Consider the following 57,671-nt stretch of genomic DNA (forward strand, 5'->3'; position numbering starts at 1 on the left):
ACATTAGCAGCCGTTTCCAGAAGCGTTGACGTTGCTTGCTCTAAGGAACGATATGCGATGTCTTCTATTAAATAACGAGACGATAATACCTCTCCTTGCTCTGTTATTTTCACCCCGTCTCCCAGTGTTTCGAGCGGCTGAGAGAGAAGACTTCTGCTCAAAGGCCCGCCACCACGGCCAAGAGAACCACCACGGCCGTGAAAGAATTTTGTTGAAATATCATATTCCTTTGCCAATTCATGCAGTTCTATCTGTGCTTTATAAAGCTTCCAATTGGCGGTCAGAGTCCCCCCATCCTTACTGCCATCCGAATACCCCAGCATAATTTCCTGCTGGTTTTTCAGCTTTCTTAGATGCTCACGATAAACTGGCAGGTCAAACAATGCTTTTAAAATAGCAGGTCCGTTTGACAAATCTTCTATTGTTTCTAGTAATGGAGCTACATTCAAATCACTTTCAACTGTACCATCTGCATGAAGCTTATATAATCCCGCTTCTTTGGCCAATAATAAAACTTCCAGCAAATCACTTGCCGAACGTGTCATACTGACGATATAGACCCTAATGGATGCTTTTCCAAATTCTTTATGGGCCTTTTTGATTAATTTAAATACCGTAATAATTTCCTGCGTTTCCTTGGTATATTCTTCATTGTCTAGCAATAGCGGCCTTGGATCCATCAACAATTTTTCCAGCAGCTTTTCTTTTTCTGGCTCAGTCAAATTTGCATAACTGTCTGTAATCTTAATTTTCCTTAGGATTTCATCAATGGCACCTGCATGCTCATCACTATGATTTCGAATATCCAATGTTCCAAGGTGGAAGCCAAACAACTGAACCTGTCTAATTAATTTATGTAAAAGCTTTAACTGATGCCCTTTTGGATGATGCGTATCTATACTTTCTTTAATCATCAGTAGATCCTCAAGCAGTTCTTCCGATGTTTGATACCCTCGTTCATCATTAGCCACCATGCGGACACGTTCAACCATAATAGCCAATTTACGACGGTACGCTTCATTTTTGACAGGCCATTTTTTATCGTCGTTTATATATTTTGATTCTCCCAATTCTATCGATCTCATTATCTCATCACCAACTCTAATTTGGACTGTTGAGTGAGATAAACGTTTCATTAATTCAATTAAAGCCTTTTCATATTTTTTGAGAACTAATGCTCTGTGTCTATTTAGAGTTTCCCATGTAACAGCTGGGGTTACATACGGATTTCCATCCCGATCCCCTCCAATCCATGAACCGAATCGAAGAAAATTTGGCACATTCCAGATTTCACCGCTGTAATGTTCAGTCAATTTGTCTTCTACTTCCTGATGTATTTCGGGTATGACATCAAAGAAAATCTTATCAAAATAATACAATCCATTTCTGACTTCATCAATGACTGTTGGTTTCCTGTCCCTTAATTCATCAGAATGCCATAAAGTAGTAATCTCATTATAGAGGTCTTCTTTAATTTCCTTATATTCATTTTCGGTTAACATAGGATTATTAAGCGTTTTAAGGAGAAGTAATAATCTCTTTTGGATTTCTAATATAGACCGTTTAGCCGCCTCTGTAGGATGGGCAGTAATAATCAATTCCAGTGATATTCGTTCAAGAACATGCTGTATAATTTCACCACTAATATTTTTATCCTTCATAGATTGGATGGCTTTTTCAATTGAACCAGGCTGCTCATCGGAATTGTTCAGTTGATATTCACGCTTTCGTCGAATACGATGATTTTGTTCAGCTGCATTTATTAAGTGAAAATAAACGGAAAAAGCCTTAATAACTTGCATTCTTGTCTCTGGGCTAAGCATTTCTATTTCCTTTTTTAATGTATGATACGTCTCATCTTCCACGTGTAAACGAAGAGATTTACACATTGTACGAATCTTTTCAACGGTATTAAAAAGCTCTTGTCCACCCTGATAGATGAGAACCTCTCCTAGTATATTGCCTAGCAATTTTACTTCCTTGCGCAACGGCTGATTCGTATCCTGTTTTGTGACCACTCAAAAATCCCTCCCACTCTCTAACCAATAAATACTTCAAATATTTCGAGTATTTCTATTAATTATATATAACTATCTAAATAAATGACATTATTTAACTCAATTTCATTGTTTTATTGATAACCATGTATAAAGTGACATATCTCTTTCGCTTTTTAAAAAGGATTATTCCATTGTTGTAAAAGTCATTATAATCAAATAAAATAACTGTATTTATCAGGATTCCTTTGTAAATCCAATGCAGTATTCCTTTGTTCAAAAGCGGAAAATTTAATTAGTCCAGATACTCTGGTTGCAGCATTCATATATATATCAACATGTATAATATGTATCTAAGGCAAACTACATAGAGCAATTAAACTCCGAACTGTTACCCGATAAGACACACACCTGCAAGCATGTATATTGTCATGCCCTATTTGAAAATGTATACTTTGAACATACAACCAGATAGACCAGGGAGGCTTGAAAAATGAGAGTTGATATATGGTTCGATTATGCTTGTCCTTTCTGTTATATAGGGAAACGGCGATTAGAAGCCGCCATAGCTGAATTCATATACAAAGATCAGATAGAAGTACATTTTCACAGCTATCAACTGCAGCCTGATGCTCCAAAGAAATCAAATTCAAATATTCATGAGCTTATTGCTGCTAAATATGGCACTACAGTTGACCATGCCAGAAAAATGAATGAACATATATCTGAACAGGCCCGCGAAGAAGGGATTATATTTCGCTTTGATTCAATGATTCCTACAAATACAACAGATGCTCACCGTCTTACCCACTATGCTAAGGAGTATGGGAAAAGCGAGGAGATGACTGAACGAATACTTAAAGCTTATTTTTCTGAATCACTGCATATAGGAGACCGCGCAACCCTTCTGAAACTTACAAATGAAATAGGACTTCCCGGACATGAAGTACTAGATGTACTTAACACGGAGCAATATAAACAACAAGTAAATGAGGATATACAAATAGCCGAACAAATAGGAGTTAAGGGAGTCCCTTTATTCGTATTCAATAATAAATATGCCATCTCCGGAGCCCAAAGCACTGAAACACTTAAAGAAGTGCTTCAGGATGTATGGGAAGAAGAATATGATATGGCATTAATGACCGCTTCAAACAAACAACATGTAAATGAATTTTGCACAGATGATGGATGCTTCGATTAAAATTGAATAAAACGCGAGAAGGCAATAGATCCTAATAGCCTTGCTCGCGTTTTTTATTTTTGGATAGATACTTTCCCTCAACTAAAAAGCCTCTTGTTCTATGCATAAGAACAAGGACCTAATTTACTAGTTAATTAGCGATTCTCCTAAGCTTTGTTTTTAGTTCATGTGCAGGCACAGGTTCTGAATATAAATAACCTTGGACTTCGTCACAGCGGATACTTTTTAGAAATGCCATCTGCTTATCCGTCTCCACACCTTCAGCGATTACTTTCAAATTTAGAGAATGTGACATCGAAATAATAGCAGAAATGATTTTACTATTACTTTCGAAATCATCAACAAAGCTTTTATCAATCTTTAAAGTGTCAACAGCCAATTGATTTAAATAACTAAATGAACTATATCCGGTTCCAAAATCGTCAATACTGACTTGTATCCCCATTTGACGGAGCTGTTGTAATAAATGATTATTTTCCTGTTTATCATGCATCATGATAGTTTCGATCACTTCAATACCAATTTCTTTCCCGGTTAACCCATATTCTTTTAATGCTTCTGCAAAAAATTCAACAAAGTCCTCCTGTGAAAAATGAATAACAGATATATTTATTGAAATAAGTTGAATATATATCCCTTCCCTTTTCCATACCTTAATTTGCTGGAATACTTGGCGGATAATTAACCTTTCAAGCGGTACAATAAGTTTGGCCTCTTCAGCTATCTTGATGAATACAGCCGGCGACATGAATCCATAGGTATAATAATGACTAAACAAAGATAGCTCACCTCTTTTCATTTCTAGCAGCCTAATCAATAATTTAGTGAGTATTAAAAAGAATCCCACTCTATTTATCGACCATTCTTGGGTGAAGTTCAATCGACTATTTCATTCCTATTTATTTAATTCACTAAAGAATATATATAAGCCATCAATTCTGAACGGTTATTTACTTTAAACTTTCTGTATAGCTGACTTACATAATTCTTAACTGTACCATTAGATAAGAATAAATAGTGGGCTATTTGTTCATTTGTATGCCCTTCTGACAATAGTTTAATAATGTCATGTTCCCGATCGTTCAGGTTAATTCCCTGTTTCTCCAGTTTAATTGGTATTGGCGATGATGGTTCATTTTGTAAATACATAATTAAATTCTTTTGAATAATAGAGGGCAGTACGATATGCCCATTCACGCATTGCCTAATTGAATAAAGAAGATGCTTCGTTTCCACATTTTTTAAAATATACCCGGTTGTTCCCTTTTTGATACTATCGATGATTTCATCTTCATTTGTATCCGCTGCAAGCATGATTACTTGACTAGAAGGATAGGCATTTTTAATGATTGCTAAGGCTTCATTCCCTCCATTTGGAGGAAGATTGCTATCAAGGAGTATTACATCTGGTTTTTGCTCAGACATCATTTTTATAAGACTATCAGTATCTCCAGCACAACCTGTCATTTCAAAGTCATGTTCATCCTTCAAAATCATAAATAATCCATCACGAATAATGGCCTGACTCTCTCCTATAAGAATATTTATTTTACTCATACATTCCACATCACTTCTTACCCTTCGTTACTGGATTATTGAAAAGTTTTATACACTTTACCTATTTGTAATTTTTGGTAAAACAAGTCTATAGTCCTAGTATAATAACAAGTTTTGTCGAAGTATATACTTTTTTCCTAAGTATTCCTAGTATTGTAAAATAAACTAAGAGCCTCATTCCCTAAAAAGGAAATGAGGCTCTTATAAAGATCAGAAAAATAATATGATTAGTTATTAATAGATGGATTTACGCTGTGGTATGTATCTATGAAGTATATGGATTCCTCCAAAGTTTCTTTTTTTAGATGATCTCATATACTCAGCATATAAAGTTTGGGCACGTTCTGAATAATATTCCCGATAATCTTCATGCAATTCCGCATTAATATAATTCATAATTTTTATGTACTGTCTCTTTATCCTTTTTGCATCTTTAGATAATTGAATCATCTTCTCAAATTCCATCAGATAACCTTGAACCAAAAGTACATTCCCGGCTACATTTAATAAAACATCAAGTTTTTGATCCGGATTATCCATATAGGGTACCTGTGTACTTATCCTGCTTCTATTTTTATGTAAACTCTTTTCGTGTGAATGAATCAACAAATCTTTCATCCTCCCTGCTTTAGAGTTTTTCCAATTCCATAATACCAAATATTCTGACTAATTTATATTTTTAGTATAAGTCGTTACCTACGGATATGAAAAGATGCCCAAAGTCATTTTAATATTTAAGGAAGATAAGCCCTTTTACTTATTTATCTAACTAATAATCATGAAATTTTTATCCTTCTAGAAGAAAATCTGTGGGCAGCTGTATTATTACATTGCTATAAATTTAATTCATTATTGCACGTGCTATAATATATTTTTGTTATTTATTATCCAGTCGGTGCTTATCATATCTATTTATATCCAATTATTCAGCTGATTTATCCAATTGTTTCTTAATTTGCTTAAGCATCTCTTTAAATACCTTTACATCGTTTTTCGGAATATCCTCTTCCCCATAACGAGATCTTTCATATATTTCGCTTAATTGACGATTCAGCTCATCATTATTTAAATGAATCCGGTTCAGCCAATCACGGAATAATTCTCCAAACTTTCTTTTATGTATACCCTTCATATCCCTTTCAAATTTATAAACTAGCATTCTGATCGGTATATTTGAAGGAGGATTATGCTGAGCTCTATTGTCTTTATTTCGTTTTATTTGTCCCAGCCTCTTTAACATTAACTATTTATCTACCTTACGTTGTGATTATATGTTTGTTTTTGTTTGTTTACCGGGATACATGATGCAATAAAGATGATAACAGCCAACCCATATGCCATGTAGGCAATGCCCTCTGAAGTCTCCTGATTACGAATTCCAATCGCATTGTATGCCCAAACAAAGACAAAGGGATATCAATAATTCGATTCCTTAAATTTAAAGATAATCGCCAGTCCTGTACCAACCACAAGCATAATAGCTGTCCATATCTCACCGGATAAATCAAAGCCGTCCCACCCATATTCTTTCAATACATAAGCTACATTAACAATTGTCGCAACACTAATCCATCCAAGATTGATTGAAAATGGTGCGATGTCTAATAAGCCAGGATTGCTATTTTTCATTCGCCTATACAAGATGATCAAACTGATTAAATAGGTAAACATAACAGCAAGACTAGCTATGAAATATTCATAATGCCAGGTCAGGATCCACGTACAGTTCAATAGCCCGCTTAACATAAATATAATGCTAGTATTTGTATAAACAGGCAATCCTCGACGCTCCCTTGGATACTGTCGAATAATCCATATACCTATTAAAATATTAAAGACCAGATAGAAAATGCGTAACCTGCACGTGTGATTAATACATCAATTCGATTTGATATTTCTCCTGTCGTCTGACCGTTGATTGGCAGCAAGTTAGCCAAAGCATTAATAACCACAATTAAGATAAAGACAAGAGTATTTAACTCCCGTCTAATCATAAACAACCCCTTCCAAGAATAAGATAGTCAATATATTCCTCAATTCACAACCCTTTAACCATTTAATACAATAGCCAGGTTATCACCTAGAACTTGGAGAATAGTTCAACAAAACTCTTCCTATACTGTTTAGATAATAAATGGCCGACAGTACTCTGTCGCATTTTATTCAATTGGCTTCAACTTGCTTGCAAATTATTATCTGATTTAGACTAACCTCTCTTTAACATTTCTCTTTACTATACTAACCTGACAATTTGGCAAGAATATTAATTAAAACATTCTTTTTATTAGGTAAACCCAATTATAATTAGGAAATGAAGCCTTTCAACTAAGATTGCTTTTTTATATTTAGGGGTATGATGATTAATGAAACTTTTTCACCCATCAAACGTTATATAGTGTAAGAAAGGAGTGCAAAAATATTGAAAAGAGGATCAATCATATTACTTGCTGGGGTTGTGGTTATTGGCATTATAATCGCTATGTTTGCTTCGAGTTATAATGGCTTTGTGAACGCAGAAGAGAATGTCGATAAAGCTTATTTCCAGATCGACAACCAATTACAAAGAAGGATGGACTTAATTCCTAATTTAGTTAATACCGTTAAAGGGTATGCCGAGCATGAAGAAGCCGTTATAAATGATGTCTCAACTGCTCGTGCAAATCTTGCCGGTGCTAATACACCGCAGGAACAAGCAACGGCCAATGATGAACTTACAGGTGCATTAAATCGACTATTAGTTGTTGTTGAAAACTATCCTGATCTGAAGGCCAATCAAAGTTTCCAGCAATTAATGGATGAACTGGCCGGTACTGAAAATCGGATTGCTGTAGCAAGACAGGATTATAATACGGAAGTATCCACTTATAATAAAAAAGTGAAGCAATTTCCCGGTGCCTTGATTGCCGGATTATTTAATTTTGATAGCAAGGAATATTTTAAAGCTGCTGATGGCGCAGAGCAGGCACCGACAGTAGATTTTAATGGAACTGAATGATGTTTAAAAGAATTCTCCACTCAATGGCGACTTTCTTATTCTTATTGGTCAGCTTGATTGGAAGTCCAGTGTCCGCAGCTGTTCCCAAACCACAAGGGGATATTTACGTTCAGGATTTCGCCAATCTATTAGATGACAGTGAGAAACAACAGTTGATTCAGTTAGGTCGTACATTGGAAGATCAAACAAAAGCCCAAATTGCTGTGTTAACCGTAAATACTTTAGATAATCAAACACCTGAAGAATACGCACTGGATGCCTTCCGTACATATGAGCTAGGTGATAAGGAACTTAATAATGGTGTCCTTTTATTAATAGCGAATAAGGATAGAAAAGCCCGTATTGAAGTTGGATACGGTCTTGAAGGGGCATTGCCTGATGGAAAGGTTGGCAGAATATTGGACACGTATACTATTCCATATATGCAATCTAACCAACCTAACGAGGCTGTCATCAATACGTATAAGGAATTATTTAATGTCGTCTCTCAGGAATATCAACTAAATGAATCAACCGATTCGAAAGCTTATGTCTCCGAAGTAAATAATGAAGGCGGTATGGCGACCTGGAAAAAACTATTAATAGGAGCTGCACTTGTTACATTTATCATTATTGATATGACTTTCTTTGGTGGTACATTTACTTATATGCTTCTTCACATTCTGTCTGCATTTTCAAGGAACGGCGGAGGTCGTGGAGGTGGAAATCGCGGCGGCGGTGGCGGTTCATCTGGCGGCGGCGGGGCTTCGAGAGGCTGGTAAATTATAAATACCTATAACTAATCAATACCATAATTGAACCCGGCGATAGAAAATCAGTTTGTTTTCCTTTCCCAGTTTCGTATTTTGTATATACAGAATATATTCTTAATCAGTCATACTGAACAAAAAAGAATCCTTTTCGGGATTCTTTTTTTGTTTCTATTTACTTTTCAGAGCGATAGGCTTCTAAAGCTTTTTTGACTTTTTCAGCATCAGGGGATAATTCGTTACCTGTATCAACAAGCGGGCTGACGGTTGAAATAGCCTTTGCTTTATCGCCTTTATAGAATTGAATGAACTCATCCTGATTAATGGAATAAAGAACTGCCTTTCTTAAGTTCTCACTTTGTGCAACATCACGATTTTTCGTGTTAAATAACAAGTAAGAAACGGCATTACTCTGGATGCTTTGTAGTTTCATCTTGCTGTCTTCCTTAAGAATATCAAACTTTGTTTCTGGTACACCGGATAGCATGTCGATTTCACTGCTTCGTAGTGCACTAAATGCGCTATCAGGGTCTTTGATAAATCGTACGGAAACTCTATTAATATATGGTTCGTATTCTCCCCCTTCCATATAAGCAGGGTTCTTTTGGAATACAGCTTCATAGTCATTTTTGTACAGCATTATATAAGGTCCGCTTGTATATAACGTGTTATTATATTGGCTGCCCTCGGTTACCGTACTTTGATCTCCATAAGGGATATCTTTCTTGACATCGAAAGAAGCTACATCATAAGTATTGATGCTTTCAACTTGTTTTTTCGAAACAATTCCTGCAGATTGGTGGGCTAGATAATTCAACACCTGTGGGAATGGCTCAGTTGTTGTCATTTTTACGACTTGATACTTCCCATTTTTTTGATCGGCATCCTCTTTTGCTTTGACTAGTCCCGTTATTTCACTTTCCAGATCTTTATTAAGAGCGTCCTTTACGGTGCCTTTCTCATTGGAAAGCTTCACTGATTCAAGGCTCGCCACGTCCTCAACGATTTCTACTTTCTTGATATGCTCATGCAAGCTGTATGTTCTGTGGTCCGGTACGGAATCTTTGTCTTTCGCACGATTCAAGGAAAATATGACATCTTCTGCTCCGACTCTTTCACCTGAGCCAACTGCCTTTTTATTTTCTACTTTAGCAAACCGAATGTCATTTCTGAGTACAAAATAATATTCCGTATTTCCTTCAGCAATGGCATGATTCAACGATAAGGATGCATCCGAGGTGATTTTATCATCGTCAGTCAAATTCACCAAACGTATATACATATTCGTATTCAATTGGTTGATGGAACCATCATTTCCTTTGATTGGATCAAGAGAAGTTAGCGTAGACATCGACTGTGTCAATTTCAAAGGTTCCTTATCACGCTTTGTAGTATCGGCAAAATCAATTGAATCCCACGCCAAGGCCCGCGACTTCGACAAACGTACGGATTTTTCCTTTAATATATCTGTATTAACCGCTTGATTTTTGTTGGATATATACAAAGGAGCAATATAAGCCTTTTCAAATACAAGGTGGTCTTCTAACTCTTTGTAGGTTCCTTTATATTCTTCTGGAGTTTGAGTAGATGCTTTATTAATCAATTTATCCAATTTAGGATCTGATATAATGCTATAATCCCCTCCTGTTATAAACAACGATCGCACCGCATAATCCGGATTACCCGTAACTGTGGTCCAACTCGACATAGACACATCGAAATTGCCTGCATCTTCCTGTGCTTTAAAGCTTCCGAAATCCGGTTGAAGATTCAATTTGACTTCAAATCCATTTTTCGTAAGTTGATCACGAAGAATATTTACATCTGACTCGTTGGCACTCGTACTCAATATTTCAATCTCAATAGCTTCCTTTTTTTCACCATCATTAACTTTATTACTTACATCATCTTTTGTTTGGACTGTGCATGCGCTAAGAACCAATAAGAATACAAGCAATAACGGCATAAATCCTTTTATCTTCAAAATAACTCCCCCAAATGATTCATATTTGATAAAGCTTCTTTTCATAATCAGGATGATCGATCAAGCTTAGGATCAAGTGCATCCCTCAGACCATCCCCAAGAAAATTGAATGACAACACAAGCAAAACGATTGCTACTCCAGGAAAAATAGCAAGATAAGGATTAGATTCCAAGTAGGCGCTTCCAATTCGCAAAATATTTCCCCATTCTGGTATATGTGGTTCAACCCCAAGTCCAAGATAACTTAAGCTGCTTGTCGATATGACAGCTGCACCTATTGTTAAAGTGGATTTCACGATCATAGGAGCCATGGAGTTAGGGATGATATGTTTGAAAATGATGGCACGATCCTTTACTCCAAGAGCCCTCGAAGCCTCTACAAATTCATAATTAGAAACCTGGAGCACATTAGCGCGCATCGTCCTGGCATATGTAGGAATAGCCCCTACGCTTAAGGCGATAATCAAATTAACAGTATTAGCTCCAAAGGCAGCAATGATTGTAATCGCCAGCAAAATACCTGGGATAGCATATAAAATATCTAAAAGCCGCATGATGATATTATCAGTATGTCTGCCATAATAGCCTGAGATGGCACCTAGGAATCCTCCGATCAATACAGGAATAAGGGTAGCCAGGAATCCAACAATGAGTGATATTCTAGCACCGAATACAAGCCTGGAAAAAACGTCCCTGCCGAAATTATCCGTACCGAATGGATAAACGAGACTCGGAGATTGCAAGATTGCTCCGTAATTATTTTCGATTGCAAGACTCATTTCAAAAGTAAACATACTGCACACTGAAATCATGAACAGAAAGATGATAAAAAACAAACTCAGCATCGCTGCAAAATGCTTTGATAACCTTTCCCATATTGATTCCCACTCTGTCTTAACACCATACTGCAGATTTCTAGCCCTTAGTAGGATCGTTATTCCAAACACTAGAGAAAACAGATTTCCGGTAAGGGTGCTCAACAGAAAGAAAATAGCGACAACGATGGATGCCTTCTTATGCAGTCTCCCTTTCAGGAGCAACAAAACACCTAACAGATGGAACAATGTTATCGCAATCAAGGTAGCCATTCCTGTCATAAAACTGTTTGACACATACGGTTTAAACAAATTAAGGGCAGAAACACCTATTACAAAGCAATCAACCAATAGCATATAAATTCCAAGAGAGTAATAGAGATTTTTCTTCTTTTTAATCAAGATCAACGCAGCTGCTGTCAAAAAGACATTCCCGCTGAATAGACTTGCCAGTTGAATAATCCCCAACCTCCTGGTAATAATCGAAATATCTCCTTTTTCCAGTAAGTCTATTTTCATTCTCCTCAGCAAAATGCCCTGTATGGCAGTAAAGCAGGTATAAATCCCAAACATCCATAAGAAAAATCCTCTACTTTCCATACTTTTGAAATCATAGACATTTAGCAGAAAAATGATTGTAAGTATCAAAGAAATACCTAAAGCGAACTTCGCCTGTCTATATTCCTGTGAAGCTTTTAAACTATTCATTTCATACACCTGCTTTAGTATTGTTTCATCTTATGCCGAATCCGCGGATCAAAGAATGCATACAAGATATCGATGAACATATTAACAATAGAAATGATAATGGCTGTATAGATGACAGCGCCCATTACTGCCGGCACATCCGGTATAAATTGTTTATCGACAATATAACTGCCCAGACCGCTGATATTAAACACTTTTTCTGTGACTGCTGCCCCTCCGAGCATTCCTCCAAATTGTAGTCCTATCACCGTAATAATTGGGATAAGAGCATTTGGTACTGCATGTCTCATGACAACTCTTTTTCCACTTAAACCTTTTGCCCTTGCCGTCAACATATAATCTTCATGTATGACTTCAAGTGTCGATGACCTGGTCATTCTGGCAACTGCAGCTGTCAGTCCTGTTCCAAGTACCACGACAGGCATGATTAGCGAAAGCCAATTGTTAGCACGATACGTTGCAGGTAGCCATTCTAAATGAACCGAGAAGCCCAATATGAAGATCAGCCCTTGCCAGAAACTCGGAATTGATAGTCCAAGCAAGGCAATTAACATAAAAGAATGATCAAAGATTGTATTCCTTCTGATAGCCGAAATGATTCCGGTTGGTAATGCGACCAGTACTGCGAGCAATAAAGAAAAGACGGCGATCGTCAATGTAATTGGAAACTTACGCATAATGGAAGATATCACGTCTTCATTTCCAGCAAAAGAACTACCTAGATCAAAAGTGAAGATTCCGATTATGGTGTCTCGTAATTGAATAAAGTAGGGCTGATCCAATCCATGCAAAGTATTGAATGCGGCAATCTGCTCCTTCGTTGCCGTTTCTCCCAATATGTTAGCAGCAGGATTGAACGGTGAAATATACAAAATCGTAAAGACAAGTATACTTACACCCAAAACAACGAAAATAGTCATGATTAAACGTTCCATCACGTATTTTACATAAGGGTAACTAAAGATAAACATCAATATGTACATAAAAAAACCAGCAATGAAGGAAATGAAGAAGAACCACCTTTCGCGGAGCAATACAGAAAATACATCCTCGAACTGCATCTTCCCTTTCCACGGTTCACTATCATCGCGAGTCGAAGAGACCATTAACTCTGATATATAGACATTTAATCGATGCTCGGCAAGTTGGGTTGCTTTTTGCTCAATCTCCTTATCGTCTACTTTCTTGTCAAAGAAATCCCGCTTTTTTCTAAGCTGATCCTGATAGTCCTTCTTAAAAGCAGTGAAATGGCCAGAATCGATAAGGGATTGCTTTAGCTCTGCTTCTGCAGCTGTATAACTACCTTTGTTTCTTTTGAAAAGATAATAAAACATAACAATTAAAAAGAGCGGAGCCCCCAAAATCAGGAGGAAACTTTTATATGCAGAGTTAGCCATCATTTTCCTAAAAATTTGATCTATCCTCTGTACAAAAGAATGGTTCCCCTTCCACTCCTGCTCATTAATCAATAATATCCCCTCCTTTTTTCCTTCAGCGTTTAGCCGAATACATATAATCATTCGTATAAACAAAAGATTTAAGAATAATTGCACTTTTCCGAGTGGTATAGTATATTTTATTTTAGCAATTGGTAAAAGTCAACAGTACGAGGAAATATATCCATTAGTCTTTTTTGGACCAATATGATGATTTGGCAGGTGTCTTTTGATGAATTCATTATTGCAAGTGCAACACTTATCGGTATCTTTTGAACAAGAAGAACAGGAATTTCAAGCTGTACAAAATATCAGCTTTTCACTTAATAAAGGAGAAACCTTAGGAATTGTCGGTGAATCAGGCAGTGGTAAAAGCGTCACTGCACGTTCAATCATGCAGCTGTTACCAGTGAGCGCCAGACGAAAGAACGGAACGGTTCTCTTTAACGGAAAAGATATTGGGAAATACTCAGAAAAAGAAATGGAGGTCATTCGTGGACGCGATATCGGAATGATATTCCAAGATCCAATGACATCTTTGAATCCGACCATGAAAATCGGAGATCAGATTGCAGAAGGATTAATAAAACACGAAAATCTATCCGATAAACAAGCCAAAAACCAAGCGCTCGATATGTTGGAATTGGTCGGTATTAAGGACAGCGAAATTCGCTATGAACAGTATCCTCATGAATTTTCTGGGGGAATGAGACAGCGGGTAATGATTGCAATAGCATTGGCATGCCGACCGTCTTTGCTAATAGCAGATGAACCTACAACTGCTCTTGACGTCACCATTCAGGCGCAAATCCTTAATCTAATGAAGAAGATGCAAGAAAAGTTCGGAACTTCAATCATTTTAATCACGCATGACTTTGGTGTAGTAGCTGGAATGTGCGACCGAGTAGCCGTCATGCAAAACGGGGAAATTGTAGAGACTGGTTCGACAGAGAAAATCTTTACCTCACCCACTCACCCTTATACAAAGAAGTTACTTCATGCACTTCCGAAACTAAATGAAAAGAAGAAATTGAAACCGGTACCTAATATAATCAGAAATACTGAAGATGTCCCGTTGCTGGAAGTGCGCAATCTTAAGCAATACTTCGATATTGGCAAAGGCAATACAATAAAAGCAGTAGATGATATTTCTTTCAGTATTAAAGCTGGGGAAACATTAGGAATCGTCGGCGAATCAGGAAGCGGTAAATCCACTACCGGACGCTCAATCCTTCAATTACATACCCCTACCGGAGGGGATATTCTTTTTAAAGGTATGGCGCTAAACGACTTTTCTCCTAATGAAATGCTCATCATGCGGCGTCATATGCAAATGATCTTTCAAGATCCTTATGCTTCTCTCAATCCAAGGATGCGGGTATTGGATATCATAGGTGAAGCACTGGATGTCCATCATCTCGCCACCAATAAATCAAATCGAAAGAAACGGGTTGAGACTTTGCTTGATATGGTTGGTTTGGATCCTGCATTCGCGATGAGATATCCGCATGAATTCTCTGGAGGGCAAAGACAACGAATCGGTATCGCCAGGGCATTAGCAGTCGACCCTGCCTTCATCGTGTGTGACGAGCCATTATCAGCCCTCGATGTCTCCATCCAAGCACAGATCGTTGAATTGATGGAAGATTTGCAACAACGGCTCGGTCTCACCTACCTGTTCATCGCTCATGACCTTTCCATGGTTAAACACATTAGCGATAGGGTAGCCGTCATGTATAAAGGAAAAATAGTAGAGTTGGCCGAAAGTGAAGAATTATATTCTAACCCTCAGCATGATTACACAAAATCGTTATTGGCCTCGATCCCTATCCCGGATCCAAAGATTGAAACACAAAAAAGAAAAAATGATGGATCAATTAAAACAGAGAAAAAAGAGTATAATGTTGAAAACACAAAACTAGTGGAAGTGTCTGCCGGACACTGGGTTGCCATTTAGCCTTAATCATTGGTTTGAAAACTTAAAGAGGCATCCAAGATCCTGAATGCCTCTTTCCACTTCTTTGTTTTTTACATAACCAGCTCTTCCACAACTGGATACACAAACTGGAAATTTTGCTCGTCTGGCAGTATATAGTAAGTATAATCAATGTTGATCTGTCTAAACTCTTCTTTCATATACTCACAGAAAAAACTTATGTTTCGCACTTAACAGACCTCAATTAAAAGTTACAACTTAACAATACTTTGATCTTTGATTGATTTATAACAAGCTTCAATTATTTTCATATTTTGCACGGTATCCAATGGCGTATATGCTGGGGTTTGATCGTTAAGTATACATTCTGCAAAATGATCCACTTGCATCATATATTGATCACACATAATCACTTCTTTTCGGGTCTCCCCTCCGCTTTTAACCAATAATTCCCCTTGATGTCCAACAAGATCTGGACGATAAGCATTTCTGCATATAATCTCTCCTAGAGTGCCAACCACGCGGTATTCATTTCGATTAGTCATTTCAAAACTGCAATCAAACATCGCTCGCACACCATTATCCATCGTCATATGCGCTGTGGTAGTTAAGTCTACATCATAAGGATTATTCAGATCTGCAAAGCCCATTATTTCTATTGGTTCAGCTCCTAAAATATGCCTGATAGCATGGATATTATAACAGCCAACGTCATATAGGGCCCCTCCCCCTTTTTCCGAAGATAAACGAATATTATCCTCATCATCACTTAATAAAAACGAATGACTGGCATACATATACTTTACCTCGCCTATTTCTCCCGTTTTAATAATATCTTTTACACGTTTATGTTGGGCATGAAATTGGTACATGAACGCTTCCATCATTTTCACACCATAACGCTCACACGCATTCATCATTTCAATTGTTTCTGCCTCTGTCAAAGCAGCTGGCTTCTCAACCAACACATGTTTACCAGCTTTTGCTGCTTCCATTGTCCATTTTGCATGCAAATGATTTGGTAATGGAATATAAACAGCTTGTATTTCAGGATCCGCTAATAATTCTTCGTATGAATCATATGTCCTCGGAATCTCCAAGCTTGCAGCCACATCTTTAGCCTTTTGACTTTGGCTGGCAATCGCTGTTGCCTCTCCATGGACAGAACGTTTAATGGCGGGAATCACTTGAGTTTGCCCAATATCTGCCGTACTTAAAATACCCCATTTTATTTTTGGCATTCTTATTTCTCCTTTCCAAAGTCCTAAAAAAAACGGATCATTACAATGATCCGTTTCTTAGAAGTTACTTCTATTATAGATAATAATGTACACATTTGGCAATTTTCATCAGTATTTTATCTTTCATTTTAAGGTTATCAAAATAATCTAATTTAATTTCCTTTGAATCCCCGAGATCTACATCTAATTGTTTTTGAACCGTTTGACTAAATGGTGATGATTTCATAAATAAAGTCATTTCATCATTCAACCTAAATGAACGTGAATCGATGTTGACTGTTCCAGTCATTAATCTTTCATAATCTACTAGGACAACCTTCCCATGGAAAATTCCTTTATCATATTGGTATACCTTCATTCCGTTTTCGAGTGCTTCTCTGACAAAAGGATACGCAGCCTGGGTTAACATTAATCCATCTGAATGTTTGGGCCACATGATGATAACCTCCACATCACGTTTTCTTGCCCGTTTTAAAGCATCCATAAAATCACGATTATCTGGAATAAAATAGGGGGTCGCAATTATAATTTGTTTTTTTGCCGCATCGAATTCTTGAATAAAATCCTCAACCAAGCCAAATCCACTTGAATATACCTTCAAATAATGATTGGTTTCTCCTTTTTCCAAGTCAACCTTATGTATAGGTGGAGAGTTACCTGTATTTACCTTCCAATCCTCGCAAAATTGTTGTTCAAAGTCCTGAACACCCTCACCTGTCATACGGATCTGATAATCATGCCATGTATTCTTTGTATATTTTTGTGCTACATTAAGTCCGCCTGTGTATCCGATTTTCCCATCTATCACAGCTATTCGACGATGATTTCTATGCTGGATGGAGTACCAAATATGAGGAAAATGAGGATCATTGCTATAGGTTATATGCACCCCTGCTTTTCTCAGTTCATCAAACCAATCATTCTTACCCTTTAAAGAGCCTGCTCGGTCTACCGAATAATAAACTTCGACTCCTTGATTCGCCTTTTTCTTCAATAAATCGAAAAATTTTTCGCTTGCTTCACCGCTACCAATTGAAAAATAATGAATATACACATATTCCTTAGCCTCTAAAATATCTTTTGAAAACTGAGGATAAAAAGTTTTCCAATCCGTGTACAATCCAAAATTACTGTTACGAATTGGATAGGTATGAGGTTGGCTACCTGCTTCCGCCGCTTCTCTTCCCGCTTTAATATCATAATTCACCCATACTAAAAGCAAGCCTATAAAGGTACTAAACAGTAAAAGACCGTTAATGAAATATATAATTATTTTTTTCAGCATCCTGACTGTCCTTTGAATGGAAGACAAATTACATCTTCCTTTTTGCTTAGTATGTGTAAATGAATCCATATTATTAAATAAGTAAAAAAGCCACACATCACACCTTTTTAATAAAGGAGTAATGTATGGCTTTCTAAAATTAGCAGCTATGGCTGTGAGAATTATTTTTTACTTTTGAGCCAGTTTCCCCACGTAACAAATCACCATTAGTTGCTTTAATGATTTCATCTGTCACTGTATTTGAGATGACATTAGCTACCATCTGCAGAAGATCATTAACTTCCATCTGCGATTGTTTGAATTCCTGGACAATCGGAATTTCATCCAATTCACGTTCTACCTTCGCTAATTTTTCCTCTGTCTTTTTAAAGGCTTCTGTCTTTCCATAATGTTGGAAGTTGACCGATTGCTTTTGTAACCCCTTGATTACTGACATTAACTCAGCTACATTTTTATTTTCATTGATTTGTGCTTCCGCTCGTTTAAAGAAATCAACTTCATTAGTCGTTGAGATCATTTTAGCCAAGTCTTTTGCTTTGTCAATAATTTGTTCTTTCGTGTAGTTCCCCATTTTTAAACTCCCACCTCTACCTCATTTGTTTCTTCCACATACTCACCATCAAGTGACCATGTTTTAGCATTTGTAATTTTTACTTTTACAATTTTACCGATAACAGATTTTGGAGCTCTAAAGTTAACTAATTTATTTTTAGTTGTGTATCCTGCCAGTACATCCGGATTGTTTTTGCTTTCCCCTTCAACTAAAACATCGAGAATCTGGCCTTTATATAATTGATTTTTTTTGTTGGCTGTTTCGTTTACCAGTGCATTCAAGCGTTGAAGACGCTCTTTTTTGACTTCCATCGGAACATTATCCTTCATTTTTGCGGCTGGTGTACCTTCACGCGGAGAATAAATAAATGTATAAGCCAAGTCATATCCAACTTCTTTATAAAGAGACATCGTTTCTTCAAACTGTTCGTCCGTTTCATTCGGATAGCCAACTATAATATCAGTTGTCAGTGTGACGTTAGGGATTGCTTCCTTTATTTTACGAACCAATTCCAAGTATTGTTCACGAGTGTATTTACGAGCCATGATTTTTAAGACATCATTATTACCGGATTGAACAGGCAAATGGATATGATCCATCATGTTTCCGCCCTTAGCCAGAACTTCAATCAAATGATCATCAAAATCACGAGGGTGACTTGTCGTGAAGCGCACACGCGGGATATCGATTTTACGAATTTCTTCCATTAAATCGCCTAGACGATAGTCGATATCTTCAAAGTCCTTACCGTATGCATTTACATTTTGCCCAAGCAATGTGATTTCCTGATATCCTTGAGCAGCCAGCTGACGAACCTCCTGAATGATATCTTCAGGTCTGCGGCTCCGTTCCTTTCCACGTGTAAATGGAACAATACAGTACGTACAGAACTTATCACAGCCATACATAATATTAACCCAAGCCTTGATGTTTCCTTTTCTTACTTTTGGAAGGTTCTCAATAATATCCCCTTCCTTGGACCAAACCTCAATAACCATTTCTTTGGACATATATGCTTCCATCAGTATTTCCGGTAAACGATGGATATTATGTGTTCCAAATATCATATCTACAAAGGCATGCTTTTGTAAAATTTTATTCACAACAGATTCTTCCTGTGACATACATCCACATACACCAAGCAATAAATCAGGCTTATTTTTTCTCAATGCTTTTAAATGGCCAAGTTCACCGAACACTTTATTTTCAGCATTTTCTCGAATGGCACATGTATTCAATAAAATTACATTGGCATCCTCCACGCTGTCAGTTGGTTCATATCCAAGAGCTAAAAAGATACCGGACATAACTTCAGTATCATGCTCATTCATTTGGCAACCGTACGTACGGATATAAAACTTGCGTCCTTCACCCATACCACGGAATTGTTCATTAATATTAAAATCCTTATGATAATTAATCGCTTCTTTTCCGCGTTTCTTAGCATCTTTTAAGGATGGTGGCATGTAAACCGTTTCAAAATACTTGCTATAATCTTTCTCTTGCTTTTTGTCATTTTTAACAGCGGTCGTCGTATCCAATCGTTGCTGCTCGTTCATATAAATCCCCTTCCATGTATCCACACTTATTGATTAAATCTATATATATTATTAAATAGACCAAACCACTCATAAACACAATTATAAAAGCACTAAACTCAAAAATAACAATTACAAACTGTATTGCAATCATTTTTAAAACTATCGTTGTCACATTCATTTAGTATAATGGTTTTGGGCAAATTTCTCAATATGAAGTGTAAAATAGCCTTTTTTGGGATAAACATGCAGATAAAAATACCTGTACAGGCATATATACAATTTTTTTGGTTCTTCCTATTACTTAAGAGCATTTGTCTTTCTAAACAATCCCTAAATCAATCACATATGTCTCCAAAAAAAATGTTTGTCTGCGTTATACCAATGTATTCTTTGATATAAGGCAGACAAACATCCTCCAACAACACTATTCATGTTACTTCGCAAAACCAATATCACTTATTGGCCAAATGCGCAGTTTCACTTCACCAATAATTCGATCCATCGGCACAAAACCAAATATCCTGCTATCTTTACTGTACAAGCGATTATCTCCAAGAACAAACATTTGTCCCTTTGGAACTTTTTGTTTACCTGTCAAATTCTTCAATGTAAAATCTTCAGTCAGACGTTCCCTCTCTTGTAAATCCTTCTTAAATTCCACCAGATAAGGTTCATCAACCGCTTTTCCATTGATATATAGAACATCATTCTTCATCTCAACAGTATCTCCTGGAAGACCAATTACACGTTTTACATAACTATCAGATGAATCTGTTGCATGAAATACGACCTCATCAAAACGGTTAATCGTTGTCATTTTACTTAAGATAACCCGATTTCCATCCTCGAGACTGGGAAGCATAGATTCTCCCCTCACTGTAGTTGGCGTAAAAACAAACTGACGCATTAAAGTCACAATAACAATTGCCAATACGACAGATTTAAACACTGACATAGCTTCTTTTCCTATATTTATCTTATCATTCATAAACCGTACTCCTTTAACCTAATTCATGTACACCCGCTCTGTTCTCTTCTTCATTCATTCCCTTACAAAGAAAAATACAAACGTGTTGGATGTATAAGACGTACAATGTCAATGAGCTAACAAGCCTTTATGTTCTATCATTCTTAATGAATTTTCTGTACCACTTAAAGACTGTTGGAGAATAGCAAAAAAACAGATAGCGCAATAGGACAATTACATAGAATAAAGCCACCTGAATAGGATTACCTAGTGAATCAATGACAAGTTTCCCCCCACTGCTTTTTCTTCATTTTGTTCATTGAAACTACTTTCAGAGATATCGACCCTAAAGGTTACTCATCCTAAGTAATTAAACAAGCGAGAATCCTTTTAAATACTATTTGTAATTTTCAAATATTTGGTTTTGGGATATAGTTATACTATTAATAAAAAGGAGTTGTGGATATGACCGCGCATATGGCAGTCGATGTTTTGTTAACCAACAAATAATCTGAGGGAGTGTATCTCCGACTGCACCCCTTATTAAAGGGAGAAAAACATGAAACAATTTTTTGATAACTATTTATCAGGTAAAACAGTTTTATTGAAACAAATGGAACCACATCATTTTGAGCGCTTTGCTGAAATTGAAAATGAAAATAGTACACTATTACTTGCAAATGATGATATTCCATTTCCATTAACAGCTGAAGATCACACAAATTTTTTCAAAACGATTAGTGGGAAAAAAGAAGAGTTTATGTTTGGTATTTTTGAGAAAGAATCAAATGAACTTATTGGATCATGTGGTGTATTCGCAATTAACTGGAAGAATAGCACGTGTTTTGTTGGGATATCCATTGGCAACGAGTGGCACAATAAAGGCTTTGGCACAGATGCTATGAATACATTAATTTCTTTTGTTTTTAATTACATCCATATCCATAAAATCAAACTTCAGGTGTTCAGTTTTAATACCAATGCTATCCGCTCTTACGAAAAATGCTATTTTAGTAAGGAGGGTACATTACGAAATGAAATCTTCAGATTTGGGTCATTCCATGATGTACATGTATATGGTTTACTGAGAGAAGAATGGAACAAGCAACAGACTAACTAACTAAAAAAAGCATTAATTCACGTTCTTCATGAATTAATGCTTTTCTGTATTACTATTAACTTGTTAATTAGAGATATCTGAAGTTCCCTCTAAGTAGCCTATTATTTTAAATAACTATTTTCGAAAGACCATTCATACAGTTTATTTAATAATCCCCAGCTCTTTACCAGCCTTTTCAAATGCATTTAATGCTTTAGCCAGCTCCTCTTTGGAATGTTCTGCTGTTACAATGGTCCTGACACGTGCATGACCCTTTGCAACAGTTGGGAATGCAATCCCCTGAGCAAATACACCATATTCCATTAATTTATTAGACAGCTTATTTGTCAAAGCCTCATCCCCAACGATAATGGGAGTGATCGGTGTTTCGCTTTTTCCGGTATTAAAGCCCATAAATTCTAGTCCTTCTTTGAAAAACTTTGTATTCTCCCACAAACGCTCAATTAATTCCGGTTCTTCCAATAATACATCAATTGCTTCTATATTAGCCATTGTCACTGCAGGCGGGTGTGATGTACTAAATAAGAAAGGTCTGCCTTTATGAATTAAATAATCAACCAATGTACGGCTGCTTGCCACATATCCTCCAAGAACCCCTATAGCCTTGCTTAACGTACCTACCTGAATATGAACACGTCCATCCAAACCGAAGTGATTGACGGTTCCACGCCCATTTTGGCCAAGTACTCCTGAGGCATGCGCATCATCGACCATAATAAGTGCATCATATTTTTCTGCTAACTCCACAATCTCGGGTAGCGGTGCGATATTGCCATCCATGGAAAAGACACCATCTGTTACAACTAAGCGTTTACGATAGGATTGAGTCTCTTTCAGGACATCCTCCAAGCTGTTCATATCGACATGCTTATAAACACGGCGTGTAGCTTTTGTTAGTCTTATTCCATCGATTATGGAAGCATGGTTTAATTCATCCGATATAACCACATCTTCCTGTGTAAGAATCGCGGATAGAACTCCTTGATTCGTTGTAAATCCAGATTGAAATACTAAAGCCGCTTCCGTATGTTTAAATTTCGCCAACTTCTCTTCTAACTCTATATGCATATCCATGGTACCGGCAATTGTACGTACCGAACCTGTTCCCACTCCATATTCTTCAATGGCATCAAGCGCTGCATCCTTTAAACGAGGATGTGAAGTCAATCCAAGATAGTTGTTAGATGATAATTGAATCAAATTTTCCCCATTAATCTTAACTTTTGTACCTTGTTCTGATTCCAGAGGAATTAATGGATGGAACAAACCTGTTCCTTTCATTTCGTCTAATTCTGTTTGCAAGTATTCAAACCCCTTCAAATCGCTTCCTCCTCATCCAATTGTATACCTTATATTCCTTCTATTCCCTATATTTTTGCATTATATCAATAGTATTGAATAAATTTATTACTCTTCCTCATTCAGCACCCTTTTACGGCAGTAATATCACTTTTCCACACTCACCTTTGATCATAAGGTCAAAGCCTTTTTCATACTCTTCTAAAGGGAAGTGATGGGTGATTAATGGTTTAACATCAACCTGCCCTGATTCCAGCAATCGGGAAACCTGCTGCCACGTTTTAAACATTTGTCTCCCTGTAATTCCTTGAACGGTTATCCCCTTAAAAACGATATCATCAGTAATATTGAGAGGCACAGGCTTAGAGGGTAAGCTTAAAATAGAAAACTTGCCTCCATTCGTAATCATTTTAAATCCTTGATCGATGGCTATAGGATGACCACTCATTTCACAAACAATATCAACCCCATTGCCACCCGTTAAATCATAAACTGCCTGAACAGGATCTGTCTTCAATGAATTAATCATCACAGTAGCGCCCAATTTACCCGCTAGCTCTAAACGGTAATCATTAAGATCTAACGCAATGACCTGTGAAGCCCCAGCTGCTTTTGCCACTCCCACTGCCATAATACCAATTGGACCGCAACCGATAATAGCGACCGTTTTCCCGACTACTTCACCTGACAATACGGTGTGGACCGCATTCCCCATAGGCTCCTGTATAGAAGCTACATCTATAGGCATATCTACAGGATTTTTCCAAAGATTAGATGCCGGTAAAGCTACATATTCAGCAAAACACCCCTGTGTATCAACCCCAATTATCTTTGTGTTTTTACATATATGATATTGTCCCGTCATACATTGAGGGCAGATTCCACAAACTAAATGTGTCTCAGCGGAAACATAATCACCTATCTGGAAATCCTGTACTTTATTTCCCACTTCAACAATCTCTCCTGAGAATTCATGCCCAAATGCATAAGGAGGATTAACCCTATGTTGAGACCATTCATCCCAAGTATAAATATGGACATCCGTCCCGCATATGGACGTCGCCTTTACTTTAATCAACACTTCATCCTCTTTGATAGAAGGAATATCAATCAATTGGAGTTCTGCTCCATAACCTCTTTTATGTTTTACAACCGCTTTCATTTTTCCATCCACCGTATACACACTCCTGTCTAAAAAAACCTGGTTTATACCAAAATTTTAAATTTTTAACTTAATTATGTAAATAGGCTATTCCTCGTATGGCGGACAGTTGATTATAAGAAGAATATTTTTTTAAAAAAGTATACTAAAGTGAATATTTTTTCCGGACTAAGACAACCTACATTGTCATCTAAGAATGAATCCCCATGTATAAGTCGTTATCAAAGGTATCTGCTAATCATAATAAAAACCCCTGATATATCAAGGGGTTCATTCTTCAAGAGATTTCTCCATGAATACTTACCTCACATTACATAAAAATAATACCGACCGATTACTCGGCCGGTGTTTATTCAATTACATAAATTCTGCTGTCAATTTATCAAAATGTTCCTGAGTCAATTTCAAATCAGCAGAAGATAAAGGTTTTTCAGCATACCCCTGAATTAATTCCTGATAGGAAGGCTGAGCAGTATTTTGATAAATTAAGCCGGTAACTAAGCCTTTATGCTCCATTAACGTCTGCATCGCTGCTTCTTTATTGGATGGATCGTAACCTTCAATTGTTGAAAGCTTTGTTAAATTACCCTTGAACCAATCATACGTATTCACTTTATTATAGGTCACGCATGGACTGAAAACATTAATTAAAGAAAAACCTTTATGACGAATACCTGCTTCAATCAATGCTGTCAAATCTTTTAAGTCGCTGGAAAAGCTTTGCGCCACAAAAGTCGCACCAACTGACAAGGCCATTTCCATTGGAGATATCGCCTGTTCAATCGAACCTCCAGGCGTAGATTTCGTCTTAAAGCCGGCTGCAGAGCGCGGTGATGTCTGACCCTTCGTTAAACCGTATATTTGATTGTCCATAACAATATAGGTGATATCAATATTTCTCCTAATCGCATGTACTGTATGACCCATGCCAATTGCAAATCCATCACCATCTCCACCTGAGGCAAGGACGGTTAAATCACGATTCGCCATTTTGACACCCTGTGCGATTGGTAAAGAACGGCCATGTATACTGTGAAACCCATAGGATTGGATATAACCGGAAATACGGCCTGAACAGCCTATTCCGGAAATCACAGCAAGTTGATCCGGTTCCAGACCTACATTAGCTGCTGCCCTCTGGATAGCGGCCTGAACAGAGAAGTCACCACAGCCGGGACACCAGTTTGGTTTTACATTATTTCTAAAGTCTTTAAATGTAGCCATTTAAACCAACTCCCTGCATTTTGTATACACTTCGTACGGCAAAAATGGATTGCCGTCATATTTTAAAAGCTTCGTAATCTTCTCGGCATGGCCAATATTCATTTTCAGAATGTTGGCAAGTTGTCCTGTTGCATTATTCTCGATAACAACTACCTTTTTCGCATCCTGAACATAGGGCAGTAACTCATGGGCAGGGAATGGATGAAGAAGCCTTACATGTACATGGTTGACTTTAATCCCGTCATCAGCCAGGTTTTTCATCGTCTCTTCAATGACACCTCTAGTAGAAATAAATCCGACCAATAGCAAGTCTGGATTCTCATGGACAGCATTTATATGGATTGGATCTTTAAATCTTACAGACTCGATTTTGCGCATTCGTTTATCCATTTGAGCTACACGATTGGAAGCAACCTCTGAGGGTTTTCCCGTCTCATCATGTTCAACGCCTGTAACATGATGGATTCCATTTTTCATTCCTGGAAGAGGTCTTGGTGATATCCCGTCTTCCGTTACAGCATATCTCTTAAAATAACTTTTATCAGTAGGCTCAGGTAACTCCTCAGAAATTAATTTACCTCTCCTAATCTCAACCCTGCTAAAATCTAAAGGCTCAACGGTTTGTTTACCCAATGATAATTGTAAATCGGAAAGGATAATCACCGGAACCTGATATTCTTCAGCTAAATTAAAAGCTTCTACTGTATCGTAGAATGCTTCCTCCACTGTACTTGGTGCAAGAACGATTTTTGGAATTTCACCATGAGTTCCATAAATCATTGCCATCAAATCGGATTGTTCCTGTTTTGTAGGCATACCTGTCGAAGGGCCTCCACGTTGTGTGTCGACAATTACAAGCGGAGTTTCTGTAATACCCGACAATCCAATTGCCTCCATCATTAGCGATAAACCTGGACCAGCTGAAGCTGTTAAACTGCGTACACCTGCATAATTTGCGCCAATTGCCATCGTACAAGCAGCAATCTCATCTTCTGTCTGTATGACGGCTCCTCCAAACTTTGGCAGTTGCTTAATTAAATACTCCATTATCTCAGAGGCAGGCGTAATCGGATAGGCAGCCATAAAGCGAGTTCCACCAGCCAGAGCACCCATGGCAATCGCATCATTCCCAATCATGAATAAACGTTTTTTTCCATCAGCTTCTACTAGCTGCAACACTCCAGCCTTGTTACCCATTTGTTCCATTAAAAAGTCATAGCCAGCTTGAATCGCTTCTAAATTCTTTTCAACGACAGCGGCTCCTTTTCTTCCAAATATTTCCTCAACCACTTCTGAAAATACCTGAATATTTAAACCAAGCACAGCACTAGAAGCGCCGATAGCTACCATGTTCTTCATCAAAGATGTCCCAAGCTGAGAGGCTATTTCTGTAAATGGGACGGAATAGAGTACTGCTTCGGTATCTAAAGGAGCTTTGGGATCAAACTTGGTGTCGGCCAAAATAATACCGTCTTTATGTAATTCTTTATAATTCACATCAATGGTTTCTTGGTCAAATGCCACTAACACATCCAAATCGTCGGCTATTGATCGAACCTGTGTTGTGCTTACTCGAATTTTATTATTTGTATGGCCCCCTTTAATACGGGAAGAAAAATGGCGATACCCATACAAGTAATATCCCAGACGATTTAATGCAATAGAAAAAATTTCTCCAGTACTTTCTATGCCTTCACCTTGCTGCCCTCCAACTTTCCATGAAAGTTGTTTATTCATTTCCTTTACACCCCTTCGATTCCCTTATATGAAATATTGGTTTTTCATGTCAGCTATAAAACTATTAACAATAATTTTATTATTTACTAGAATATACCATTATGTCTACAATATTAAGCTTAAGTTTCTAAAAAAACCATAAATAAAGAAATAGCGTATTCAATTCAACCCCTATTGGCCATATCTTGATGCAAAATTATCAAATAAGAAGTGACGGACATCCTCTTCCTTATAATACTTCAGCAGCTCGTTAACCAGATTACTATATTGTTCCACTCTGCTGAGAGAATGTACGCTTGTTGTCGTCCCATCAAAGTCAGATCCAAATCCTACATGACGGGCACCTCCAAGTGAACAAACATGTTCCAGATGCCTCAATACATCAGTCAAGTTTGCCTGATTGGTACCTGTTAAAAATTCAGGGACAAATGTAAGTCCCATAACCGATTTTTTTTGAATTAATGCTTTAATTTGTTCATCACTCAAATTTCTTGGATGATCAACTAGCGATCGGCAATTTGAGTGAGAAGCAATTGGTCTGCTATGTATTTCCATGCAATCCCAAAATGCTCTCTCCGATAAATGAGATACATCACACCAGTTGTTCGTAACATTCAACAATTCAACTACCTTTTTCCCAAAGGCGGTTAGACCGGCAGCGCGTTTTTCCAATGCACCATCAGCGACCAGATTAGCCCAGTTCCATGTCAACCCTACCACTGTAACACCAAGCCTCAGTAATAGCTTCAACTTCAACATGTCGTCGCCAATACAGTCACAACCCTCCAACATGAGAATCGCACCTGTCTCTCCCTCTTTAAGCCTGCCAATATCCTTATACTTTCGAATGAATTTTAACTTCCCTGTGCCAATTATTTGGTCATAAAAAATATCCACCATGGCAAGAGCTGCATCAAAGCGGATAGAAGGATGTACATTTTCCGGTATATAAATAGCGAAAACTTGTACTTGTATATTAGCTGCTTTCAAACCAAGATTTGTTACCTCTAGCTCCCTGCTATGATAAAAGTCCAATTTTGGATTAAGAAACAGCTTCATTAACACATCACAATGTGCATCAAATATTCTCATTTAAGCTAATCCCCCATGTTATGTTAGCTTCGGTTAACAAAAAGGAGCATCCTCCCGGTCGGAGAATACGCCTACCGATCCCTTATCAGAGTCAGCTCCAGTTTTACTGCAGTTTCATTTCACCGTGGTTCTATAATTAGTTTTATGGCGGTACGTTCCTCACCATCAATTAAGATATCTGTAAAAGCAGGAATGCATATAAGATCCATCCCGCTGGGTGCGACGAATCCTCTTGCAATCGCTACGGCTTTTACTGCTTGGTTTAATGCACCTGCACCTATTGCTTGGATTTCTGCTGCTCCTCTTTCTCTAAGTACTCCAGCCAGCGCTCCAGCCACAGAGTTGGGATTAGATTTTGCTGAAACCTTTAATATTTCCATTTCTGGTCCTCCTCATCTTATTCCAAGACATGTCCCCTAGTGAGTATGTTTTTTCTGTTAACTATATTCATAATGAACAAAAGATATACCATACAAAAAAGCCAACCCCTATAGGTTGGCTCCTCGCAATCGTTTTTAATAAAAGAATGGATGATCTTCATTAATTAAAATTCTCTCAGTTTTTTTCGCTTTGCCCGTTTTAGGATCTAAATCAATAATTAAACCACTAAGTACAGCTCTTCCCTCTTTTGGTACTTCAAATCTCACAGGCAGGCTTGTTAAGAATTTCTTGATGACAGCATCGCGTTCCATTCCTAGAATACCATCATAAGGCCCTGTCATTCCTACGTCAGACATGTAAGCAGTTCCTTTAGGCAGAATTCGGTTATCAGCTGTTTGGACATGTGTATGGGTCCCAACTACCGCTGACACTCGTCCATCCAGATACCATCCCATTGCCTGTTTTTCACTGGTTGCTTCAGCATGCATGTCAACAAATATAAATGGCGTTCGCTTACTGGCCTCTTCTACCAATTTATCTGCACATAAAAATGGATCATCAAGCGCAGGCATAAAGGTTCTGCCCTGCAGGTTAATAACAGCCAATTCAAACTGATTCATCTTAACAAAGGAAAGTCCCGTGCCCGGTGTTCCCTCCGGAAAATTCCCAGGGCGCACCAGATATTTTGCTTCTCCTATAAATTCAAAAATATCACGATTGTCCCAGGAATGATTACCAAGTGTAATGATATTAGCTCCGTACTCAAGTAATTCTTTATAAATTTTTTGGGTAATCCCTCTTCCAGCTGCAGCATTTTCTCCATTAATGATGACAAACTGCGGTCTATATTTTTCCTTTAACTTCCCTAAATATTCTTTCACCATTGCTCTTCCAGGTGATCCAACAATATCCCCTATAAATAATAACCTCATTTTCGCTTTCCTTTCTTTGAAACTAGGCCAAGATTATCTTTGGTATAGTTTAACTTTTTTGTTTAAAAAAGTTTCGATCTCCAAAAAAATAAAGCGGTGAGGAACACCGCTTTATTTTGCATATTCAACTGCTCTGGTCTCACGAATAACCGTCACTTTAATATGTCCCGGATAGTCCAGTTCATCTTCAATACGTTTTCTAATATCTCTGGCTAATCGGTGTGCCTCTAAATCATCAATACTTTCAGGCTTAACAATAATACGAACTTCTCGTCCTGCCTGGATTGCAAATGATTTTTCAACACCTTCATAGGATTCAGAAATATCCTCAAGTTTTTCAAGGCGACGAATATAGTTTTCAAGCGTTTCACTTCTAGCTCCAGGTCTAGCTGCAGATAATGCATCAGCAGCTGCTACCAGAATGGCAATTATAGATTTTGGTTCGGCGTCTCCATGGTGAGAAGCAATACTATTAATGACAACAGGATGTTCCTTGTACTTCGTAGCAAGTTCCACTCCTATTTCCACATGGCTTCCTTCTACTTCATGGTCAATCGCTTTACCGATATCATGCAATAGTCCAGCGCGCTTTGCCAATGTAATATCTTGACCAAGTTCTGCTGCCATCAAGCCGGATAAATAAGCTACTTCCATCGAATGTTTAAGCACATTCTGACCATAGCTTGTACGGTATCTTAAGCGGCCAAGAATTTTTATTAAATCTGGGTGTAAGCCATGAACCCCAACTTCAAATGTTGTTTGCTCACCGATTTCACGGATATGCTCATCGACTTCCCTTCTTGCTTTATCAACCATTTCTTCAATACGAGCCGGATGGATACGCCCATCCTGAACAAGCTTTTCAAGGGCAAGTCTTGCAGTTTCACGTCTAATTGGATCAAATCCAGATAAAATGACAGCTTCAGGTGTATCATCAATAATTAAATCGATTCCCGTCAACGTTTCAAGTGTTCGAATATTACGTCCTTCTCGACCGATAATTCGACCTTTCATTTCATCATTTGGAAGATTAACAACAGAAACGGTCGTTTCGGCCACATGATCTGCTGCACAACGTTGAATCGCAAGTGACAAGATTTCACGTGCCTTTTTGTCTGCTTCTTCCTTCGCTCGGTTATCGCTCTCTTTCATCATGATTGCAATATCATGTGATAGCTCTTTCTCAACACGATCAAGGATAATGGCTTTTGCTTCTTCTCTAGTCAGGCTAGAAATACGTTCAAGTTCAGAACTTTGAGCTTGAATTATCTCGTCCACTTTGCTTTCCATCTGTTCAATATGCTGTTGTCTTTGGTTCAGAGAATCTTCTTTCTTCTCCAATAAAGCCTCACGTTTATCTTGAGAGTCTGCTTTACGGTCCAGATTCTCTTCTTTTTGTAGAATTCGATTTTCCTGTCTCTGTAATTCAGTTCGTCGATCACGAACTTCCTTTTCAGCATCAGTCCGAAGCTTATGAATCTCATCCTTTGCTTCAAGAAGGGATTCCTTTTTCAAGGCGTCCGCTTCACGCTTTGCGTCCTCAATAATTTTTTCAGCTGCGTTCGTTGCGCCGGATATTTTAGATTCAGCTATAGATCTTCTTAACAAATAGCCAACAACTGCACCAACAATTAGGCCAAGCAAAATGGAGATGATAGCGATTGGATCCATCATTACACCTCCTCTTGCTATTAACTTTTTTAATCTCTTTTACTACATTGTTTTCAATTCTGGCATGTACATCATCTAAAAATATACAGCACAATCGCTTTTAGGCATGTCATAAAAAAAGATATTAATACATTTCTATTGTAAAGTTATGAAAATTTGTTGTCAAGAGCAAGTCCTGACGCTCTTTTAATCGTTTTTAGAAAATACAGACAGATATACAATTTTCGTGACCCTATCCACCTAGGTCATAGTTTCTAATAATACTCTCCACTTTAAGACAGCCGCTTCCCATTAAGTTGAGTAAAAGTACAAAAGCCGAAGAAATTATTTGTTTTTCGCATCTTTTCTAATAAAGTTATAGATTTTTCTCAAACAACACTTACTGATTGATCATACTCTGCCAGTCACAATACTACCTAAATATTATTTCTTTCATGATTCTCTTCAGAAACAGCTAAATTTATAATAAAACACACCCTGAGGCCCACCTATAGAAAGAGCAAACCCATAATCAGGTTTGCCCATTACAAACTACTTATTCAGGTAAATCAAATTTATCCATTTCCTCTGCTGCTTCAACCACTTTCGCTTCACCGTTTAATCCATAGGCTGAGCGGATTTTAATGGAAATTTCATCCCGAACATCTGGATTTTCTTTTAAGAAGAGCTTCGCATTCTCTCTTCCCTGTCCTAAGCGATCTCCATTATATGAGTACCAAGACCCACTCTTTTCAATAATATCCAATTCAGAACCAATGTCGATGATTTCTCCTTCTTTGGAAATACCCTCACCATACATAATATCAAGTTCTGCCACTTTGAAAGGTGGAGCCACTTTATTTTTAACAACCTTTACTTTAGTCCTGTTCCCTACAATATCATTTCCCTGTTTCAGTTGTTCTGCACGTCTTACTTCAAGGCGAACCGTAGAATAGAACTTAAGAGCACGACCACCTGGAGTTGTTTCTGGGTTACCAAACATAACACCAATCTTCTCACGGATTTGGTTGATAAAGATTGCTATGGTGTTAGATTTATTAATGGATCCAGAAAGTTTACGAAGAGCCTGAGACATTAAACGGGCTTGTAGACCCATATGAGAATCTCCCATTTCACCTTCAATCTCAGCTTTTGGTACTAAAGCAGCCACTGAGTCAACAACGATAATATCAATTGCACCACTTCGTACAAGCGCCTCAGCAATTTCCAATGCCTGTTCACCTGTATCTGGTTGGGAAAGTAATAATTCATCTATATTTACGCCAAGCTTTTGTGCATATGCCGGATCTAAAGCATGTTCTGCATCAATAAATGCTGCTTGTCCACCCTGTGCCTGTACTTCAGCAATTGCATGTAAAGCTACTGTCGTTTTACCGGAACTCTCCGGTCCATAAATCTCAATTATTCTACCTCTTGGATATCCACCCACACCGAGGGCTGAATCAAGAGCAAGCGAACCACTTGGAATGGTAGAAACCTTTCTGTCTGCTCTTTCCCCCAGCTTCATTACTGAACCTTTACCAAATTGCTTTTCAATTTGTTTTAGCGCCATATCGAGCGCAGCTTGACGTTCACTCACAGTTTATTTCCTCCCCATATCTATATAAAAACATTACATGTATAATTTAGAACTTATTTATACTATACCTCATCTGTCCCCATTTAACAAGTAAAAAAGCGAACATTTATTCGTATTGTTTTAATGGTAATTTTGCTAATAAATTTAAAGAAACTCTCTAGCAAACAGAATGCTTTTAGCAGTAATTAAAGTAAAACTAAAATTATCTCAATTTTATAAACAATAGAAATCCCCAACCATATAAGTTGGGGTTTTCTATTATGCATATAACTCTCTCAACTTTCGGATAAGAAAATGACAGCCATACTTCATGCTTCTTACCCGATTAACCTCACGCATACCGCCTAAGTCCAATCTCTTTGCGTACGTTTTCTGACCGGAAATGGCTATACCGATATAAACAGTCCCTACCGGATGACCTTCCAATTCATCTGGTCCAGCTACTCCAGTAAAACTAATCCCAATATCAGATTGGAGCATGGCTTTAATATTATCAGCCATTTCCATAGCACATTGCTCACTGACAACTCCATATTGGTCGATGGTTGATTGTTCGACCTTCAAAAGCTTTTCCTTTGCTTCATTGGTATAAACAACAATACCGCCCTTAAGGATTAAACCGGCTCCCTGTATATCCGTCATTTTTTCCTGAAACATTCCGCCGGTTAAGCTTTCTGCTGCCGATATTGTAAGCTCATTTTCTTTTAAAAGATTGATAAGTTCAGTCATAATAGTCGCATCATCATATCCGTAAAAATATTCTCCCACACGCGAAAGAATTTTTTCTTCTGTCTCTTTTAATAGTTTGTCAGCTTCTTCAATAGATTCATGTTTAGCTGTAATACGAAGAGTTACCTCTCCATCTGAGGCAAGAGGCGCTATTGTCGGATTACTTTGCTGATCCAGTAAATCTTCTATTTCTGTTTCAAGCTGTGATTCCCCAATACCAAAGAAACGGAGGACTCGGGAATCTATACGCTCCACCCTGTCCATTAATCTCAAAAGATAAGGAACTGCAAAATTTTGATGCATTGGCTGCATTTCACTTGGAGGACCTGGTAATAAAATGTGAAGAATATCCCCATGAGACACAACCATTCCGGGAGCCATTCCATTTTGATTAGGGAATACTTCCGATCCTCCAATAACCAATGCTTGCTTCCGGTTGTTTTCTGTCATCACCCGTTTTATTTTCTTGAAATATTCTTCAATATTTTCCATAGCTTTTTGGTCTGTTATTAATGTTTTACCTATATGGGCAGCTACAACTTCTTTTGTTATATCATCCTTTGTTGGTCCCAACCCACCAGTGTATATTATGAGATTTGCTCGGGATTCTGCAATTTCAATAGCCTTTTTTAATCGTACAGGATTATCCCCAACTACTGTATGGTAATATACGTTAATACCTATCTCTGCCAGGCTTTTTGATATAAACTGAGCATTGGTATTTGCAATCTGTCCAAGTAATAACTCAGAGCCTACCGCTATTAATTCTGCATTCATTCTGTCACCCGCCATTTAACAAGTTATATTTAGAATGATACCCTTATTTAGAATTTAAAAACGCATGTTTATTCTTAGCAAAGTAATCCCAGCCAGACCATAGAGTAAAGAATAAGGCTACGTAAAGAGCTATATCAGCAAACGGGAAATTAATCCACGCAAATGGTAGATTATGCAATAGTAATGCAGCTATAGCTATGATTTGAGTCCATGTTTTAATTTTACCCAATTGATTCGCTGCAACCACTTCACCTTCACCGGCTAGAACCAGGCGAAGACCTGTTACCGCAAATTCACGGCTGATAATTAAAATAACAATCCAAGCAGGGGCCAACTCGTATCCTACAAGGATAATTAATGCTGCAGATACAAGAAGTTTATCTGCCAACGGATCAAGAAACTTTCCAAGGGTTGTGACCAGATTATGTTTTCTAGCATAATATCCATCAATCCAATCAGTAGTGGAAGCAATGATAAAAATGATAGCTCCAACAAAATGAGAGATAGGCAACTCCACATCGTTAATCACCCACGTTCCCCAATCAATGGATGGAAGCATGATAATCATAAACACAGGGATCATGCAAATTCTGGAAATCGTTATCTTGTTCGGTAAATTCACTTGATGTTCCTCACTTTACTTTTAAATTTTATTTATAAAAGGATAGACGAGAGAAGGCCATCCATTGATGACCTTCCAATCTTACTCCTTCGTGTAATCAATCGTTATGTTTTGAACAATCAGTTCACTTTCATACTCCAGTTTTTCATCATTAACAAAAATTTCAGTGTCTGGAGTTTTCCCTATATTCATGACTATTTGATTATCATCTGAAAGATCAAAATCCTGGCTTTCTCCATTTTGAATCACCCCATTGAAGAGATTTTCTCCCTTGGAGTTTTTAACAGATACCCATGTCTCGCCGGTAGATTTTACTGATACCTTAAATTCATCTGTATTACTTAATTCATATGTTGTATTTTTTCCATTCGCGGAGGTCACTTTCAGCTCAGCAGAACCTGCTTCTTCCGGCTCTTTAGATTCTTCCTCAGCATTCTCTGGATTACTTTCTTCTTCTGTTTCCGCTTCTTCTTTCTCATTGGTGTTTTCTTCTTGGTTTGTGGATTCACCCTGCTCAAGTCTTACAGGGTCACCGTTTTGATTAACTGTCCCTGTGTCATCATTATTACCAATGGCTTTTGCTACAAAGTAATAAATAATAGCCACTACTGCAACAAGGAACACAGCTATCAAAATTTTAGGAAGTACTTCCATCCACTTTGAATGCTGTACTGGCAATGTTTTTTTCGATTGCACTCTAGATAATTTTTGAGGAATCTCCTCCTGCTGAACTGCCGCAGGAATATCCGTTTGATGCTCCGCAAAAAGCTGTTCAGGATCTAATCCAACTGCTTCAGCATATTGTTTAATAAACGCTCTGACATAGAATTTGCCCGGCATCATTTCATAATTGCCTTCTTCTATACCAACAAGATAACGCTTTTGTATTTTGGTTATCTGTTGAAGGTCATCCAGGGTTAATCCTTTAGACTCTCTGGCTTCCTTTAATACTTTACCTAATTCCGTCATATAAACACCTTCTAATCACTAAAAATCAAACGATCCAAATTCGGATCCTCCAAATAAAGAGGACTGTTGGTCTACTGCTTCATATGTGATCTCTTCGTTCGGGTCATTACGTAGTTCAATAATATAATCAAAATCGTTCATTGTATACTCTGAATTTTGTACAAACACATCAGGATGTTCAACAACTTTAATTGAATCAAGTCTCATGATCTCACGCACAAGCTGCCAATGCCTTTCATTGGCTCTGCGAGTTGAAACAATCCCATCCAGAATAAATAAGTTATCTTCATTGTATTCATCTTCAATTAATTGATTTCGAACGGTTTGTTTTAATAAGGTGGAAGATACAAATAACCACCGCTTATTCGCACAAACACTTGCAGCAACAATCGATTCAGTTTTACCAACCCGGGGCATACCCCTGATTCCAATTAGTTTATGGCCTTCCTGTTTAAAAAGCTCGGCCATAAAATCAACTAGAAGCCCAAGATCTTCTCTTACAAATCGGAATGTTTTTCGATCATCTGCATCTCTTTGTATATAACGACCATGTCTGACTGCTAACCGATCTCTTAATTTCGGCTCTCTAAGTTTAGTTACTTTTATCGTATCCATTGTTTGCAGAATTGATTCCAGGCGTTCAATTTGACGATTATCCTTCGCCAAGAGAAGCATACCTCTTCTCCCCTCATCCACACCATTGATGGTTACGATATTTATGGAGAGCATTCCTAGCAAAGAAGAAATATCCCCTAACAAACCGGGACGGTTAATTTTAATTTCATATTCAAAATACCATTCCTTCTTGTCCATACCGTTCCCCCTAAGAGAAATATTTGACAAATTCCTTCAATATTTTCCCTATATCCTATCATATCTGATTTACTGACGAGTGGAAAGCAAAATACATAGTGTAGCATTAAATACTTATGTATTCCATCCGCCATTCACACTGATAATCTGCCCTGTTATATAACTGGAGTCTTCTGAGAGGACAAAGGAAACAACTCCAGAGATATCCTTCGGATGCCCCAACCGCCCCATTGGGATTTCTTCTTCCAATTCTCTAAGCTCTTCAGAATCGAATCGATTGAGCATAGGTGTGGAAATTGCACCGGGTGATATAGCATTTACACGGATTCCAGAAGGTGCAAGCTCCTTCGCAAGTGCCTTGATAAAAGAATTCTGTCCACCTTTTACCATTGAATAAAGAACTTCACAGGAAGCACCCACTTCTCCCCAAATAGAAGTAATGGCAATGATACTGCCATCTTTTTTTTGTATTAACTTAGGAACTAGTCCTTTAGTCAATAAAAAGGGAGATGTAATATGTAATGAAACCATCTGTTTGGCTCGGTCATCGGTTATATCTGTTATTAAACCAAAATGACTGTCACCGCTATTTAGTATTATCGTATCAATTTGATTAATTTCGTCAATTATAACTTGATGTCCGCCATCTTTACTTAGATCAGCCTGAATTACTTTCACCTGTATTTGAAATGGTTTTAACTGATCTAAAAGCGAATTAATTCCGCTAAGATTACGGTTATAATGGAGATATAGATTCCAGCCCTCTGCAGCCAAACGTAATGCAATTGCTTGACCAATTCCTCCACTAGCACCCGTAATGAGTGCATATTTTCCATTCATAATAAAAACCCCTTGCCGTAAATAACACTTACAATACTTTTCATTATAAAGCTTGAAGATGAAAAGTAAAACCACCAATTGAAAATAGTCAATTGTTTCTAATATAAGCTTCTTTAATCCTACCAAATAGTTATCGTAAACCAGTGAATCAGTTAAGCTGGTTAATTGTCCGTTTACCTTGTATTATATAAACAAATTTAAATACAAAAAGAGCCAAAACCATTACGGCTTGGCTCTTACCCATTCAGGATGGAAGTATTTGAAATACTGACATTCTATCCTCATCTATAAATTCCTGTACTGCTTTATTCACTTCATCATAGGTCAAAGCTTCCAAAACAGTCACAACATCAAATAGCTTCATGTCATTAAAAGCATATCGTGTAAATTGATTGGCTATCGATTCAGGTGAATTCAATGACCTGAGGAAGGCACCAATTTTCTTCTTACGAATTGAATTTAATTTTTCCTCTGTTACAATTTTTCCTTCGCGGGCCGCAAAAAGAATATTTTTCAATTCTTCCTCTAAATGATCCGGCTTATCTGTATCACTGCCGACCATTCCAAATCCAAATCCATATTCCTGTGTATAATCATAAAAGAATGAATGGTCAATTAACCCTTCAGAATATAGTTTTTCATAATACTCGGAGCTTTTTCCAAAAGTCATATCCAGAAAGAGGTTGATAGATAGCTCTTGTTTTAATAAATCAATCCCCTGGAGAGTTGGATTATTTGCCTTCAATCCAACCACACACTTAGGCGTCTGGACATGCATATTGGTTGAGCGTTTTTTAGTAGCGACATTAGCCGGCTCTGCATCAAATTTCCGTTCGATTTCCCCACGTTTATCGAAGTTTTTCTTAGCCTGGTTGTCACGAACTTGCTGCATGATTGTTTCCGGATCCAATGGCCCTGTAATAAACAGAAGCATGTTGCTTGGATGATAAAATGCATTGTAGCACTTATAGAGCAGTTCTTTTGTTATTCCTGAAATCGACTCAATGGTACCAGCTATATCAATTTTCACAGGATGATTATGATATAGATTTTCAATAATACCGAAATATAATCTCCAATCTGCATTATCATCATACATGGTAATTTCCTGGCCAATAATCCCTTTTTCTTTTTCCACACTCTTATCCGAGAAATATGGTTCCTGGACAAAATCAACTAATGTTTCTAAATTTTTCTCTACATCCGTTGTACTGGAAAAAAGGTACGCTGTTCGAGTAAAGGATGTAAAAGCATTGGCCGCTGCACCTTGTTTACTGAACTGCTGGAATACATCACCATCTTCTTTTTCGAACAATTTATGCTCTAGGAAGTGCGCAATTCCATCCGGGACCCTGGAATATTCATCTGCACCGGGCTCTTTAAAATGATTATCGATTGATCCATATTTAGTTGTAAAAGTGGCATAGGTCTTATTAAATCCTTTTTTCGGAAGGATGTACACAGACAAACCATTATCCATTTTTTCGAAATATAATTCTTCCTGAAGCTGGTCAAATAGTATTTTCTCCATTACTCAGTCACCTCATCTCCACTTAAAAAATAGATCGTATCCATTTGAATTTTTTCTCCACAAGCCACAATTTCATCCTTTGTTACTCTATCAATCGAAGACAACCAATCATCCAATGGTTTATCAACAGCGGCAACCACATTATGATATAGAACTTCTGTTAGACCACGGGAGGTGTCGATCGTTTCGAGCAATTGATTTTTAATGATTGCTTTTGTTTGTTCCATTTCTTGATCCGAAAATTCGCCCTTTTTCATAGCTTCCATTTGTTCTTTTATGATCGTTACTGCCTGATTATAATTTTTATTATCAATGCCGGACATAACCATTAAAAGACCTTTATGACTTTCAAGTCGTGATGCGGCATAATACGCCAAACTTGCTTTTTCACGAACGTTTATGAAAAGTTTAGAGTGTGAAAACCCTCCAAATATCCCATTAAACATTTGCAAAGCAAAATAATCTCGATCGCCATAAGTGATATTTGTTCGGTAGCCAATATTCAGCTTACCCTGTTTGATATCCTGCGTTTCTTTCAGTTCTTTCACTTCAAGGATATCATGTTTATTATGCATAACCCGTTCAGGTTTTCTCTCCGCGAACTGAAAGTATTCACTAGACATTTGCGTTACCCTGGCTTCATCCAAATCCCCAATTACATAGAGGTCCAATTCATCTTCGGCAAACGCTTTTTTATAATAATTGTATAGGGATTCAGGAGTGATTTCATCGACTTCGCTTATAATCCCGTTTGCTTCCAGCCGATAATTTTCTTCCATACACATTTCCTGAGTTAAGCGTAATGAAGAATAACGCATTTTATCATCATATACAGCCTGCAGCCTTTGTTTCAGAGCACGCTTTTCCTTTGCAACTGTATCCGCATCAAAAGCATCTCCCTTTACATTAGGATTAATCAAAACATCATGTAAAAGCTTAAACGCTTGTTCCAACAGCGGTTCAGGCTTGGATAAAAATCGTTCATTTACCATTTCCATTTGAAAACTCATAATATGATATTCGCCTTTTTTACTGACATCTGTAAAAAGACTGGCTCCATATAATTGATCTAGATGGGAGCGGAAAGCTGTAGATGTTGGATATGCAGCTGTATTACTTTGCAGGACATTTGGCAACAAAGCTCTATATGTAACGGTTTCTTCCTTTAAAGGTGCTTTCATCTTCCAAACAAGCGTCGTTGTTTTAAATTTCTTAGTTGGTACAAAATGAATCGTAATGCCAGCTTGTTTTAGTTTAATCTCATCAATAACTGCCATATTTTTGACCTCCCTTTACTCAATGTTATGCAGGTTCTTAACCATATTGTTCGTCTCAAGGATTTTTTTTAAACCTTTAGTTTGAATATACAGGTTAAATGGAATGTAAATCAAGGAACTGACCCTGACCTTCTTTCATTCTTTCTTCTAAATTCGATCTAATTAAAATCGACACGCTTTAGGTTAGAAAAAAAAAGACAAGGACTGCTCTTGCAATAAGAACAGCACTTGTCTTTGATTAAATCATGAATGAGTTTACCTTTTAACGTTTTCCTTTGATATATGGCGTACCGGATGCTTTTGGAGCATCTGCACGTCCAATAAATCCTGTTAAAGCCAGAATCGTTAATACATATGGCAAAATTAACATATATACATTCGGAATGTCACTAAAGAATGGCAGCATTGAGCTTACAATACTTAAACATTGCGCAAATCCAAAGAATAACGCTGCGCCCATTGCACCAATTGGATGCCATTTACCGAATATCATAGCTGCAAGCGCCATAAAACCTTGTCCGGATATTGTCGCATGAGTAAAGTCTAAAGCAATAGTCGAAGCATAAATAGCTCCACCCAACGCTCCCAGAATTCCACTTAAAATAACACCAATATAACGCATTTTATTAACGTTTATCCCCATTGTGTCAGCGGCCATTGGATGTTCACCAACTGAACGAAGGCGTAAACCAAACGGTGTTTTATAAATGGCATACCAGCAAATCACAGCAATCACAATCGCCAGAATCGAGGTTAAATATACATCTGAGAATAAAATTTTACCCAATACAGGTATATCACTTAAACCAGGTATATCAAAACTGTAAAATGGTTCAGCAATTTTATCAGTTTGTCCTTTTCCGTAAACTAATTTCACAAGGAACATACAAGCTCCAAGCGCCAACATATTAATAGCTACCCCACTGACTGTTTGGTCAGCCCTGAATGTTATAGATGCAACTGCATGCAATAGGGAGAAAATCCCACCAACTACCATAGCTACAACTAATGAAATCCAAGGAGTCCATTCATGAAATGTATCTGCAAATGTCAAGTTGAATACAATGCTTGTAAAAGCACCAACTACCATTAAACCTTCTAATCCAATATTTACTACACCAGAACGCTCAGAAAATACACCACCGAGGGCTGTCAGAATAAGTGGAGAGGCGTAAACAAGTGTAGAAGGAACAAGTATCGCTAGTATCTCTAAAAAACTCACTTATTCCACCCCCTTTTTCTTGCTAAACTTTCTCAGCATGAGACGAATAACATAACTGGATGCAACAAAGAATATGATTAAAGCTATAACTACATCAATGATTTCAGTTGGTATTCCAGTTTCCATTGGCATATTTAATGAACCATATTTCAATCCACCGAATAATAAAGCTGCAAGCACAACTCCAATCGCTGTATTAGCACCTAGTAATGCAACTGCGATTCCGTCAAAACCTACTCCTGTATGCGCCCCTTTTACACCAATATACTCGAATGTTCCAAGTCCTTCCATAGCACCAGCAAGTCCTGCAAAAGCACCAGAGATTAGCATGGCATAAACTATATTGCGATCTACACTGATACCTGCATATTTAGATGCATGCTGGTTAAAACCGACAGCTTTTAATTCGTAGCCTCTTGTTGTTTTCTCTAATAAAAACCACATTATGATTGCTCCAAGAATAGCTATCGCAAATCCCCAGTGTAATCTAGAGTTAATCGTCATTTCAGCTAAAAAGTCAGAACGTAAAGATGCTGATGGAGCAATCTTTTCAGTTTTGTCCATGTTATCTGTTAAAACGTAAGTGATAATATAGTTAACTACATGAAGAGAAATGTAGTTCATCATAATGGTTGTTATAACTTCATGCACTCTAAATTTAGCTTTTAAGAGACCTGGAATGAATGCCCATAAAGCACCAGCTAAAGCAGCAACAATGACCGCAAGCGGCAAATGGATGATTTTAGGAAGGTCAGTAAATAACGTTCCAATCCAAACAGCACCTAACCATCCCATTAAAAACTGGCCCTCAACACCAATATTAAAAAGTCCAGTCCTAAATGCAAAGGCAACGGCTAAACCTGCAAGTATATAAGGGCTCACTTGACGGATTGTCTCACCTATTGCATAGGAATCATAGAATATACCATCCCATAAAGCTCCATAACCAGCTATCGGATCATAACCGCTGACCCACATTACGATAGCACCTGCGATTAAACCGAGCAAGACAGCTATAACAGGGATTAATAAGTTCGATAATCTTTTATACATTAGCTTTTCCCCGCTTCCTTAACCTTACTTCCTGCCATTAATAATCCGAGTTCCTGTTCAGTCGTTTTCTTAGGATCAACAATAGCCACAATGGAACCTTCATATATAACAGCAATACGGTCACTAACATTTAAAATTTCATCCAGCTCAAAGGAAACAAGCAATACTGCTTTCCCCTGATCTCGTTGCTCAATTAAACGTTTGTGAATGAACTCAATAGCTCCTACATCAAGGCCACGTGTTGGCTGAGCAGCAATTAACAAATCAGGATTTCGATCTATTTCACGAGCAATGATCGCCTTTTGCTGGTTTCCTCCAGACAAAGCTCTTGCCGGAGTATACTCACTTGGAGTACGAACATCAAACTCTTTAATTAAAGTACGAGCTTTATTAAAGATATTTTTATAATTTAAGATTCCCCATTTTGAAAGTGGTTTTTGATAATATGTTTGGAGAACCATATTCTCGCCAATTGAATAGTCTAGTACAAGACCATATTTATGTCGATCCTGAGGAATATGCCCAATTCCTGTTTCTGTAATTTTCCTTGGACTCTTCTTCTGGATTTCAGTCCCATTTATAGAAATGGTACCGGATTCTGGTTTTCTCAGGCCAGTGATTGCTTCAATCAGCTCAGATTGTCCATTTCCATCGACACCTGCAATCCCCACAATTTCTCCTGCACGAACGGATAGGTTAAGGCTTCGAATTGCTTCAACACCACGGGAGTCTTTAACTACAAGATCTTGTATATTCAATACCTCTCCACTTGGATTTGCATCCTGCTTCACAGTTGTAAAAACCACTTCTCGCCCTACCATCAGACTCGCTAATTCATTAGGATTCGTTTCACTGACATTTACAGTACCAATTCCTTTTCCTTTACGAATAACCGTACAACGGTCACAGACTTCCATAATCTCTTTAAGTTTGTGAGTAATCAGTATGATGGATTTACCTTCAGTGATCAAATTTTGCATGATCTGTATTAACTCTTTGATTTCCTGTGGTGTCAATACGGCTGTAGGTTCATCAAAAATAAGAATGTCAGCTCCACGATATAGAGTTTTAAGGATTTCAACCCTTTGCTGCATACCTACAGAGATATCAGAAATCTTGGCATCCGGATCAATTTTCAATCCATATCTTTCTGATAACTGCCTAACTTCCTGGGCAGCCTCTTTTAAATCAATTTTTCCACCTTTGGTGGGCTCCTTACCAAGAATAATGTTTTCTGTTACTGTGAACGTATCAACAAGCATGAAATGCTGATGCACCATTCCTATGCCCAAGTCATTTGCAATATTTGGGCTTGTAATTTTTACTTCCTTACCATTTACACGGATTTCCCCTTGTTCTGGCTGGTAAAGACCGAACAAGACATTCATTAACGTGGATTTTCCTGCACCATTTTCTCCCAACAACGCATGAATCTCACCTTTTTTTAATTGCAAGGTGATATCATCATTTGCGACGATGCCCGGGAACTCTTTACGGATGTGCAACATCTCAATAACATAGTCCACAGTTTTTTCACTCCTTTTTCCAGAGAAGATTCATAAGTAAGATGACAAAAGAAAAGTTGCCAATCTAGTTTTAGCAACCTTTCCTTTACCATATTGCTTAAAGGTCTGATGTCAGACTGACATCAGCCAAGGTAATCGCAAGGGATAAGGATCACATCCTCATCCCTTACTAGGAAGTGCTTATTTTAAGAATGTATCTAAATCTTCACGAGTAGATGGTACTTTAATTTCTCCACTCTTAATCTTTTCTTTATATTCTGCAACTTTAGTTTTAATTTCATCTGACAAGTTTTCTTGTGAAGGTGCGATATCAACTGCATCATTTTCTAAACCAAATTCAACATTTTCTCCGCCAGGGAATTTGCCTTCCTTAGCAAGATTGGATACTTCCACAACTGCCAAATCAACACGTTTAATCATAGATGTTAATGTGATATTTTTGTCTGTACCAGGTACATCACCTAATGCTGCTTGGTCAGAGTCAACCCCAATAACCCAGATTTCTTTGCTTGGATCATTTTTAGTGATGTTAACTGCTTCTGTAAATACGCCTTTACCTGTTCCGCCGGCTGCATGGTAGATAATATCAATACCGGATTTATACATTGCTTGTGCTGTAGCTTTACCAATATCAGCTTTATTAAAATCACCTGCATATTTTACCTGAACATCTGCCTCAGGTTTAACTGATTTAACACCTGCTATAAATCCGCTCTCAAATTTTTTAATAAGTTCACTTTCAACTCCACCAATAAATCCAATTTTATTGGATTTAGTTTGCATCGCGGCTACTACACCTACCAGGAAGGATCCTTCATGCTCTTTGAATGTGATACTTGCCACGTTATCAACATCTACAACAGAATCAATTAATGCGAATTGGCTCTTAGGATTTTGCTCGGCAACTTCTGTAATGGAGTCAGACAATAAGAAACCTACCCCATAAATAAGGTCAAATTTTTGTCGTACCAGCTGATTTAAGTTAGTAGTGTAATCAGCATCAGATTTGGACTGGAGGTAATCATAACCGTTTTTACCTTTTTCAAGATTGTTATCTTTACCAAACTGTTGTATACCTACCCAAGCGGATTGGTTAAAGGATTTGTCATCAACCCCGCCTGTATCTGTTACCATGGCAACTGTGAAATTGTCCTTACCTTCTGTTTCACTGCTGTTACCTTTCTCTTCTTTGTTTCCACAAGCACCTAAAATTGTGCCCGCAGCCAGAACTAGTGACAATGCCATTCCAAATTTGCGTTTTTTCAAGGTCTTAACCCCCTATATTTTTTTGGCAGTAGTTCTCTTATTTTGCGCATAAATTATGTTCTTTTACGCAAAATATGAAAGCGAAATGTATCCGCTTTAAAGAAGTTGGCCGAGTATAGATATGGTTTGTCCTTACTATCATAGTGAGTTTGTTTTAGTAAAAGCAGAGCAGTGTCCAATTTGCAATTTAAAATAGGTGAAATCTTTTCGTGATAGCCATGTGGTTCGATATCAGCCACAGCGTATGTAATTTGTATACCGGCAGTTCTTTCTAAGACATGAAGTAATGATTCCTCTTGATAAAGAGATGGTTCCGGTAACACACGAACAGGTATCTTGTCCAAGCAATAAACGACAGGTTCCCCATTAGCAGTTCTGACTCGCTCGATTACTAAAAACTGATCCTCAATTTGACAGTCGAACCTTCGCATATCTTCTTCTGTTGCACCCTCTATGAATGAGTTTAAAAAAATTGTTCCTGGTTTCATGTTCGCTTCGCAAATCATATCTGTCACACTCTTTAATTGTTCAATTCCCGAAGAGAATAAAGGAGTGGAATTCACAAAAGTACCTACCCCATGCCTGCGTATAATCACATTATCCTCTTCCAAAATTCTGAGTGCTTCTCTTAATGTCGCTCTACTCACACCGAGTATTTTGGCCCATTCAGACTCAGATGGCAATTTTTCATGCTCCTTATAGATACCGGTTCTTATGTCCTGTCTAATCTTGTCGATTACTTGCAGATATAATTGTCGGTTGTCGTGTCTGATAGACATACTCTTTTCCCCCAGGAAATTTCCCACTCTCATTCTATTGATGTTATCTACTAACCACTCATAATTTATCATGTATTTCCAAAGAAAGAAATAGCTATTCACAAAAATATCATATTTTGGAAGCGTTACCTTATCCGTTTTTTTCCACGGAAATGTCGAAAAAACCCTGGTATATCTGACTTTTTTTCACGTAAGTCTTTTTTCCTACAAAAAAAGTTTATATATTATAAATATTCTGTTAAAACATAAACTGAAAAAAAATTCAATAAATATCTATTTTCCATCTAATCGCTAGGCTACCCTTTTGTACCATGTGACTGACTTTTAATATTTTTCTAAAATACCTTTCATATTCTTCTAGCCTAATTACGAAAGACTGGCATCGTGGTCCATCCTCAAAACTATTTTCCCTTTGCTAAGTCCTAATAGGTCCTTTAGAGATTAAAGGGATAAGGACCGAGGCCCTTATCCCTTTATCTTATTTTAAAAATGCATCAAGTTCTTTTTGAGTAGATGGTACTTTTATATCACCATTCTTAATTTTACCTTTATATTCATCAACTTTTTTAAGTATATCGTCAGATAAGTTATCTTTAGTCGGTGCAATATCAACACCGTTATTTTCAAGACCAAACTCTACGTTCTTTCCTCCTGGGAAGGATCCTTCCATCGCTTGTTTTGAAACTTCTTGTACAGCTAAGTCAACACGCTTAACCATGGAGGTGAGCGTTACGTTCATGTCTGTACCGCTGATTTCACCTTCATCAGCTTGGTCTTTATCTACACCAATTACCCATATATCTTTTTCAGGATTGCTTTTCTTAATGTTTTTTGCCTCAGTGAAGACTCCTTTACCACCATTTCCTGCTGCGTGATAAATGACATCAATACCTGATTTATACATAGCTGATGCTGTTGCTTTACCAAGAGATGCATCACTGAAACTTCCTGTATATTTCACTTGTACTTCAGCATTAGGATTTACTGTTTTAACACCAGCAATAAAGCCCTTTTCAAATTTTTGAATTAGCGGGTTCTCTATTCCACCTACAAAGCCAACTTTATTGGATTTTGTTTGCATACCGGCAATAACACCTACAATAAATGAACCTTCATGCTCCTTGAATGTGATACTTGCAACGTTATCAGCTTCAACCACTGAGTCGATAATTGCAAATTTCCCATCCGGATTTTGATCAGCCGCTTCTTTAATTGCATCCTCCATTGTGAATCCGACACCATATATTAAATTATACTTTTGGCGTACAAGTTGGTTTAAGTTTGTGGTGTAATCAGCATCTGATTCAGATTGCAGGTAGGTATAGCCGTTTTTACCTTCTTTTAATCCATTCTCTTTACCAAAAGCTTGAATACCTTCCCATGCAGATTGATTGAAGGATTTGTCATCAATACCACCTGTGTCACTAACCATTGCGACAGTGAAATTATTTTTCTCATTGGCCGTGCCGCCTTCATTGCTCTCCTCTTTGCTTCCGCAAGCACCAAGAATGGTACTAGCAGCTAGCACAAGAGACAAAGCCAGTCCAAATTTACTCTTTTTCAACATAACAACCTCCAAAATAATTAGTCGGTGCTCCATATAGTATGAGCTTTTCCCTATCCTTTTACACATAACATCGTTTTAGATGAATCTGTTAAATGATTATAGAAAATCCATACTTAAATGGTGCATTGTGTACTTGGGTACAATTTTTCGCTTTTGTATTATACAAATATGTACAATAAATAAGTGCATGTACTTCTTATCCGGAAAAATTATTTCCTGATAATTATATATATATATGTTTGCTAATTCGATTTTAATTTAACATGAATTTAAGTAAAAATAAATAAATTATCCTAATATAAAATTATTGATAACTTTTTGAAAAAATACTCACTTATAAAATTTCTTTACAGTTCAAAATTCAGTTATTTAACATACTAAAAAACCCAAAAGTTAGTTTTTTAATCTAACTTTCGGGTTTGGTATCTATACTGCTCTTTTTATGAATTACTAGCTTGATCGAAGTCCTTGGGAACAAGTACAGTTCTTGGTTTGCTTCCTTCATACGGACCAACGACACCGCGAGCTTCCATCTCATCGATCAAACGTGCAGCCCTTGTATACCCAATCCTGAATCGTCTTTGGAGCATCGAAACAGAGGCGGTTTGCATATCAGCAATTAATTTGACGGCTTCATCATATAAGTCATCTGTTGATTCACTTACTGTTTCCTGAACTTCATCCGGAATCATATTCTCTTGATATTGGGCTCTTTGCTGAGAAATCACGAAGTCTACTACATCTTCCACTTCCTGATCTGATAAAAAGGCACCTTGTACCCGTACTGGCTTTGACGCACCTACAGGCAGGAATAACATATCCCCGCGACCGAGAAGTTTTTCTGCCCCTCCCATATCTAATATGGTTCTTGAATCAATTTGGGAGGAAACACTAAAGGCAATCCTTGATGGTATGTTAGCTTTTATAACTCCTGTTATAACATCTACAGATGGCCGCTGGGTTGCAATAATCAAATGTATGCCTGCAGCCCTTGCCATTTGTGCAAGCCTTGTTATCGCATCCTCCACCTCGCTGGACGCAACCATCATAAGGTCTGCCAACTCATCCACAATGACAATAATATATGGCAATAAAGGATTTTTTTCGCCTTCTTCTAAATTTTGTCTCGTCACTAAGTCATTGTACCCCTCAATATTTCGAGTTCCTGAGTGGGAAAACAGCTCATAACGTCTTTCCATTTCCATAACAACTTTCTTTAATGCCTGAGCTGCTTTTTTAGGATCCGTTACAACTGGAGCTAATAGATGAGGAATTCCATTATAAACATTTAACTCCACCATTTTTGGATCAATCATCATCATTTTAACTTCATGTGGTTTTGCTCTCATGAGTACACTAGTAATGATTCCGTTAATACAGACACTTTTCCCGCTTCCGGTTGCTCCGGCTACGAGTAAGTGAGGCATTTTATTCAGTTCAGCAGAAACTGCTTCACCTGATATGTCTCTACCCAAAGCAATTAATAGTTTAGAACCGCTTTTTTCAGAAGGCTGTACCTCGAGAACCTCTCTTAATGAAACGACTGCTACATCTGAATTAGGCACTTCTATCCCAATCGCTGATTTACCTGGGATTGGTGCTTCAATACGTATATCCTTAGCAGCGAGCGCTAATGCCAGATCGTCTGATAATGACACAATCTTACTAACCTTTACACCTACATCAGGATGTACTTCATATTTCGTAACTGCAGGTCCTAAGTGAACTTGAGTGACCCTAGCTTTCACTCCAAAGCTTTTAAAAGTACTCTCTAATTTCTCAGCATTTGTATGTATTAATTCATATTCTCCACTTTGATCTGCTTTTTTTGGTGACTTCAATAGCGATAATTTTGGAAGTTTATAGTCCACATTTTCAACTTCTGTAAAATTCATATGTGGCACAGGTTCAGCAGGAGCTTCTGTGCTATCATTTGGTTTACTTATCTGATCATCATTTTTCTTATCATCAATTTCCTCATCCAAATAGGCACGATCAGCAAAATTCGAAATAATTCTTTCTTCAAGTGTATCTTCTTTTTCTGGATTACTTCCCTCATCTTGTAGTACTGAGGAAGCTTGTACCGATTCACTTTTACTTTTAGCTTTCTGGTTTTTGTTTTTATTCTTTGAAGTCTTAGGCTCTCGCAGTTCAGCCATAAACGATTTCCACTGGCTGACGATAAATCTTCCAATCGCACCAAGTACTTTGCCAATTGAATCACTTAAGCCTTTACCGGTTATAAGAATTAAACCTGCAACAATCAATAAAAATGAAATAAATTTACTGCCGGCATCTGCAAATAAAAAATGGAAGACGGCATAAAGGATTGCACCTATCATCCCACCGCCAAGATCAATGGTACTTGCAGTTCCCTGTAATTCCATCCAAAAGATTTCCCAAGTATTTAAAATGACACTTGGCTGGGTAAATCCATTATTAGAGGACAAATTCTCAAATAAAATAATATGTGATGAGAGTAAGATTGCTAAAATAATGAAGTATATACCGACCAGCTGGCGTTTAAAAAAGAACGGAATCTCTCTTTTCCACATTAGGAACACACCAAAGACCATTAAGCCAAGCAGAAGTAAAATGTACCACTCACCCATAAAAAACCTAGAAAGAAACACGAATGAAGTACCTACTGCCCCAAGCTTTGCCATCGCAATCGCAGAAAACCCAAATATAGAAAGTCCCGATATTTCATATTTTAAAGTTGACTTTATTTGGTCACCTTTTTTGGAGCGAGATTTCTTTTTTTTCTTACTCATTCGACCACCCGTATTTCATATAGAATTAAAAACGAAAGAAAGCAGCCAACTTGGCTGCCTTTACCCCGTTCACCCTTTATTATAGCATAAATAATACACACTGACTGCTATTACAGGTTGTTAATTACCGCTCCTGGCGCAAGTGTCTCTGATAAGTAATCATTCGGATCTGTACTGATAATCCGGTTAACCTTTACTGCTCCATTAGGTAATCTTTCACCAATAAACGGAATACCATCCTTCTTAAACATTTCATGACTGGCTTGATATAATTCTTCATACATCAAAGTATCCAAAGGCATAATTGTATAAAAAGTCATATTTAATCTCCTTTCGAAGAGTCACTTTTTTCTCTTATCATCTCGTTAAGCTTTGAAATCGCTGCACCGATTCCGCCAACCTCATCAATTAAACCTGTTTTCACAGCATCTTCCCCCACTACATTTGTTCCAATATCTCTCGCAAGATTTCCTCTCGCAAACATCAAATCCTTAAATGTGTCTTCATTAATGTCTGAGTGCTTGACCACAAAATTCACAACCCGATCCTGCATTTTATCAAGATATTCAAATGATTGGGGTACTCCGATTACAAGTCCTGTAAGACGAATAGGGTGAATTGTCATAGTAGCTGTTTCTGCTATGAAAGAATAGTCACAGCTAGTTGCAATAGGGACGCCGATACTATGACCTCCCCCCAAAACGATAGATACAGTCGGCTTTGATAGAGAAGCAATCATTTCTGACATAGCAAGCCCTGCTTCCACATCACCCCCAACGGTATTTAAGATAACCAATAACCCTTTAATATCAGGATTTTGTTCTATTGCCACCAGCTGTGGAATAACATGTTCATATTTTGTTGTTTTATTCTGTGGAGGTAATTGTACATGACCCTCTATTTGCCCTATAATCGTTAAACAATGGATGGTTGAATCTTTTGGCAACTGCGGCACATTGGTTTGTCCCAAAGCTTGTATCTTATCTACAAGTGCACTGGGAGCTCCCTTATTATCATCCACTGGCTTTTCCTCATGAGGTACCTCTAACTTTTTATCCACTCTTAATCCCCCTCTACAAAAACGCTCTCCCCTTTAGTATGTACAGCGGAATCATTTCCATTCAATTTGAGGGGCACTTAGTACATACAAAAAAAAGAATCCTTATTTAGGATTCTTGAGGAGAAACAATCGTTTAACACCTTAGGAGACTCAACCATGCATCAGCTGATTATAACTTTTTACTGCCCGGTACTTCTGTACAAACTTTTCAGCTGAAGTGTGTTAGTTCCGCATTATAAAGGTTTCTTTACACCTTTTACGTTTACCTTGAAAACACACTGCATATTCAATTATTGGTTACTCATACCCGATTTTCCATTTCAATCAATCCTGATTATGTGGAACTAAACAACCATTCCACTCTTATCCAATTGTGACCATCACCTTGCCTTTTTTGGTTTTTCATTTGGTAAGAATCCTATTATTATTAACTCCACCCTTTTGAAAAATATCCGGTGAAAGGCTTTTGGTTAAACATATCTGGACTTTTTTATACTGAAACTTCTTACTATCCAGTATAAATCTGTCTTTCAATCCTTCCCCATTTGAGTTAATTTCCTAAGAATTCACCATTAGAATTAAACCACATTATCACATTTGTTTAAGATTCACATAATCCTTTTAGAAATAGTTTCGATCATATATCGTTCACTCTTATTACTTAAGCTTCCTTTTACGGAACGAACACTATATGATTGAGTCACCTGAAGTGTTAAACTTTATTGTTTCCTCCTTTCTTATTTATATAATACCCATTTCTAAGAGAATAAACCGTTTTCATTTAAATTTTTTTTATTTTTTTTGATTGGTGAAATTACTTCCATATCATCAGTCTTAAATGTGAGCAGAAACAAAACAGAGCGGCTTTTCTATAACAAGCCGCCTGTAACCTTAAAACTAAACTAGATGCTTTTCGTAATGAACCCTATCTTTCTCATTACTTGTATCTTGTTCACTAGCTGTATACCCATTTCTCTCCCAAAATAATTTGATTCTGTTGTTATCACTTCTCACATTCAGTGTAGTTTTTTTAAATCCACGCTTGATAAATAGATCCTCCAATTCATAGTAGGCTGTAGTACCATAACCAAATCCCTGGTAATCTGCATGAATGATCATCAGATTAATCGTAACGAGCTGCTCCTCTTTATGCTCCATAAAAGCAGTTAGTCCAATATACGTATCCTCGGCTTTAATCAAATAATCACCTTGGTTTGGAGTCAATAATTTTAACACTTCCTCCCTATTTTTCGATATACCGTACTCATTATCAAAATAGGAAGAATTAGAATCCATCATTTCTTTTGCTATATATAAATTCTCTTCTGTTACGCGTTCAAATGTAATCACTATGTATCACTCTCCCATTCTTCTTTAATTCATAAACTAGCCTATCTTTTTCACCAGGAACTTACCCGAATAAGAAAAATGGCTATCCGCTGGATAGCCATTTACGTCCTTTTTTACACTTCCATAATAATTGGTAAAATCATTGGGCGTCTTTTTGTTTTATCGAACAAATAATGATTTAGACTATCACGGACTTCCTGTTTCATTCCGGCCCAGTCAAAATGGTCTTTAGAAGTATTTTTGATTACAATCTCACGCACAATATTTGTTGATTGTTCCATTAATGATTCTGATTCTCGAACATACACAAATCCACGTGAAATGATTTCAGGACCTGCTACTATACTCTTATCCGCACGGCTTAAAGTCACAACTACAATTAGAATTCCGTCCTGAGATAGCAAACGGCGGTCACGCAAGACAATATTTCCTACATCACCAACGCCACTTCCATCAATCAAAACATTCCCAGCAGTCACTTTTCCAGCGCTTTCAATCGAGTCATTTGTTATTTCAATAACCTCACCATTTTCTGGTATATGGATTTGATTTTGGTTAAAGCCAATTGATTTTGCAATGCGCATATGAGCAATTAGCATTTTATAGTCACCTTGGATGGGAATAAAATACTTCGGTTTCATGAGGTTAAGCATCATTTTTAGCTCTTCCTGGCTGCCATGGCCCGATACATGGATTTGATTTTTACCAGCTACTACCTTTGCACCTGCTCTAAATAATAAATCGATAGTCCTGGACATAAGCAATTCTCCGCCATGGACAGCATTAGCCGCCAATAATACAGTATCACCTTGCTTAATATTAACTTGTTTATGACCATGCTTAGCCATTTTTTGCAGTGCTTCAAATGGCTCTCCCTGCAATCCAGTCGCAAGGATAATTATTTCACGATCTTCATATTGGTCGATCTCAGTTATCGGAATCAACACATCCTCATGGACATCCAAATAATTAAATTCCAAGGCAATTTCCAATACTTTTTCCATAGATTTACCGACAACCGCTACTTTTTTATGATTATCAAACGCAGCATTGAACACTTGCTGTAGACCGTTAAGATTAGATGCATAGCATGCTACAATAATTCTGCCTTTTGCATTGTAAAATTCATCAGACATATTTCTTGCAACAAGGGATTCAGAAGGTGTAAATCCAATCCGTTCTGCTCCTGAGCTATCTGATAATAGACAGAGAACTCCTGACTCACCGATTGCTGCCATTTTGCCAATTTCCGCTTTGTAAAGTCCCTGGGCAGCCTGATCAAATTTAAAATCACCCGTATAAACGATTGCACCATCTTTTGTTTCAATACAGATTCCAACAGAATCAGGAATGCTGTGATTTGTTTTGAAAAATGTGATTCTTGCAGAAGAAAAACGCAGGGATGTATTTGAATCTATTACTTCAAAGTCAACATTTAAATTTTCGTTAATTTCTGCGATTTTGGATTTTGTTAATTCTATGCTCAATCTTGTACCATAAACCGGTGCATCCAATTCCTCAATAATATAAGGGAGTGCACCAATATGATCCTCATGACCATGGGATAGAAAAATCCCCTGAATTCTTTCTTTATTTTCGATAAGGTAAGAGATATCTGGAATTACTACATCTATTCCAAGCATTTCGGTTTCCGGAAACATTAACCCGGCATCCAGCACAAATATATCTTCGTCTACTTCGACGAGATACATATTTTTTCCAATCTCTCCTGCTCCGCCTAATGCAATTACTTTGATCTTCTGTCTAATTTGTTTAACCAATTTATTGTTCCTCCTGTTATCAACTACTCGTCCATTTTCCAGTTGAATCCATTATAACCGATAGTGTATCGGCATGCCACTGACATCATCTTTTTAGATTTATCTATGAATTCCGACTATCGTTCTTTTTTTGAAAATATGCTTTTCTTTAGGTTCATAATATATATACACTGCTGTTTGTTTGCTATAGGCATAACAAAAAAAGCAGACATCTTCAATGCTAACTAAACATGTATAAAAAAGAATATGTATAAAATTGTACTAAATAGATAGATAAGCCAATCGCATTGGATTGGCTTATCCTCAACAGACTCTAAAAACAGACAAACTAAGCATTATTTTAATGTATTTAATAGATTTATCAATGTGTTCCGTTCAACTTCATTCATTGGTACAAGAGGCAAACGAACAGACCCAACGCTCATACCCTTGATTTGCAAGGCTGTCTTTAAAGGAGCTGGGCTTGGTGTCAAAAATAACCCCTCAATGACTGGCAGTAATTTCTGGTGCATTTGGGCTGCCTCAGCCATTTCACCAGCGTAGAAATGTTCAATCATTTTTTGGATGTCACGTCCAATTATATGGGAGGCCACCGAGACCACACCTGCTCCTCCAATTGAAAGTACAGGTAAAGTTAAACCATCATCTCCACTGTATAAATCGAAATCATCCGGTGTGTTGGCAATAATTTTTGTCATTGCATTTAAATTACCGCTGGCCTCTTTTACAGCAACAATATTCGGAATCTCTGACAGGCGAATAACGGTTTCCGGATGAATATTCGTCACCGTTCTGCCTGGCACATTATAAATCATGCACGGCAGAGTAGTAGCATCCGCCACAGATTTGAAATGTTGATATAGCCCCTCTTGGTTTGGTTTATTATAATAAGGCGCTACAAGCATAATCGCATCTACACCGGCCGCTTCCGCCTTCTTTGTTAAATGGATGGACGCATACGTATTATTTGAGCCAGTTCCTGCTATCACAGGGATGCGTTTGTTTACAATTTTCACGACATATTCAAATAATGCCACTTTTTCTTCTGTTGACAAGGTTGGGGATTCACCAGTAGTTCCTGAAACCACCAGTGAATCTGTGCCTGTTTCAATTAAGTAATCTATGAGTTTTGCAGTCTTACCAAAATCAATATTCCCTTTATTATCAAAAGGTGTAACCATCGCGGTGGACACGCGTCCAAAAAGACCCATATTTCCACTTCCAATCTTATATTTTATTATTCCGCAAGTTCTTCCCATTCAAACAGATCATCGTCCATTAAATGGAGATTAAAGGCATTATGAAGAGCATTTACAGCTTCTACTAAATCTTCTTCTTTAACTAATACCCATATCGTTGTGTGGCTATCTGCGGATTGCAGAATCTGTATGCCTCGTTCTGATAATGGAGTAACAATTTTCGCTGTTACTCCCGGCACTCCCGTTATCCCGGCTCCAACGACAGACACTTTGGCACAGTTTGATTGGATACCAGGCTCATATCCTAATTCACGTAATACCGAAATTGCCTTATTAGCATCGTTGTTGGAGACAGTATACACAGCACCATTTGGATAAATATTAATAAAATCAACGCTTATGCCTGAATTCGCCATCGCTGTAAAGACTTCCGCCTGCAGATCATACTGATCTTCCTTAGCCTTTACTTTTATCTGAGTGATATTGCTTACATGGGCAATACCAGTAACAAGACGTTCCTGTATATCACTGCCTCGACGGTGTTTCGGATGACCTGTAACCAGCGTACCCTCACCTTCAGCATAGGTTGAACGGATTCGCATCGGCACCTTTGCCTGCATCGCAATTTCAACAGCACGTGGATGAATGACCTTAGCCCCCTGGTAGGCCATGTTACATACCTCTGTATAGGTTACTACTGACAGCGGTCTGGCTTGTTCCGCAATACGGGGATCAGCTGTCATAATTCCCTCTACATCCGTAAAAATGTCAACATACTCTGCCTTCAGTGCAGCTCCAAGGGCTGCAGCAGATGTATCACTGCCGCCGCGCCCTATCGTTGTAATATCGCCATTTTCAGCAATACCCTGAAAACCAGTCACAACGATAACGTCTGATTTTCCTAGCTCATCAATCAGTCTATCTGTCTTCATTTCCATTATTTTTGCATTTGTATAGTCATTATTTGTTCTGAAACCGGCCTGTCCGCCAGTTAAGGCAGTCGCTCGAATTCCTTTTTCTAAGAGCATATTGGTAAATACAACCGCTGAGATTATCTCTCCGCAAGATAATAGCAAGTCCTGCTCACGTTCCCCCAAGTACATTCCTTTTTCATTAACAAGTGAAAGTAAGGAATCCGTTGCATATGGATCACCTTTTCTTCCCATTGCAGATACAACAACCACTATTTTGTACCCTTTGCCTATACCTCTTTTTATATGTTGAAACGCATACTCTCTGCTCTCTGCATCTTTTACAGAGGTACCGCCAAACTTTTGAATGATGATCTTCACTTTTTACACCCCAAAATGAGCCTTCCTACTTTAGAGAAAATAAGAAGGCCAAGATATCCTATCATTTCAATAATTACAC

The 57,671-nt window shown here is 37.6% G+C and carries 48 protein-coding genes and 1 pseudogene (2 of these 49 cut by a window edge); 5 read left to right on the forward strand and 44 right to left on the reverse strand.

Annotated features, from left to right (window positions below):
- Positions 1-2,018: the 5' portion of a phosphoenolpyruvate carboxylase gene (gene ppc / locus AC4G3N_RS07240; protein WP_139891202.1), read on the reverse strand. The gene continues 733 nt to the left of window position 1, outside the view; 2,018 of the gene's 2,751 nt are visible here — the first part of the coding sequence; it begins with the start codon at positions 2,016-2,018; the stop codon falls past the left edge of the window.
- A 472-nt stretch (positions 2,019-2,490) separates the two neighbouring features.
- Between ppc and AC4G3N_RS07245 the strand changes: the two genes are divergently transcribed.
- The gene (locus AC4G3N_RS07245; protein ID WP_066100201.1) at positions 2,491-3,201 is read left to right on the forward strand and encodes a DsbA family oxidoreductase; all 711 of its coding nucleotides are present in this window, start codon (positions 2,491-2,493) and stop codon (positions 3,199-3,201) included.
- A 130-nt stretch (positions 3,202-3,331) separates the two neighbouring features.
- Here the strand turns inward: AC4G3N_RS07245 and AC4G3N_RS07250 are convergent, their stop codons facing one another.
- From AC4G3N_RS07250 to AC4G3N_RS07270, 5 genes and pseudogenes are all read right to left on the reverse strand, one after another.
- Positions 3,332-3,979, reverse strand: coding sequence for an EAL domain-containing protein (locus tag AC4G3N_RS07250; protein ID WP_066100204.1), 648 nt, complete (start codon positions 3,977-3,979; stop codon positions 3,332-3,334).
- 125 nt (positions 3,980-4,104) lie between these two features.
- Positions 4,105-4,758: a response regulator gene (locus AC4G3N_RS07255; RefSeq protein ID WP_066100207.1), complete on the reverse strand. Its 654-nt coding sequence runs from the start codon at positions 4,756-4,758 to the stop codon at positions 4,105-4,107.
- A 234-nt stretch (positions 4,759-4,992) separates the two neighbouring features.
- Complete coding sequence (locus tag AC4G3N_RS07260) at positions 4,993-5,376, reverse strand: hypothetical protein (RefSeq protein WP_139891203.1); 384 nt, start codon at positions 5,374-5,376, stop codon at positions 4,993-4,995.
- 304 nt (positions 5,377-5,680) lie between these two features.
- On the reverse strand, positions 5,681-5,998 hold the full coding sequence (locus tag AC4G3N_RS07265) for a hypothetical protein (protein ID WP_066100214.1): 318 nt from the start codon (positions 5,996-5,998) through the stop codon (positions 5,681-5,683).
- 11 nt (positions 5,999-6,009) lie between these two features.
- A pseudogene (locus AC4G3N_RS07270) lies at positions 6,010-6,752 on the reverse strand (TspO-related membrane protein).
- A gap of 485 nt (positions 6,753-7,237) precedes the next feature.
- Here AC4G3N_RS07270 and AC4G3N_RS07275 point away from each other — a divergent pair.
- Positions 7,238-7,753: a LemA family protein gene (locus AC4G3N_RS07275; RefSeq protein ID WP_491090087.1), complete on the forward strand. Its 516-nt coding sequence runs from the start codon at positions 7,238-7,240 to the stop codon at positions 7,751-7,753.
- Positions 7,753-8,514: a TPM domain-containing protein gene (locus AC4G3N_RS07280; protein ID WP_066102243.1), complete on the forward strand. Its 762-nt coding sequence runs from the start codon at positions 7,753-7,755 to the stop codon at positions 8,512-8,514. The genes AC4G3N_RS07275 and AC4G3N_RS07280 overlap by 1 nt, the downstream gene beginning before the upstream one ends.
- A gap of 163 nt (positions 8,515-8,677) precedes the next feature.
- Here the strand turns inward: AC4G3N_RS07280 and AC4G3N_RS07285 are convergent, their stop codons facing one another.
- From AC4G3N_RS07285 to AC4G3N_RS07295, 3 genes are read right to left on the reverse strand one after another with little or no spacing between them, the layout of a single operon-like run.
- Complete coding sequence (locus tag AC4G3N_RS07285; RefSeq protein WP_491089970.1) at positions 8,678-10,486, reverse strand: ABC transporter substrate-binding protein; 1,809 nt, start codon at positions 10,484-10,486, stop codon at positions 8,678-8,680.
- Between the two features lie 47 nt (positions 10,487-10,533).
- Complete coding sequence (locus AC4G3N_RS07290; RefSeq protein WP_139063783.1) at positions 10,534-12,009, reverse strand: ABC transporter permease; 1,476 nt, start codon at positions 12,007-12,009, stop codon at positions 10,534-10,536.
- Between the two features lie 14 nt (positions 12,010-12,023).
- Positions 12,024-13,475 (reverse strand): ABC transporter permease, encoded by a 1,452-nt coding sequence (locus AC4G3N_RS07295; protein ID WP_373925463.1) that lies wholly within the window; start codon positions 13,473-13,475, stop codon positions 12,024-12,026.
- Between the two features lie 202 nt (positions 13,476-13,677).
- Between AC4G3N_RS07295 and AC4G3N_RS07300 the strand changes: the two genes are divergently transcribed.
- Positions 13,678-15,402: an ABC transporter ATP-binding protein gene (locus AC4G3N_RS07300; RefSeq protein WP_066100223.1), complete on the forward strand. Its 1,725-nt coding sequence runs from the start codon at positions 13,678-13,680 to the stop codon at positions 15,400-15,402.
- Positions 15,403-15,632: 230 nt separating this feature from the next.
- Here the strand turns inward: AC4G3N_RS07300 and AC4G3N_RS07305 are convergent, their stop codons facing one another.
- The 5 genes from AC4G3N_RS07305 to lepB all read right to left on the reverse strand — a co-directional run bounded on the left by AC4G3N_RS07305 (position 15,633) and on the right by lepB (position 20,989).
- Positions 15,633-16,622 carry a Gfo/Idh/MocA family protein gene (locus AC4G3N_RS07305; RefSeq protein ID WP_066100226.1) on the reverse strand — a complete coding sequence of 330 codons (990 nt, stop codon included), beginning with the start codon at positions 16,620-16,622 and terminating at the stop codon, positions 15,633-15,635.
- Between the two features lie 73 nt (positions 16,623-16,695).
- Positions 16,696-17,907 carry a phospholipase D-like domain-containing protein gene (locus AC4G3N_RS07310; protein WP_066102251.1) on the reverse strand — a complete coding sequence of 404 codons (1,212 nt, stop codon included), beginning with the start codon at positions 17,905-17,907 and terminating at the stop codon, positions 16,696-16,698.
- A gap of 139 nt (positions 17,908-18,046) precedes the next feature.
- On the reverse strand, positions 18,047-18,478 hold the full coding sequence (locus AC4G3N_RS07315; RefSeq protein WP_066100229.1) for a YlbF/YmcA family competence regulator: 432 nt from the start codon (positions 18,476-18,478) through the stop codon (positions 18,047-18,049).
- A gap of 2 nt (positions 18,479-18,480) precedes the next feature.
- The gene (gene miaB / locus AC4G3N_RS07320) at positions 18,481-20,019 is read right to left on the reverse strand and encodes a tRNA (N6-isopentenyl adenosine(37)-C2)-methylthiotransferase MiaB (protein WP_066100232.1); all 1,539 of its coding nucleotides are present in this window, start codon (positions 20,017-20,019) and stop codon (positions 18,481-18,483) included.
- Positions 20,020-20,434: 415 nt separating this feature from the next.
- Positions 20,435-20,989, reverse strand: a complete 555-nt coding sequence (gene lepB, locus AC4G3N_RS07325) for a signal peptidase I (protein ID WP_066100235.1) — start codon at positions 20,987-20,989, stop codon at positions 20,435-20,437.
- A gap of 538 nt (positions 20,990-21,527) precedes the next feature.
- On the opposite strand from lepB, the gene AC4G3N_RS07330 reads away from it, so the two are divergent.
- Complete coding sequence (locus AC4G3N_RS07330) at positions 21,528-22,088, forward strand: GNAT family N-acetyltransferase (protein WP_491089971.1); 561 nt, start codon at positions 21,528-21,530, stop codon at positions 22,086-22,088.
- 141 nt (positions 22,089-22,229) lie between these two features.
- Here AC4G3N_RS07330 and AC4G3N_RS07335 read toward each other — a convergent pair whose 3' ends face one another.
- The 30 genes from AC4G3N_RS07335 to asd all read right to left on the reverse strand — a co-directional run.
- Complete coding sequence (locus AC4G3N_RS07335; protein ID WP_066100241.1) at positions 22,230-23,408, reverse strand: glycine C-acetyltransferase; 1,179 nt, start codon at positions 23,406-23,408, stop codon at positions 22,230-22,232.
- Between the two features lie 112 nt (positions 23,409-23,520).
- Positions 23,521-24,561 (reverse strand): L-threonine 3-dehydrogenase, encoded by a 1,041-nt coding sequence (gene tdh / locus AC4G3N_RS07340; protein ID WP_491089972.1) that lies wholly within the window; start codon positions 24,559-24,561, stop codon positions 23,521-23,523.
- 345 nt (positions 24,562-24,906) lie between these two features.
- The gene (locus tag AC4G3N_RS07345) at positions 24,907-25,773 is read right to left on the reverse strand and encodes a 2-oxoacid:ferredoxin oxidoreductase subunit beta (protein WP_066100243.1); all 867 of its coding nucleotides are present in this window, start codon (positions 25,771-25,773) and stop codon (positions 24,907-24,909) included.
- Positions 25,774-27,510 carry a 2-oxoacid:acceptor oxidoreductase subunit alpha gene (locus AC4G3N_RS07350; RefSeq protein ID WP_066100246.1) on the reverse strand — a complete coding sequence of 579 codons (1,737 nt, stop codon included), beginning with the start codon at positions 27,508-27,510 and terminating at the stop codon, positions 25,774-25,776. It abuts the gene before it with no gap.
- 171 nt (positions 27,511-27,681) lie between these two features.
- Positions 27,682-28,602 (reverse strand): dipeptidase, encoded by a 921-nt coding sequence (locus AC4G3N_RS07355; protein WP_066100249.1) that lies wholly within the window; start codon positions 28,600-28,602, stop codon positions 27,682-27,684.
- A gap of 119 nt (positions 28,603-28,721) precedes the next feature.
- Positions 28,722-28,982 (reverse strand): stage V sporulation protein SpoVS, encoded by a 261-nt coding sequence (spoVS, locus tag AC4G3N_RS07360; protein WP_066100252.1) that lies wholly within the window; start codon positions 28,980-28,982, stop codon positions 28,722-28,724.
- A 135-nt stretch (positions 28,983-29,117) separates the two neighbouring features.
- Entirely contained in the window at positions 29,118-29,915 is a 798-nt protein-coding gene (locus AC4G3N_RS07365; RefSeq protein ID WP_066100255.1) for a TIGR00282 family metallophosphoesterase, read from the reverse strand.
- 111 nt (positions 29,916-30,026) lie between these two features.
- The gene (rny, locus tag AC4G3N_RS07370; protein WP_066100258.1) at positions 30,027-31,586 is read right to left on the reverse strand and encodes a ribonuclease Y; all 1,560 of its coding nucleotides are present in this window, start codon (positions 31,584-31,586) and stop codon (positions 30,027-30,029) included.
- A 535-nt stretch (positions 31,587-32,121) separates the two neighbouring features.
- Positions 32,122-33,165 (reverse strand): recombinase RecA, encoded by a 1,044-nt coding sequence (gene recA / locus AC4G3N_RS07375; protein ID WP_066100261.1) that lies wholly within the window; start codon positions 33,163-33,165, stop codon positions 32,122-32,124.
- A 258-nt stretch (positions 33,166-33,423) separates the two neighbouring features.
- Complete coding sequence (locus AC4G3N_RS07380; protein WP_066100267.1) at positions 33,424-34,671, reverse strand: competence/damage-inducible protein A; 1,248 nt, start codon at positions 34,669-34,671, stop codon at positions 33,424-33,426.
- Between the two features lie 43 nt (positions 34,672-34,714).
- On the reverse strand, positions 34,715-35,293 hold the full coding sequence (gene pgsA, locus AC4G3N_RS07385; RefSeq protein WP_066100270.1) for a CDP-diacylglycerol--glycerol-3-phosphate 3-phosphatidyltransferase: 579 nt from the start codon (positions 35,291-35,293) through the stop codon (positions 34,715-34,717).
- Positions 35,294-35,374: 81 nt separating this feature from the next.
- Positions 35,375-36,262 carry a helix-turn-helix domain-containing protein gene (locus AC4G3N_RS07390; RefSeq protein WP_066100274.1) on the reverse strand — a complete coding sequence of 296 codons (888 nt, stop codon included), beginning with the start codon at positions 36,260-36,262 and terminating at the stop codon, positions 35,375-35,377.
- A gap of 18 nt (positions 36,263-36,280) precedes the next feature.
- A complete protein-coding gene (locus AC4G3N_RS07395) occupies positions 36,281-37,075 on the reverse strand; it encodes a DUF3388 domain-containing protein (RefSeq protein WP_066100277.1) in 795 nt (264 codons plus the stop codon).
- Between the two features lie 114 nt (positions 37,076-37,189).
- Complete coding sequence (gene ymfI, locus AC4G3N_RS07400; RefSeq protein WP_066100280.1) at positions 37,190-37,915, reverse strand: elongation factor P 5-aminopentanone reductase; 726 nt, start codon at positions 37,913-37,915, stop codon at positions 37,190-37,192.
- Positions 37,916-38,159: 244 nt separating this feature from the next.
- Complete coding sequence (gene yfmH, locus AC4G3N_RS07405) at positions 38,160-39,446, reverse strand: EF-P 5-aminopentanol modification-associated protein YfmH (protein WP_066100283.1); 1,287 nt, start codon at positions 39,444-39,446, stop codon at positions 38,160-38,162.
- Positions 39,446-40,723, reverse strand: a complete 1,278-nt coding sequence (yfmF, locus tag AC4G3N_RS07410; RefSeq protein WP_066100285.1) for an EF-P 5-aminopentanol modification-associated protein YfmF — start codon at positions 40,721-40,723, stop codon at positions 39,446-39,448. Before yfmF ends, yfmH begins: the two co-directional genes overlap by 1 nt.
- Positions 40,724-40,985: 262 nt before the next feature.
- Positions 40,986-41,945, reverse strand: coding sequence for an ABC transporter permease (locus tag AC4G3N_RS07415; protein WP_066100288.1), 960 nt, complete (start codon positions 41,943-41,945; stop codon positions 40,986-40,988).
- Entirely contained in the window at positions 41,946-42,998 is a 1,053-nt protein-coding gene (locus AC4G3N_RS07420) for an ABC transporter permease (RefSeq protein WP_066100291.1), read from the reverse strand.
- On the reverse strand, positions 42,998-44,524 hold the full coding sequence (locus AC4G3N_RS07425) for an ABC transporter ATP-binding protein (RefSeq protein ID WP_066100293.1): 1,527 nt from the start codon (positions 44,522-44,524) through the stop codon (positions 42,998-43,000). Before AC4G3N_RS07425 ends, AC4G3N_RS07420 begins: the two co-directional genes overlap by 1 nt.
- A 180-nt stretch (positions 44,525-44,704) precedes the next feature.
- The gene (locus AC4G3N_RS07430) at positions 44,705-45,790 is read right to left on the reverse strand and encodes a BMP family lipoprotein (protein ID WP_066100296.1); all 1,086 of its coding nucleotides are present in this window, start codon (positions 45,788-45,790) and stop codon (positions 44,705-44,707) included.
- Positions 45,791-45,843: 53 nt separating this feature from the next.
- Positions 45,844-46,569: a GntR family transcriptional regulator gene (locus AC4G3N_RS07435; RefSeq protein WP_066100299.1), complete on the reverse strand. Its 726-nt coding sequence runs from the start codon at positions 46,567-46,569 to the stop codon at positions 45,844-45,846.
- Between the two features lie 478 nt (positions 46,570-47,047).
- Positions 47,048-48,133 carry a BMP family lipoprotein gene (locus tag AC4G3N_RS07440; RefSeq protein WP_066102259.1) on the reverse strand — a complete coding sequence of 362 codons (1,086 nt, stop codon included), beginning with the start codon at positions 48,131-48,133 and terminating at the stop codon, positions 47,048-47,050.
- 443 nt (positions 48,134-48,576) lie between these two features.
- Positions 48,577-50,910: a DNA translocase FtsK gene (locus tag AC4G3N_RS07445; protein ID WP_139891215.1), complete on the reverse strand. Its 2,334-nt coding sequence runs from the start codon at positions 50,908-50,910 to the stop codon at positions 48,577-48,579.
- A 110-nt stretch (positions 50,911-51,020) separates the two neighbouring features.
- Entirely contained in the window at positions 51,021-51,230 is a 210-nt protein-coding gene (locus tag AC4G3N_RS07450; RefSeq protein WP_139891216.1) for a YlzJ-like family protein, read from the reverse strand.
- 2 nt (positions 51,231-51,232) lie between these two features.
- Entirely contained in the window at positions 51,233-51,931 is a 699-nt protein-coding gene (locus AC4G3N_RS07455) for a ClpP family protease (protein WP_373925464.1), read from the reverse strand.
- A 936-nt stretch (positions 51,932-52,867) separates the two neighbouring features.
- A complete protein-coding gene (locus tag AC4G3N_RS07460) occupies positions 52,868-53,320 on the reverse strand; it encodes a GNAT family N-acetyltransferase (RefSeq protein WP_066100312.1) in 453 nt (150 codons plus the stop codon).
- A 113-nt stretch (positions 53,321-53,433) separates the two neighbouring features.
- Complete coding sequence (locus tag AC4G3N_RS07465; protein ID WP_139891219.1) at positions 53,434-55,101, reverse strand: ribonuclease J; 1,668 nt, start codon at positions 55,099-55,101, stop codon at positions 53,434-53,436.
- 335 nt (positions 55,102-55,436) lie between these two features.
- Positions 55,437-56,312: a 4-hydroxy-tetrahydrodipicolinate synthase gene (gene dapA, locus AC4G3N_RS07470; protein ID WP_066100317.1), complete on the reverse strand. Its 876-nt coding sequence runs from the start codon at positions 56,310-56,312 to the stop codon at positions 55,437-55,439.
- 26 nt (positions 56,313-56,338) lie between these two features.
- Entirely contained in the window at positions 56,339-57,592 is a 1,254-nt protein-coding gene (gene dapG, locus AC4G3N_RS07475; RefSeq protein ID WP_139891220.1) for an aspartate kinase, read from the reverse strand.
- Positions 57,593-57,665: 73 nt separating this feature from the next.
- Positions 57,666-57,671 carry the 3' portion of an aspartate-semialdehyde dehydrogenase gene (gene asd, locus AC4G3N_RS07480; RefSeq protein ID WP_491089974.1) on the reverse strand. 1,038 nt of this gene lie beyond the right edge of the window, so the window shows 6 of its 1,044 coding nt (coding positions 1,039-1,044); its start codon lies beyond the right edge, outside the window; it ends in the stop codon at positions 57,666-57,668.

The sequence above is a fragment of the Bacillus sp. z50 genome (assembly GCF_058313585.1).

What these genes read in the sequence shown, in the direction of transcription:
- AC4G3N_RS07245 (WP_066100201.1), top strand. Translation starts at nt 2,491, where the DNA reads ATGAGAGTTGATATATGGTTCGATTATGCTTGTCCTTTCTGTTATATA.
- AC4G3N_RS07255 (WP_066100207.1), bottom strand. Translation starts at nt 4,758, where the DNA reads ATGAGTAAAATAAATATTCTTATAGGAGAGAGTCAGGCCATTATTCGT.
- AC4G3N_RS07260 (WP_139891203.1), bottom strand. Translation starts at nt 5,376, where the DNA reads ATGAAAGATTTGTTGATTCATTCACACGAAAAGAGTTTACATAAAAAT.
- AC4G3N_RS07265 (WP_066100214.1), bottom strand. Translation starts at nt 5,998, where the DNA reads ATGTTAAAGAGGCTGGGACAAATAAAACGAAATAAAGACAATAGAGCT.
- AC4G3N_RS07275 (WP_491090087.1), top strand. Translation starts at nt 7,238, where the DNA reads ATGTTTGCTTCGAGTTATAATGGCTTTGTGAACGCAGAAGAGAATGTC.
- AC4G3N_RS07280 (WP_066102243.1), top strand. Translation starts at nt 7,753, where the DNA reads ATGTTTAAAAGAATTCTCCACTCAATGGCGACTTTCTTATTCTTATTG.
- AC4G3N_RS07290 (WP_139063783.1), bottom strand. Translation starts at nt 12,009, where the DNA reads ATGAATAGTTTAAAAGCTTCACAGGAATATAGACAGGCGAAGTTCGCT.
- AC4G3N_RS07300 (WP_066100223.1), top strand. Translation starts at nt 13,678, where the DNA reads ATGAATTCATTATTGCAAGTGCAACACTTATCGGTATCTTTTGAACAA.
- AC4G3N_RS07305 (WP_066100226.1), bottom strand. Translation starts at nt 16,622, where the DNA reads ATGCCAAAAATAAAATGGGGTATTTTAAGTACGGCAGATATTGGGCAA.
- AC4G3N_RS07310 (WP_066102251.1), bottom strand. Translation starts at nt 17,907, where the DNA reads ATGCTGAAAAAAATAATTATATATTTCATTAACGGTCTTTTACTGTTT.
- AC4G3N_RS07315 (WP_066100229.1), bottom strand. Translation starts at nt 18,478, where the DNA reads ATGGGGAACTACACGAAAGAACAAATTATTGACAAAGCAAAAGACTTG.
- miaB (WP_066100232.1), bottom strand. Translation starts at nt 20,019, where the DNA reads ATGAACGAGCAGCAACGATTGGATACGACGACCGCTGTTAAAAATGAC.
- lepB (WP_066100235.1), bottom strand. Translation starts at nt 20,989, where the DNA reads ATGAATGATAAGATAAATATAGGAAAAGAAGCTATGTCAGTGTTTAAA.
- AC4G3N_RS07330 (WP_491089971.1), top strand. Translation starts at nt 21,528, where the DNA reads ATGAAACAATTTTTTGATAACTATTTATCAGGTAAAACAGTTTTATTG.
- AC4G3N_RS07345 (WP_066100243.1), bottom strand. Translation starts at nt 25,773, where the DNA reads ATGGCTACATTTAAAGACTTTAGAAATAATGTAAAACCAAACTGGTGT.
- AC4G3N_RS07350 (WP_066100246.1), bottom strand. Translation starts at nt 27,510, where the DNA reads ATGAATAAACAACTTTCATGGAAAGTTGGAGGGCAGCAAGGTGAAGGC.
- AC4G3N_RS07355 (WP_066100249.1), bottom strand. Translation starts at nt 28,602, where the DNA reads ATGAGAATATTTGATGCACATTGTGATGTGTTAATGAAGCTGTTTCTT.
- spoVS (WP_066100252.1), bottom strand. Translation starts at nt 28,982, where the DNA reads ATGGAAATATTAAAGGTTTCAGCAAAATCTAATCCCAACTCTGTGGCT.
- AC4G3N_RS07365 (WP_066100255.1), bottom strand. Translation starts at nt 29,915, where the DNA reads ATGAGGTTATTATTTATAGGGGATATTGTTGGATCACCTGGAAGAGCA.
- rny (WP_066100258.1), bottom strand. Translation starts at nt 31,586, where the DNA reads ATGGATCCAATCGCTATCATCTCCATTTTGCTTGGCCTAATTGTTGGT.
- AC4G3N_RS07380 (WP_066100267.1), bottom strand. Translation starts at nt 34,671, where the DNA reads ATGAATGCAGAATTAATAGCGGTAGGCTCTGAGTTATTACTTGGACAG.
- AC4G3N_RS07390 (WP_066100274.1), bottom strand. Translation starts at nt 36,262, where the DNA reads ATGACGGAATTAGGTAAAGTATTAAAGGAAGCCAGAGAGTCTAAAGGA.
- AC4G3N_RS07395 (WP_066100277.1), bottom strand. Translation starts at nt 37,075, where the DNA reads ATGGACAAGAAGGAATGGTATTTTGAATATGAAATTAAAATTAACCGT.
- ymfI (WP_066100280.1), bottom strand. Translation starts at nt 37,915, where the DNA reads ATGAATGGAAAATATGCACTCATTACGGGTGCTAGTGGAGGAATTGGT.
- yfmH (WP_066100283.1), bottom strand. Translation starts at nt 39,446, where the DNA reads ATGGAGAAAATACTATTTGACCAGCTTCAGGAAGAATTATATTTCGAA.
- yfmF (WP_066100285.1), bottom strand. Translation starts at nt 40,723, where the DNA reads ATGGCAGTTATTGATGAGATTAAACTAAAACAAGCTGGCATTACGATT.
- AC4G3N_RS07420 (WP_066100291.1), bottom strand. Translation starts at nt 42,998, where the DNA reads ATGTATAAAAGATTATCGAACTTATTAATCCCTGTTATAGCTGTCTTG.
- AC4G3N_RS07435 (WP_066100299.1), bottom strand. Translation starts at nt 46,569, where the DNA reads ATGTCTATCAGACACGACAACCGACAATTATATCTGCAAGTAATCGAC.
- AC4G3N_RS07445 (WP_139891215.1), bottom strand. Translation starts at nt 50,910, where the DNA reads ATGAGTAAGAAAAAAAAGAAATCTCGCTCCAAAAAAGGTGACCAAATA.
- AC4G3N_RS07450 (WP_139891216.1), bottom strand. Translation starts at nt 51,230, where the DNA reads ATGACTTTTTATACAATTATGCCTTTGGATACTTTGATGTATGAAGAA.
- dapA (WP_066100317.1), bottom strand. Translation starts at nt 56,312, where the DNA reads ATGGGTCTTTTTGGACGCGTGTCCACCGCGATGGTTACACCTTTTGAT.